The sequence below is a fragment of the Sulfitobacter sp. SBS6 genome (genome assembly GCF_048285585.1).
In the GTDB taxonomy this organism is placed as follows: domain Bacteria; phylum Pseudomonadota; class Alphaproteobacteria; order Rhodobacterales; family Rhodobacteraceae; genus Sulfitobacter; species Sulfitobacter pontiacus.
This window is the reverse complement of sequence record NZ_JBLWBA010000004.1, coordinates 1-57,671: the sequence shown is the minus strand read 5'-3', so window position 1 is coordinate 57,671 and position 57,671 is coordinate 1. Positions and strand designations below refer to the sequence as shown.

The following is a 57,671-nucleotide window of genomic DNA, read 5'->3' as shown; positions in this document are numbered from 1 at the left end:
TGCGCCTTGCTCTGCCACGGGCACGATCCGTCGTCACCCCGATCTGCCCCACGCCAAGGATGGGTCCGAATTCGGTGATCTGATCGAGCTGCAGTCGGAAATGATCGACCATGCGTGGTCCCTGCTCAACCCCGGGGGGCGCTTGATTTTCTGCACCTGCTCCCTGCTGCCCGACGAAGGCGAAGTGCAGGTCGACGAGGCGTTGGAACGTCATGCGGATATGCGGGTCGACCGCGACGCTTTGGCTGTGCCCGGTGTTGATCCCGCGTGGACAACCCAAGAGGGCGGCCTGCGTTTGCGCCCCGATTACTGGCCTGAACTGGGTGGCATGGACGGGTTTTACATCGCCTGCCTGCGCAAGGACGCCTAAAGACCCAACCTGACGCGGGCGGATTTGCGTCGCCCGCAAAAACCCGTGTCAAAATGCGGTGACTCAGGTGGCAACAGCGGCTAACATCCGCAAAACGCCAGCAGAGCGTACAAGGGCAGCCGCATGACAAGTACCAGCTTCAATGCGCGAAAAACGCGTTTTCTAAACCGGTGGCACGCCCGTGCCGCGACCAAGACGCGTACCCAAGCGAGGGGATTCGTTTCCTCTCCCGAACCGCGCACCATTGGGTCTTTTGCGCGGGGTCGGCAGCTGATCGCGGGCAACCTCCTGTTTTCCGGCAGTCTGATCGAAGCGCCAGACGCGTCAAGCCTGTGGGAAGTCGCCACGCCGGATCAGGATTTCGCGCGTGATCTGCATGGTTTCGCCTGGATGGATGATCTGGCTGCGGTTGGCGACGTGCGCGCCCGCGGTACGGCGCAGCGTTGGCTTTGGGGCTGGATCGACCATTACGGCAAGGGCCGAGGCATCGGCTGGACCCCTGATCTGACCGGCAGGCGGCTGATCCGCTGGATCAACCACGCGCTGTTTGTACTGCGTGGCACCTCGCAAGACGAAAGCGATGTCTTCTATCGCTCGCTGGTCGAACAAACTGATTTCCTGTCGCGTCGCTGGCATGCCGCAGCCCCGGGATTGCCGCGGTTCGAGGCGCTGACCGGGTTGATCTACGCCGGTCTTTCGCTTGAGGGGCAAGAGTCGCGCGCCGATCCTGCGATCAAGGCACTGGCCCGCGAATGCGAGGCGCAGATCGATGCGCAGGGCGGCCTGCCCACCCGCAACCCCGAAGAGCTGTTGCACGCATTTACCCTTCTGACATGGGCCGCCGCCGCGCTAAGCGATGCGGGACGCGGCACGCCAACTGCGCATATGGAGGCGATCGAACGCATCGCGCCCACCCTACGCACCCTGCGGCATTCCGACGGCGGGCTGGCGCGGTTCCATGGCGGCGGGCGCGGTGCCGAAGGCTGGCTGGATCACGCGCTGGCCACGGCGAAGATCAAGACGCGCCAGCCGGACGGGCTGTCGATGGGGTATGCGCGCCTGTCCGCAGGGCGCACCAGTGTGATCGTCGACGCCAGCCCGCCCCCCGGCGGGGCCGCATCGTTCAATGCCCATGCCTCTACGCTTGCGTTTGAACTGACCAGCGGGCGGCGCCCTTTGGTCGTGAACTGCGGGCCGGGCGATTCATTTGGCGCTGATTGGCGGCGGGCGGGGCGTGCGACACCGTCGCATTCTGGCCTGTCGCTTGGCGGCTATTCCAGCGCGCGACTGGCAGAGCCCGACCGGCACACGGGCGCCGAGGCTTTGATCGAATGCCCGACCTATGTGCCCGTCGAAATCGGCTCCGTCGGGGACGGCACCCAGTTTCAGGGCGCGCATAATGGCTATGTCGCGGGCTTTGGCCTGACCCATGCGCGCAGCCTGGAACTGACCCACGACGGTCGCGGCCTCGCGGGGGAGGACATGCTGCTCGCGATAGAGCCCGCTGAAAAGCGTGTCTTTGATCGGGAAATGGATGCGGTGAAGCTTGCCGGTATCCCGTTCGAGATTCGTTTCCATCTGCACCCGGATGTGGATGCCACCGTCGATCTGGGCGGGGCGGCAATTTCCATGGCCCAGAAAAGCGGCGAAATCTGGGTGTTCCGTCATGATGGGACGCATAAACTGTCTTTGGAACCAAGCGTTTACCTTGAGCGCAACCGGTTGAAACCCCGCGCGTCGGTGCAAATTCTGCTTAGCGGGCGGGTCGTCGACTATGCCAGCAGGGTCAGGTGGTCCTTGTCCAAAGCGCAGGAAACTGCGATTGGCGTGCGAGATTTATCGCTCGACGATCCATATGATGACCAAGACTGACCAAAGGAACCTCCCCGATGCCTGATCTTCACCCCGTCTCCCGCGCGCTTCTTTCCGTATCTGACAAGACCGGTCTGGTCGAGCTGGGGCAGGCGCTCGCGGCGCATGGGGTCGAATTGCTGAGCACCGGCGGCACCGCCAAGGCGCTGCGCGACGCAGGTCTGGAGGTCAAGGATGTGTCCGAGGTCACCGGCTTCCCCGAGATGATGGACGGTCGGGTCAAGACGCTGCACCCCGTCGTGCACGGTGGGTTGCTGGCGCTGCGTGACAATGACGAGCACGTCGCGGCGATGGACAAGCATGACATTGGCGCGATCGATCTGGTTGTGGTGAACCTGTATCCCTTTGAAGAAACCGTCGCCAAAGGGGCGGAATATGCCGAGGTGATCGAGAATATCGATATCGGTGGCCCTGCGATGATCCGCTCCGCCGCGAAGAACCACGGTTTTGTGAATGTGATCGTCGATGTCGAAGATTATGCGACAGTGATCAACGAACTGTCCGAGAATAACGGGCAGACCACCTATGCGCTGCGCCAGCGTTTGGCGCAGACGGCCTATGCCCGCACGGCGGCCTATGACACGGCTGTCAGCACATGGATGGCCGCGCAGGTCGGGGACACCCCGCGTCGTCGTACCGTGGGCGGCACGCTGGCGCAGACCTTGCGCTACGGCGAGAACCCCCACCAGCAAGCGGCCTTCTACACCGATGGCTCGGCACGTCCCGGTGTTGCTACGGCGACCCAGCATCAGGGTAAAGAACTGTCGTATAACAATATCAACGACACCGATGCCGCCTTTGAACTAGTCAGCGAATTCGATCCGGCCAAAGGGCCTGCCTGTGCGATCATCAAGCACGCCAACCCCTGCGGCGTGGCGCAAGGCACGTCGATGGTGGATGCCTATACCCGCGCGTTCGACTGCGACCGCACCAGCGCCTTTGGCGGGATTATCGCGCTGAACCAGACGCTTGACGCCGAAACCGCCGAGGCGATCAGCGCGATCTTTACCGAGGTCGTGATCGCGCCGAACGCCACACCCGAAGCGATGGAGATTTTTGGCAAGAAGAAGAACCTGCGCTTGCTGACCACTAACGGTCTGGCCGATCCGGCCCAGGCCGCGTTGTCGTTCCGTCAGGTGTCGGGGGGCTATCTGGTGCAGGACAAAGACGTTGGCCGCATCACCATGGATGACCTGAAGGTCGTGACAAAGCGCCAGCCGTCCGATCAAGAGCTGTCGGACCTGATGTTCGCCTGGACCGTCGCGAAACACGTGAAATCCAACGCGATCATCTACGTCAAGGATGGCGCGACCGTGGGCGTCGGTGCCGGCCAGATGAGCCGCGTCGACAGCACGCGTATCGCCGCACGCAAAGCGCAGGATATGGCCGAAGCCATGGGCTTGTCCGCACCGCTGACGCAGGGCTCTGTCGTCGCTTCCGATGCGTTCTTCCCCTTTGCTGACGGGTTGATCACTGCCGCAGAAGCAGGGGCGACAGCGCTTATCCAGCCCGGCGGGTCGATGCGGGATGACGAAGTGATCGCAGCAGCGGATGAGGCCGGGCTTGCCATGGTCTTTACCGGCATGCGCCACTTCCGCCACTAACCACGGAAAGCGGTCGTTATGCGTACTATTTTTTGGGCCGGTTTTGCGGCGTTTCTTGCGGATCAGCTTAGCAAGTATCTTGTCGTGCATACGATGGAGCTTAGCCGTATCCGGTCCATCGACGTATTGCCGCCGCTGATCAACTTTCGCTACGGCGAGAACCGCGGGATCAACTTTGGCCTTTTCGGTGATGGGTCCGACGCAAGTCGTTGGATCCTCATCGGGCTGGCCTGTGCAATCTGCGTGGGCGTGCTGATCTGGGCAAGCCGCCAAACCATGAGCCTTTGGGCCAATATCAGCGCAGGTCTGCTGATCGGGGGGGCGTTAGCCAATGTGGTTGATCGCCTGATCTACGGCTATGTGCTTGATTTCTTGAACATGTCTTGTTGCGGTATCAATAATCCTTTCGTGTTCAACATCGCCGATATCTTCATTTTTGCGGGCGCTTTGGGGCTGATTTACTTTACCGGCGACACCAAAAAACCGGCGAAAGCCACACCGAAAAAGGCCCGGAAAAAAGGCCAGTGACAATTACCGCGTGACTGCGATATTGGTACAAAGACCTTAACAAGTCCTTAAGGAGATCCGTCATGCGCTTTGTCGCCGCTCTTGTCTTGCTACCGCTTGCCCTTGGGGCCTGCGGCAACACTGGCCTGCGGGACATTCGCAGCACTGCGAAAGGGCCTGACGAATTCATGGTCCAGCCCTCTAAACCCTTGCAGCAGCCTGATAGCTATAACGCGCTGCCCGTGCCAACGCCGGGGCAGGCGAACCTGACGGACCGCAACGCGATTGCCGAAGGGGTTCTGGCCTTTGGCGGCACACCGCAAAGCAATGCAACAGGCATCCCCGCCTCGGATGCCGCGCTGGTGCAACAGGCCAGCCGCATGGGCGTGTCGGCGAACATACGTCAGGAACTTGCCGAAACCGATGCTGCGTTCCGCAAGCGCAAGGCGCGGTTCACGCAGATCAAGATCGTGCCGACAGATCGCTACGACCAAGCCTACAAACGCCAGATCCTGGATGCCCCCCGCGAGGCCGCGCGCTGGCGTCGGGCCGGTGCACGCACGCCCTCCGCCCCTCCGGCAGAGTGACGCTGGCCGAATTACAATTCTGTTAGGTCCCTTGATCACCCCGTGGGGTGGCGTAAGTAAGAGGTCTCAGGACCCTGCTCAAAGGACCGACCATGATCAGATTACCGGCCCTCGGGGCCCTATTGGCGCTTGCGCTGCCCACCACAGCCGCGCTTGCGCGTGACAACGAAGACGTCACGCATTTCACCTTGGACAACGGGATGGAGGTCGTGGTCGTCGAAGACCACCGCGCCCCCGCTGTGCAGCAGATGGTGTGGTACCGCGCTGGCTCGGCGGACGAACCCAAAGGGTCGTCGGGCGTGGCGCATTTTCTTGAACACCTACTGTTCAAAGCCACCGACAAGATGGAGTCGGGCGAGTTTTCAGCGACGGTTGCCAAGAATGGCGGGCGCGATAACGCCTTCACCAGTTATGATTATACCGCCTATTTCCAAAGGGTTGCCGCAGACCGGCTTGAACTGATGATGCAGATGGAATCCGACCGGATGAAAAACATCCGTCTGACACCGGAAAACATCGCGACCGAACGGGATGTGATTATCGAAGAACGCAACCAGCGCACCGAAAATGACCCGAGCGCGCTGTTCCGTGAACAGCTTAATGCCGCGCAATACCTCAACCACCGCTACGGCACGCCGATCATCGGATGGATGCACGAGATGCGCGCGCTGGACCTGCAGGATGCGCTGGATTTCTACAAGCTGTATTACTCCCCCAACAACGCGATCCTTGTCGTCTCGGGCGATGTAGAGCCTGAAAACGTTCGCACCCTGGCAGAGCAATATTACGGCAAGATCCCCGCCAATCCGGATCTGCCCGACCGATCGCGGACGCAAGAGCCGCCACAGACCGCCGAACGTCGCCTGATCTTTCGCGATGACCGCGTTGCACAGGAATACGTCAGCCGGTCCTATCTGGCGCAGGAACGGGATCCCGGTGACCAGAAAACCGCAGCGGCCCTGACCATGTTGGCCGAACTGCTGGGCGGTGGCACCACATCCTATTTCGCCGAAAAACTGCAGTTTGACGCGCCTGTCGCGACCTATTCAGCGGCGTTCTATAGTGGCCAATCGCTGGACGATACGACTTTTAACCTTGTCGTTGTGCCGCAACCGGGCGTGTCCTTGCAGGACGCCGAAGATGCCATGGACGCCGCCATCGCGGGTTTCATGAAAGACGGGGTGGATGCCGAGCAACTTGAACGGATCAAGCAACAGGTCCGTGCCGAACAAATCTATGCCCGCGATAACGCCGACAGTGTCGCTAACCGCTATGGCAGCGCCCTTGCCATCGGGTTGACCGTGCAGGACGTGCAGGATTGGCCGGATGTGCTTGAGGCCGTGACAGCCGAAGACATCATGCAGGCCGCCAAAGATGTATTTAACCGCGAAGCCTCCGTCACAGGGTGGCTGATGCGCGAAGAGGTGACGGAATGAGACTGTTTTACGCAATCGTCCTGACGGTTCTGGCCGCGCTGCCCGCCCGGGCAGAGGTCGACATCCAAGAGGTAACTTCCCCCGGTGGCATCACCGCGTGGCTGGTAGAGGAACATTCGATCCCCTTCGTCGCAGTTGATGTGCGCTTTCGCGGCGGTGCATCGCTGGATGCCCCCGAAAAACGCGGCGCAATCAACCTGATGACGGGCCTGCTGGAAGAGGGGGCCGGTGACATGGACGCACGCGATTTCGCCCGTGCCGCCGAAGGGCTGGCCAGCAGCTTTCGGTTCAGCGTGGATGACGACGCGCTCTCCGTATCCTCGCGGTTTCTCACCGAAAATCAGGACGCGTCGATCGCGTTGTTGAAACAGGCGTTGCAGACGCCTCGGTTTGACCCGGATGCGATTGAACGGGTGCGCGGGCAGGTGCTTTCGGGGATCCGCTCCAGCGCGAAAGACCCGAACGATATCGCGCGCAAAAAGATGGACGAGCTGCTGTATGGCGATCACCCCTACGGCTCGCCGCTCAGCGGGACTGAAGAAACGGTGACCGCTCTGACACGCGATGACCTTGTCGCGGCACATAAGGCTGTGCTGGCGCGCGACCGTATCTTCATCGGTGCGGTGGGGGACATCACGCCAGAAGAGCTGGGCCTGATGCTTGACGAACTGTTGGGCGATCTGCCCGAAACCGGTGCGCCGCTGCCCCCACAGGCCGAGGTCTCTATCCCGTCGGGCACCACGGTCGTCGATTTCCCGACGCCCCAATCCGTCGCGATTTTTGCGCAAAAGGGCATTTCCCAGAAGGATGATGATTTCTTTGCCGCGACCGTGTTGAACCAAGTGCTTGGCGGTGGATCGTTTGAAAGCCGTCTGATGACCGAAGTGCGCGAGAAACGCGGGCTGACCTATGGCGTCTATTCCTATCTGGTGCCGATGGATCTGGCTGAAACATGGCAAGGATCGGTCAGTTCGGCGAACGACCGGATCGGGCAGGCGATGGATGTGATCAAGGACGAATGGGCCAAAGCCGCGGCCGAGGGCGTGACCCAGCAAGAGTTGGACGATGCCAAGACCTATATCACAGGCTCCTACCCGCTGCGTTTTGACGGCAACCAGACCATCGCGAGCATCCTTGTGGGGATGCAGATGATCGACCTGCCCATCGACTATATCGCCACGCGCAACGACAAGGTCGAGGCGGTGACGCTGGACGATGTGAAACGTGTTGCCGACGACCTGCTGGACCCTGACGGGCTGGCCTTTGTTGTTGTCGGCCAACCCGAAGGGATCGAGGCCACGGCGCAGGACAACGACTGACCGCTGCTTTCACCACAGGACTAGACACAAAAAACGGGCGCTTCTCAGCGCCCGTTTTTCGTTTCAGGACATCGGCAGGCTATTCGCCGTAAGGGATCCAGATATTCTTGACCTCGGTCGCGGCGTGCAAGAACGCTTTGCCTTCACCCTCTGCGCCGTCCCAGTCGCGCGCCATACCGTTGTTGACCCATGTGCGCTTCAGGTTTTGCGCGCTGGCCCGCTCAACGGTTTCGCTTTGCGCCTTGTCGCCAAAGCTCCAGACCGCATCCACGTCCATATGCCGCGCCAGTGTTTCGGCGATGTCGTTCTGCGGCCCGGTCAGGATATTTACCACACCCGCCGGCACGTCAGAGGTTTCAAGCACCTGCACGAAATCCGTCGCAGCAAGCGGGAAGGGGCCGCTGGCGGACAAAATGATCCGGTTCCCCATCGCAATCGCCGGTGCCATGCAAGAGATCAGCCCCAGCAACGGTGCCTCCGCCGGGCAAAGCGCACCAATGACGCCCACAGGTTCCTTCATGGCAAGCGCCACGCCGCGGATCGGTACACCATGCACCTGCCCATCATACTTGTCGGCCCAGGCCGCGTAGGTGAACAGACGTTTGACCGCGAGATCGACTTCGGATTTACCGGTTTTAGCGCCCTGCATCGCATCCAGACGCCGCGCGAATTCATCCCCGCGTGCCGCCAGATTTTCAGCGATATAATAGAGGATTTGCGCGCGCAGATGACCGGTGGTCTTGCTCCACCCCTTTGCGGCATGAGCCGCTTCCACGGCATTGCGTACATCCTTGCGCGACGCGAGCGAGACATGGCCCAGCAGATCGCCGGACTTGCCCCAGACCGGTGCGGAATATCCGCTGTCGGGGCGGCTTTGCTTGCCGCCGATATAAAGCTTGGCCGTCCGGTCGATCGGGTCCGCTGGCGTGCCGCTGCCGGAAAAGGCCGTGATCTCTTTCAACGGTTTTTGCGTGGTTTTTGGACGGGTATAGGCCGCCAGCCCTTCCCAGCCACCTTCGCGGCCAAAGCCGCTTTCGCGCACACCGCCAAAGCCCGCCGCCGCATCCATCATATTGGTGCCATTCACCCAGACGATGCCCGATACCAGCTTGGGCGCGATATCCAGCGCGAGGTTGATATTCTCGGACCAGACCGTCGCCGCCAGCCCGTAGCGGGTGTTATTGGCCAGCTCGACCGCCTCGGCAGGGGTGCGGAAGGTGGTGGATACCAGCACGGGGCCAAAGATCTCGTCCTGCATCAAGGGATCGGCAGGGTTCATGCCGGTGATCAATGTGGGCGGATAATAGCATCCGGTCGCGGGGACATCGCCTGCGGTAAACACCTCGCCACTGGTGTTGACGGCGACCATTTCGGTCACGCGCTGCACCTGAACGGGGTCCACCAGCGCGCCCACATCCACGGATTTGTCCAGCGGATCACCGACCCGCAGCTTCACCATCCGCGCCCGCAGCTTGGCATAGAACCGATCCGCCACGGGCTCATGCACCAGCAGGCGAGAGCCTGCACAGCAGACCTGCCCCTGATTGAACCAGATCGCATCCACCAACCCCTCGACGGCCGAATCCAGATCCGCATCGTCGAACACGATATAGGGCGACTTGCCCCCCAGCTCGAGCGTCAGCGCCTTGCCGCTTCCGGCGGTCGCCTCGCGGATGCGCCGCCCGACAGGGGTCGATCCGGTAAAGGCGATCTTGTCTACTTCAGCCTGCACGATCATCTCGCCCACGGCACCGTCACCGGTGACAATATTGACGACACCCTTGGGCAGGCCCGCCTGCACACAGATATCGGCAAACAGCAGCGCGGTCAGCGACGTATACTCCGCCGGTTTCAATACCACCGTATTCCCCATCGCCAAAGCAGGGGCCACCTTCCACGCCAGCATCAGCAGCGGGAAGTTCCACGGGATGATCTGCCCGCATACGCCAAGCGCTTCTGCGTCGGGTAGCTCGGACTCCATCAACTGGGCCATGCCCGCATGGTAATAGAAATGCCGCTGCGCCAAGGGCACATCCACATCGCGCGCCTCGCGGATGGGTTTGCCGTTGTCCAGCGTTTCCAGCACGGCGAACAACCGGCTGTGTTTTTGCAGCAACCGCGCCAGCGCATAAAGGAACCGCGCCCGTCCGTGCCCGCCCAGCTTGGCCCATTTGGGCTGCGCCTTGCGCGCCGCGGCAACCGCGGTGTCGACCTCTGCCTGGCTGGCCTGCGTCAACGTTGCCAGCACATTGCCATTGGCAGGGTTGCGGCTTTCGAAATCATCCCGCGCCTCGGTGAACGCGCCGTCGATGAAATGCCCGAAACGGCTGTCCTGATCGACCAGCCACGCCAGTGCGTCAGCGGCATTTTCCGGTGCCGTCCCATAGTCCATGGTTTCATAGATTTCGGACACGCTCATGGGTTCACCCTTTTCAAAATACTCAAATCCGACATTGGTTTCACGCGGCTCAGCTGATGGCGTGACGATGGCTTGCGGAATAGCTGCCCGACACATGGTGGTCGAGCTGACGTTCGATGTCGCCCAACAGCGACGAGGCCCCGAAACGGAAGAGGTCGGGCTGCAACCAGCGGTCGCCCAATTCCTCTTTCATCATGGCTAGATAGACCAGTGCGTCCTTCGCCTTCGATATCCCGCCCGCGGGCTTGTAGCCAACGCGAAAGCCGGTGCGGTCGAAATAGTCGCGGATCGCGCGGATCATCACGAGGGTTACGGGCAGGGTCGCATTAACGCTTTCCTTACCGGTGGAGGTCTTGATGAAGTCAGCACCCGCCATCATGCAGATCAGCGAGGCACGCGCGACATTGCGCAGGCTGCCCAACTCTCCGGTCGCGAGGATCGCCTTGACATGCGCATCGCCACAAGCGGCGCGGAAGGCACGCATTTCATCATACAGCGCCTGCCAGTCGCCTGACAGCACATGGCGGCGTGAAATAACGATGTCGATCTCGGCGGCTCCGGCGGCGACGCTCATCTCGATCTCGCGCAGACGCAGCTCGAACGGGGAGAGACCGGCGGGAAATCCTGTAGAAACGGCGGCAATCGGGATGCCGGTGCCCTGCAGTGCTGCTTTGGCGGGGGCGATCATCTCGTGGTAGACACAGACCGCGCCCACGGTGATCTGCGACATGCCAAGCGCGTCCAGCAGCGCGGGCGCAATCGGTTGACGTGCCTTCGCACAAAGCCGCTCGACACGGCGGGCGGTATCATCCCCTGACAGCGTGGTCAGGTCGATACAGCTGACAGCGCGCAGCAGCCACGCGGCCTGATAGTCTTTCTTCACGGAACGGCGCGCGGGCAAACCCGCGGCGCGGCGCTCCACCGCAGAGGAGTTCACCTGCACGGCGCGCACCCAATCCATATCCAGCGGCATCCCCGGATTGCGGGGTTCCGTCACCTGTGGCAGGTGGCTTTGGGCCAGTTCGGTCGGGTCATATACATGCGTGGACATGGGCGCTTTCCTGTCTGATCAGACAGGCAATGTGCCACGGGGCAACGGCGCAATGCAAGCATCGCGCCCTCACGTCACATCCGCCAGCGGCGTTCAGCTGCCGCGATAGGTTGAATAGCCGAACGGCGATAGCAAAAGCGGCACGTGATAATGCGCATCCGCATCCGAAATGCCAAAGCGGAGGGGGATCTGGTCCAGGAACCGCGGTGCTTCGGGCTCCGCTCCGATGGCATCAAGATAGGCCCCGGCTTCGAACACCAGCTCGTAGGTGCCAGCCGCAAACTGGCCCTTGGGCAAGATCGGCGTGTCAGTGCGACCGTCAGCATTAGTGGTCATTTGCACCAGCTTCATGCGGTTGGCCCCCTCGATCCGGTAAAGCGTGATTTCCAGCCCGCCTGCGGGGTGGCCGCGGGCGGTGTCCAGAACATGCGTCGTCAAGTAGCCGTTTGCCATGGGTGGGGTCTTTCCTGATCCGTTGGACCCTTACGATAGGCGGGTGTCGGGCTAGGTCAATGGCGGATTGATGGGCGGCTTTCTGGGCGCGTCCGCGCTGAAAGAGGCGGTGATTCGGGCGATGGTGAAAAATAATTCGCCTACCGAATCGTTTTTGCTTGAGCCGCGAATCATCCTGCGCCTATATGGTACACAACATTCAATCGGAGGTGTTGCCTGCCAGCGACCCATACAATCCGAGTATGTATTCTGGGGGACAGAATTCTTATGATCGGGCAAGTCGCACGTGGTGCGACGATCATTGGGCAGGGGCCGACAGGACTCGTGTTGCATGGCGCAGCAAGAGCGGCCCCTTCCACTCACTTTCCCGCCCGATATGCCCCCCGTATGTGTTTGAGTTTCAGGCCGGCCAGCGCCTTAGAACTTTCGCTATAAGAGAGCAGGGCCACTCGAGCCGATCTGGCAGCCGGCCGACCTTTCGGGAAGGGTTGGCTGGCTGTACATTGCGAAAAATCAGTGCCAGAAAACCGTTGGTTGACTAAAACAACGGCCCGCAGCGCGCGGTTTCCCCGCGCGCGCAGGCGCTGACCAAAGGACGATCCCATGACACGCTACCCTCGTGATTTTCACGGCTACGGCCCCACACCGCCTGATGCACAATGGCCGGGCGGCGCGCGGATCGCGGTGCAATTCGTGCTGAACTACGAGGAGGGCGGCGAGAACTGTCTGCTTCACGGGGATGCCGCGTCAGAGGCCTTCTTGTCCGAGATCGTCGGGGCCGCCCCTTGGCCGGGGCAACGCCACTGGAACATGGAATCCATCTATGACTACGGCGCGCGGGCGGGCTTTTGGCGGTTGCACCGCCTGTTCACGGGTGCCGAGATCCCTGTTACCGTTTATGGCGTCGCCACCGCCTTGGCGCGGTCCCCGCAGCAGGTAGAGGCGATGACCCAAGCCGGTTGGGAAATCGCAAGCCACGGGCTGAAATGGATCGATTACAAGGATCACACCGCCGAGGTTGAAAGCGCCGATATGGACGAGGCGATCCGCCTGCACCGCGAGGTCGTCGGCACAGCGCCGCGTGGCTGGTACACGGGGCGCAGCTCTGTGAACACGGTCGCGCTGGCGGCAGAGACGGGGGCCTTCGACTATATCTCGGATACATACGACGATGATCTGCCCTATTGGATGCAGGTAGCAGGGCGCGATCAACTGATCATCCCCTATACTCTTGATTGCAACGATATGCGCTTTGCCACGCCGCAGGGCTTTAATTCGGGCGATCAGTTCTATGCCTATCTGCGCGATACCTTCGATGCGCTTTATGCCGAAGGCAGCGCCGGGCAGGCCAAGATGATGTCGGTCGGGCTGCATTGCCGTCTGATCGGGCGGCCCGGACGGATACAGGCGCTGAAACGCTTTATCGACTACATCAAAGGGTTCGAAGGCGTCTGGACGCCGCGCCGCATCGACATCGCTGACCATTGGCGTGTCACCCATCCGCCTCAGCCGCGCCTGCGTCTGGATCAAATGGACCGCGCCAGCTTTGTCGCGAAATTCGGCGGGGTGTTCGAACATTCAGCGTGGATCGCCGAACGCGCGTATGATCTTGAACTTGGGCCCGCGCATAACTCTGTCGCGGGGATACATAATGCTTTGGCGCGGATGTTCCGGTCGGCGACGCGGGCGGAACGCTTGGGCGTGCTAACCGCGCACCCCGATCTGGCGGGCAAGCTGGCGGCGGCCAAGCGGCTGACGGCTGAAAGCACGCAAGAACAAGCCAGCGCCGGGCTGGACGCCTTGACCGATGCCGAGCGCGCCCGCTTCGAGACGTTGAACAGCCAATACGTCGCGAAACACGGGTTTCCCTTTATCATCGCGGTGAAGGATCACGACAAGGACGGCATCCTGCGCCAGTTCGAGACCCGCATCGCCAACGCAACCGAAGATGAATTTACCACCGCATGCGCACAGGTCGAACGGATCGCACGGCTGCGGCTGGAGGATATGCTATGACCTATGCCTTCCCCCCCGGCGGTCTGCCGGATCAGACTGTCTCTCCTGAAAGCACGGCTGTGTTCACGGACGCCTACGCGGTGATCCCTGCCTCGGTGCAGCGGGACATCGTGACCAGCTTGCTGCCCGGATGGGTGAACACACGCGCTTGGGTGCTGGCGCGGCCGCTGACAGGATTTGCCGAAACCTTCGCGCAATACGCGGTAGAGCTTGCCCCCAAGGGTGGCAGCGACACACCCGAGCCGGACGCGCAGGCGCAAGCGGTCTTGTTCGTGGCCACAGGCCGCGCGCGGTTGACGCTGGACGGGCAGGGGTATGATCTTGTGGCAGGGTCTTACGCCTATATTCCCCCTGCGGCCAAATGGACGCTGTGGAACACCGGCGATACGCCTTGCGGCTTGCACTGGGTGCGCAAGCGCTATGTGCCCGTGGACGGCTTGGATGCGCCGGAAGCATTCGTGACCCATGACGACGAAGTCGCACCGATTGCCATGCCCGATACCGATGGCGCTTGGGCGACCCAGCGTTTTGCGGACCCAGGCGATCTGCGCCACGACATGCACGTCAATATCGTGACCTTCCAACCGGGCGGGCGCATCCCTTTCGCAGAGACCCATGTGATGGAACACGGGCTTTACGTCATTCAGGGCACGGCGGATTATTTGCTGAACCGCGTCTGGGTGCCGGTTGAAGCGGGCGATTTCATGTGGCTGCGTGCTTTCTGTCCGCAGGCCTGTATCGCAACGGGGCAAGAACCCTTCCGCTATCTGCTGTATAAGGACGTGAACCGCCACATGCCGCTGTCGCTATGAGCCCGCGCGAGATCACTGTGCAGCCCCTGACCGCAGATGCCTTCGCCCCTTTCGGTGAAGTGCTGGACGCCTCGGGCGCGCCGGACCGGATCATCAACGCGGGGCTTTGTGGGCGGCACCATGATCTGGCAAAGCTGGATTTCGGGCCCGACGGTCGCGCGGGCATCAGCATCTTTAACGCGCAGGCCCGTCGTCTGCCCTACCAGTTGGACCTGCTTGAACGGCATCCCGAAGGGTCGCAAGCCTTCCTGCCGCTGACGGGCGCGCCGTTTCTCGTGATCGTGGCACCCGACGAGGGCGATACCCCCGGCACACCGCTGGCGTTCTTGACGGCACCGCATCAAGGCGTGAACTTTCACCGCGGGACATGGCACGGCGTGCTTACCCCTTTGGCAGAGCCCGGGCTTTTCGCCGTGGTGGACCGCATCGGCACCAGCCCCAACCTTGACGAATACCCGCTGGACCCGCCTTATGTGATCAAGGGGTAAACCCCGCAGATAATCGGACCGCACAAATAGCGGCCAGTGATCAACAAGGGACATTTGATATGACACGCCACGCCATCGGCACGCCGGAACAACTGCGCGACCCCAATTACATGCCGCCGCTGTATCGCGCTATTCCTCTGGGTGTTCAGCACGTGCTGGCGATGTTCGTGTCCAATGTCACCCCCGCCATCATCATCGCGGGCGCGGCGGGCTTTGGGTTCGGGTCGAACTCGCCCGACTTTCCCGAACTGCTGTACCTGATCCAGATGTCGATGCTGTTTGCCGGTGTCGCGACGCTGCTGCAAACGCTGACGCTGGGGCCTGTCGGGGCAGGGCTGCCGATTGTGCAGGGCACGTCTTTCGCGTTCATCCCCATCATGATCCCTCTGGTGGCGGGCAAGGGTGTGGACGGGCTTGCCGCGCTGTTCGGAGGGGTTGTGATCGGCGGTATGTTCCACGCCTTTCTGGGGCTGTTCATCGGCAAGATCCGATTTGCGCTGCCGCCGCTTGTCACGGGGCTGGTGGTCACGATGATCGGTCTGGCGCTGGTCAAGGTGGGGATCCAATACGCTGCCGGTGGTGTGCCCGCGATTGGCACGCCCGCCTATGGCAGCCTGCTGAACTGGTCGGCCGCGCTGGTGGTGATCTTTGTCACATTGGGGATCAAGTTTTTCACCCGTGGGATGCTGTCGATCTCGGCTGTGCTGATCGGCTTGATCGTGGGGTATATCTATGCGCTGGCCGTGGGGATGCTCAGCTTTGGTGACATCAGCGGGTCGTGGTCACGCTCTGCCGCATTCGCGCTGCCCAATCCGCTGAAATACGGGTTCGAGTTCTCGGCAGCGGCGATCATCGGCTTTTGTCTGATGGCGTTTATCTCGGCGATTGAAACCGTGGGTGACGTCGCCGGGATCACAAAGGGCGGCGCGGGCCGCGAAGCGACCGACCGCGAAATCCAGGGCGCGACCTATGCCGACGGGATCGGGTCCGCCGTCGCCGGTCTTTTTGGGGGGCTGCCCAACACATCCTTCAGCCAGAACGTCGGCCTGATCGCCATGACAGGCGTGATGAGCCGCCACGTCGTCACCGTCGGTGCGCTGTTCCTGATCCTCTGCGGGCTGGTCCCCAAGGTCGGCGGCGTGATCCGCACCATCCCGATCGAGGTTTTGGGCGGCGGGGTTATCGTGATGTTCGGCATGGTCGTGGCCGCCGGCATGTCGATGTTGTCCGATGTGGACTGGAACCGCCGCAATATGGTGATCTTTGCCATCTCGATCTCGATCGGTCTGGGGCTTCAGCTGGAACCCGGCGCGGTGCAACACCTGCCCGACACGGCCAAGATCCTGCTGACCAGCGGTCTGCTTCCCGCGGCCCTGATTGCTATTGTACTGAACCTGCTTCTGCCCGAAGAACTGGCAGAGGAATCAACCGAGGAAGTCTCGGGCGGGTTGTCGGGCAGTTCCAAGGGTAAACTGCCGCATACACCCAAGACGCTACACTAAGGAGCCACCCCATGTACGATATGGCCGCCATTGGCGCTTGGATCGAGTTTGCCGTTCGCTGGGTGCATGTCATCACGGCCATCGCGTGGATCGGGTCGTCGTTCTACTTTATCGCGTTGGATCTGGGCCTGCACCGCGACCGCAACCTCAAAACCGGCGCGGACGGAGAAGAATGGCAGGTCCACGGCGGCGGGTTCTATCACGTGCAGAAATATCTGGTGGCCCCCGCGCAGATGCCCGACGATCTGATCTGGTTCAAATGGGAAAGCTATTCGACGTGGCTTTCCGGCTTTGCCTTGTTGATCTTGGTCTACTACCTCGGGGCGGAATTCTATCTTGTCGATCCCACTGTCGCGGAACTGGCGAACTGGCAGGCAGTGGGGATTTCCCTGTTGTCGCTTGGCTTTGGTTGGCTGGTCTACGACCAGATCTGCAAAAGCAAATTCGGCGATAACAACACACGGCTGATGATCGGCCTCTATGTGATCCTTGTGGGTATGGCCTATTTCTATACCTCGGTCTTTTCGGGGCGTGCAGCGTTGCTGCATCTGGGCGCGTTCACCGCGACGATCATGTCGGCGAACGTGTTTTTCATCATCATGCCGAACCAGCGGATCGTGGTGGCCGACCTCAAGGCGGGGCGGGTGCCGGATGCGAAATACGGCAAGATCGCCAAACAGCGCAGCACACATAATAACTATCTGACCTTGCCGGTCATCTTCCTGATGCTCAGCAACCACTACCCGCTGGCCTTCGCATCCGAGATGAACTGGCTGATTGCGGCACTGGTGTTTCTGATGGGGGTCACGATCCGCCATTACTTCAACAGCCTGCACGCGCGTCAGGGCAATCCGACATGGACATGGGCGGTCACCGCGCTGTTGTTCGTCACGATCATGTGGCTGTCGACCGCGCCGATGTTCCGCAGCGTCGAGCCGGAAGAGGCCACCGGCCCCGCACTGCGCTTTGCCCAGGCCGAAGGGTTTGACCGGGTGCATGATATCGTGCGCGGTCGGTGCAGCATGTGTCATGCGGCAGAACCCGCGTGGGACGGGCTGCTTTGGCCGCCGAAATCCATCCGGCTTGAGACAGAACATCAGATCGCCAGCGCGGCCAAACAGATCTATTTGCAAGCAGGCGTGACAGATGCGATGCCCCCTGCCAACTTAAGCCATATGCAGGCCAGCGAACGCGCCGAGATCGTCGCTTGGTTCAATGCAGCCACACAGGATTAACCTCGCCGACGAGCGTTAACCATCCGTATTCGCGGCTTTCAGAATCGCGCGCCTCTATGCTAGGTCTAGCCGCATGGCGCATCCAAACCCCAATATAAGCGAAAATCGCCCGGTGATCCGGCAGCTCGACGACTCGGCGATTAACCGAATCGCCGCCGGAGAGGTGGTTGAACGCCCTGCCTCAGCGGTCAAGGAGCTGGTCGAGAACGCAATCGATGCGGGCGCGCGGCAAATCACGGTCGAATATGCCGATGGTGGCAAGACGCTGATCCGCGTCACCGACGACGGCTGCGGCATCGCCGCGGACGATCTGACGCTGGCGCTGTCCCGGCACGCGACCTCGAAGATCGACGGGACGGACCTGCTGAACATCCACACCTTCGGTTTTCGCGGCGAGGCATTGCCCTCGCTTGGGGCTGTCGGGCGGCTGACCATTTGCAGCCGTGTTGCCGGACAGGACGGGGCCGAGATTTCGGTCAACGGCGGCGTGACCGGCCCTGTGCGCCCTGCTGCGCTGAATGGTGGCACGGTGGTCACGCTGCGCGATCTTTTCTTTGCTACGCCCGCACGGTTGAAGTTCCTGCGCACCGATCGCGCCGAAGCGCAGGCGATCTCTGACATCATCAAGCGGCTGGCGATGGCGGAACCCTTCGTGCGTTTCACCCTGCGCGATGTGTCCGGAGACGGACCGGGCCGCGAGGTGTTTCGCGCCGAGGCCGAACAGGGCGATATGTTCGCCGCGCTGCACGGGCGTTTGGCGCAAGTGCTGGGGCGCGAGTTTGCTGAAAACGCGCTGGCCATCGATGCCGAACGCGAAGGGCTGCACCTGACGGGCTACGCGGCCCTGCCGACCTATTCGCGCGGCTCTGCCGTGACGCAATACCTGTTTGTGAACGGGCGTCCCGTCCGTGACAAGCTGCTGGTGGGGGCGTTGCGCGGGGCCTATTTCGACCTGCTGAGCCGTGACCGCCATCCCGCCGCCGCATTGTTCGTCGATTGCGATCCCAAGCTTGTGGATGTCAACGTCCACCCGGCCAAATCCGAAGTGCGCTTTCGCGATCCCGGACTGGCACGCGGGTTGATCGTATCGGCGCTGCGCCATGCGCTGGCGGATGCGGGGCACCGTGCCTCGACGACCGTGGCGAATGCGACTTTGGGGGCGATGCGCCCCGAACAGCCCGGTGCGCGGGTGTATCAGATGGACCGCCCCTCGCTTGGTGCGCGCAGCGCTGCCTATCAGGCGCAAGCGCCCGAACCCGGCTTTGCCGAAACCGCCGGCATGTGGGGCCGTGTTGAAACGCCCCCCCAGTACGAGGCTGGCGGTGCTGACGTCCAGACCCACGACACTCAGACCCATGACGCACACGCTCCCGCCGCTGAACCCGCGCCGGACTTCCCCCTTGGGACCGCGCGGGGACAGGTGCACGAGAATTATATCATCGCACAGACGGCGACGGGCATGGTCATCGTGGACCAGCACGCAGCGCATGAACGACTGGTCTATGAAAAGCTGAAACGCCAGATGGCCGAAAACGGTGTCGCGGCGCAGGCCTTGCTGATCCCCGAGATCGTGGATCTGTCAGCGTCGGACTGCGCGCGGCTGCTTGAGGTCGCGGAAGACCTCGCGCGCTTTGGACTGGGGATCGAACCCTTTGGCGGCAGTGCCATTGCCGTGCGCGAAACGCCCGCGATCCTTGGCACGGTGGATGCCAAGGCGATGGTGCTGGATATCCTTGATGAGCTCGCCGATCAGAACGAAAGCAACACGTTACAGGCCCGGATCGAGGCGATCCTCAGCCGTGTGGCCTGTCACGGTTCCATCCGTTCGGGCCGCTGGATGCGGGGCGAGGAAATGAACGCGCTGCTGCGCGAGATGGAGGCGACGCCCCATTCCGGCCAGTGCAACCACGGCCGCCCCACCTATGTCGAGCTGAAGTTGAGCGATATCGAACGTCTGTTCGGACGCACATGATCCAGCTTGGCGGTGAAACCTACGCGCTGACAGACCCTGCCATGCTGCTGCTTATGGGCGGCGGGGGCGTGGTCTTGCTCGTGCTGATCCTGCTGGTGATGGCGGTTCGTGCCGCGGGGCGGTCGGCGCGGGTGGCGGCCCCGCTGGCGCGACAGATGCAGATACTGGGCGGCCATGTGCAACAGCTTGGCATGGGGCAGGAACAACTGCGCGGGGGCTTGCAAACCGTGTCGGATACCCAAGCCAATGCACAGGCCCAGATGGTGCAAAGCATCGAGGCCCGCATGGCCCATGTGCAGCAGCAAATGCAGGACCGGCTGGCCGAGAACGCGGCCCGCTCTGCCCGGTCCTTGGCCGAGATGCAGGAACGCATGAGCGCGACACTTCACGGTTCCAGCAAGCAGACGACGACCAGCCTGACCCAGCTACAGGAACGGCTGGCCGCGATTGACAAGGCGCAGGACAATATCACCAAACTGTCGGGCGACGTGTTGTCGCTGCAGGATATCCTGAGCAACAAACAGACCCGTGGCGCATTCGGTGAGATCCAGCTGCACGATATCGTCTCTAAGGCGCTGCCAAGTGACAGCTACACAATGCAGGCGACGCTTTCCAACGGCAGGCGCGCGGATTGCCTGATCCATCTGCCGAACCCGCCCGGCCCGATCGTGATCGACAGTAAATTCCCGCTTGAAGCCTATGAAGCCCTGCGCCGTGCCAAGACGGAATACGAGGTCAAGGATGCCGCCCGCGCCATGCGGGTCGCGGTCAAGTCGCATATTCAGGCGATCACCACGAAATACATCATCGAGGGCGAGACCGCGGATGGCGCGCTGATGTTCCTGCCCTCGGAAGCCGTCTATGCCGAGCTGCATGCGAACTTCCCTGAACTCGTCCGCGAAGGCTTTGATGCGCGGGTCTGGATCGTATCCCCGACCACCTGCATGGCAACGCTGAATACGATGCGCGCGATCCTCAAGGATGCGCGGATGCGGGAACAGGCAGGGGCCATCCGCAAAACGCTCAAGATGCTGCACCGCGATGTCGAGATCGTGGTCGAACGTGTGGGCAAGCTGAACACCCATTTCGGGCAGGCCCGCGCCGATCTTGAAGGCTTGGGCACGGCTGCTGAACGCGCGGGTAAACGTGCGGCCAAACTGGATAATTTCGATTTCGAAGAACTGTCAGAGCAGGATAATCGCGTTGTGCCGCTTTCGCGCCCTGACAAACGGCCCTGACGGGCTATCTAAGCGAGGAGCCACGACAAGGGTGTCACAAAAAGTCGTAGTTAGTGTCTGATTAACTGCAACTCATGTACCGTCCAGCCCGTGTATCACCGAAAGTGCCGATACAAACCTGACAGACTGGAAATTCTCGCCTTATGCCATTTGAAGCCATCGACCCGCCACAGAATAACTCTTTGGCAGGCCACCGAAAGATTGCCGTCATCGGCGCGGGTATTTCCGGCATGGGGGCGGCGCATATGCTGGGCGACGACCATCAGGTGACCTTGTTCGAAAGCTGCCCCCGTCTGGGGGGGCACGCGCGCACGAAGATGGCGGGCAAGAACGGCGACCAGCCTGTAGATACGGGCTTTATCGTGTTCAACTACGCCAATTATCCCAACCTCGCCGCGCTGTTCAAAGAGCTCGACGTGCCGGTGGTCAAATCCAACATGAGCTTCGGGGCCTCTATCGACGGGGGGCGGTTGGAATACGGGCTGATGACGCTGGATTCGATCTTCGCGCAGCGACGCAATGCGCTGAATCCGAAATTCCTGCGTATGTTGACCGATATCGTGCGGTTCAACAGCACGGCGACCAAGCTGGCGCAGGACCGTACGCTGACCATCGCGGGGTTCTTGGACAAGCTTGGCGCGGGTGAATATTTTCGCAAATACTACCTGACGCCGCTGTCGGGCGCGATCTGGTCGACGCCGGTGGACAAGATCATGGATTTCCCCGCCTACTCCATGATCGACTTCTTCGAGAACCACGCCTTGCTTAGCCACACAGGCCAGCACCAGTGGTATACGGTTAAGGGCGGGTCGCAGGAATATGTGAACCGTCTGGGGGCGTCGCTGACAGCCAAGGGCGTCGACATTCGCCTTGGCACGCCGGTGCAATCCGTCCGCCGCACGCCCTTGGGCACAGAGGTGAAAACCCATGGCGCGGAATGGGAAGCCTTTGACGAGGTCGTCTTTGCGAGCCATTCCGATGATACGCTTGCCCTTTTGGCCGACCCAAGCGCGGCAGAGCGTGCGGCCTTGGGCGCGGTGAAATACCAGCCCAACGACCTGGTGCTACATGCCGATGCCTCTGTTATGCCCAAGCTGCGCAAGACCTGGGCTTCGTGGATCTATGCCGAGGATCAGGGCCAAAAGTCCGACCGGATCGACCTGACCTACTGGATGAACTCGCTGCAACCGATCCCGATGGACGACCCGCATTTTGTGACGCTCAATACCAAGCGCCCGATCCGCGAAGAGCTGATCTATGATCAGGTCACCCTGCGCCATCCGGTCTATGATCTGGGCGCGCTGGCCGCACAAGAGCAGGTGCGCGCCTTCAACGGCACGCAGAACACCTGGTTCTGCGGCGCTTGGATGAAGCATGGCTTCCACGAGGACGGGCTCTCTAGCGCTGTTGACGTGGTGCAGGGGCTGCGGGCCAAGACGAAGGTCGCATTGGCCGCAGAATGAGCGCCGGCGTCGATCATATCCGTGGTGTGACCTATCATGGGCGCAAGGGAGCGGTCGAAAACAGCTTTCGCTATTCGGTCGATTACGTGGTTCTGGATGCAGAGGCATCGCTGCAAACACCAGCGTTGTTCGGGCGCAACCGCGGGGCCGTGACGTCGCTGTGGGACGAAGACCACGGCGGCACCAAAGGCGCGGGTCGCGGGGCCGCGTGGGTGCGCGATGTTCTGGCGCAGCACGAAGTCACGGGCGTCGCGCGGATAGAGCTGATGGCGCAACCGCGCGTTCTGGGGCATGTGTTCAACCCTGTCAGCTTTTGGCTGTGCCACCGCGCGGACGAGGCGCTGATCGCCGTGATATCAGAGGTATCGAATACCTTCGGTGACCGGCACAGCTATCTATGCCACCACGATGACCTGCGCCCGATCACGGCCACTGATCATCTGCACGCGACCAAGATTTTCCACGTATCGCCATTTCAGCCGGTCGAAGGGGGATACAGTTTTCGCTTTGATATCCGCGCCGACCGTATCGGTGTCTGGATCGATTATACCCAGTCCGAAGGGGGCTTGATCGCCACCCTGACGGGCCGTCGTGGCCCTCTCACGAACCGAGCAATCCTGTGGTCGCTGCTGCGGCGTCCCTTCGGGGCGCGGCGGGTGTTGGCCTTGATCCACTGGCAGGCACTAAAGCTGTGGTGGAAAGGCGGCGGCTATCGCCCGCGTCCTGAACCGCCAGTGAAAGACGTGTCGGGCACGTGACCCGTTCGGCACATCAACTGCCTGCCTATGCGCTGTTTGCGTCGCTTCTGGCGGCGGCGGGGCTGCCGATTTATATTCACGCACCCAAGTTCTTTGTTGATGAATACGGGGTGTCTCTTGGGGCTTTGGGCACGGTGCTTTTTGCGCTGCGCCTGTTGGATGTGGTGCAGGACCCGCTGCTGGGGCGGCTATCGCAAGCCTTGCGTCACAGGCGCGGCGCGGCGGTCGCCGTCGGTGTCGCCCTGATGGCTGTATCGATGTTTGCCCTGTTCGCAGTGCCGCCCCTGCTGCCGCCGCTGTTGTGGTTCGCGCTGACACTGACAGGGGTGTTTTCGGCGTTCAGCTTTCTGACGATCTGCTTTTACGCGCAAGGGGTCGCCAAAGCCGCGCAACTGCCCGGACGCGGACATCTGGTGCTGGCGCGCTGGCGCGAAACGGGGGCGTTGCTAGGCGTCTGCGCGGCCTCGGTACTGCCTGTGATGCTGGGGCTGGTGATGGGGGCCCCGTTTACAGGGTTTGCCATCGGTTTTGCCGCACTTGGTCTGGGCAGCGTCCTTGCCATGCGGGGCGAATGGCGCGGCGCGGATATCGCGGGGCCGACGGGGATCGTCGTGGTGTTGCGCGATCCGATTGCCCGTCGGTTACTGCTGATCGCGCTGTTCAATGCGGCCCCTGTCGCGGTCACATCTACGTTATTTCTGTTCTACGTCGAAAGCGTGCTGCGTGCCCCGGGGTGGGCGGGGGCGCTGCTGTTGCTCTTCTTTCTTTCGGCTGCTGTGGCCGCGCCGTTGTGGGGCAAGCTGGCAGAGCGTTTCAGCCCCAAACCCGTCATGCTATCCGCAATGGGCTTGGCGATCCTTGTGTTTGCAGGGACTTTGCTGCTGGGGGCGGGGGATGTGGCGTGGTTCGTGCTGGTCTGCATCGCCTCTGGCGCGGTGCTGGGGGCCGACCTGACACTGCTGCCCGCGATGTTCTCCGCGCGGATGGCGGTGGTCGCCCCGCAGGCCGCCGAGGGGTTCGGGCTGTGGTCGCTGGTGTCGAAATTCGCCCTTGCCTTCGCGGCGATAACGCTACTTCCCACCCTGCAGGCGTCCGGCTTTGACAGCGGTACGACGGGCAATGGACCGGTGGCAATCTCGACGCTCATATGGCTCTATGCTGGCGTGCCTTGCGGGCTCAAGCTGTTGGCCATCGGTTTTCTGGCCGCCACGCCGATGCAAAAGGATGATGAAGAATGATGGACATGTTGCAGTTTGCTCTGGGGGCCGCAGTGGTGGCCGCAATCTGGCTGGCGCGGCGGCGGATCACCGATTTCCCTGCGCAAAAGCCGTCGGATTATGCGGATGACTACACTGTCTTTGACATGAGGAAACATCTGGACGGGGCGATGGTCTGCGAAGGCGTAATCTTTGGCCCCGCGGGGCGGGTCACCAGCAGTTTCGTGGCAGATTTCAACGTGACATGGGACGGCGACACCGCATGTATCGAAGAACATTTCGTCTATGACGACAACACGACCCAAGACCGCACATGGACGATCACATTGGGCGAGACGGGGCATTTCACCGCCACCGCCCCGGACGTCAAAGGCACGGCCAAGGGCCGCAACGTCGGTGCGACGGTGCAGTCGAAATACACCATCAGGCTGCCCGATGACGTGGGCGGGCACCTGCTGAATACCGTGGACTGGATGTATCTGACCGGCGATGGCACGATCATCAACCGCAGTCAGTTCCGAAAATTTGGGGTGAAGGTGGCCGAATTGGTCGCCACCATCCGCAGAAAGGACGCAGCATGACCGAATGGACAGGAAAACGCTATTGGCTGATCGGGGCGAGCGCCGGACTGGGCGAAGCGCTGGCACATAAGCTGGGCCGACTGGGGGCCGAGGTCATCGTCTCTGCTCGGTCCGAAGGCAAGCTGGCGGCGCTGGTCGATGAACTGCCCGTTTCCGCCAGCTACCAGACCATCGACGTGCAGGATATCGACAGCATCCGCGCCGCGGTCAAAGCCGTCGGGCCGGTGGATGGCGTTGTCTATCTGGCGGGGGCCTATTGGCCCTTTGGGGCCAAGGAGTGGGAGCCGGAGCATGCGACCACAATGATCGATGTGAACCTCACCGGGCTGGTGCGCGTGATGGGCGAAGTGGTGCCCGATATGGTCAAGCGCGACGCAGGCCACATCGTGATCACCTCTAGCCTGACGGCCTATCGCGGGCTGCCAAAGTCTATCGGCTATACGGCGTCCAAGGCGGGTACCTTGTCCTTGGCGGAATGTATGCACGCCGACCTGCGCAAGACCGGCGTGAAAGTTCAGGTGATCAACCCCGGTTTCATCCGCACGCAGCTGACCGACAAGAACGACTTCAAGATGCCTTTTTTGATGGAGCCCGAGGCCGCCGCGCAGCAAGTGGTCGAGCATATGAGCGGCAGCAGCTTAAAGAAAAGCTTCCCCTTCGGGTTCTCGCTGTTCTTCCGGCTGGCGCAGTTCCTGCCCGACGGCATCTACTACCGTCTATTCGGGTGACCCGATCGGGCGCGTGATCCGCCCGATCTGATCGCGTCACACGGCGGCGCTGTGTTCTTCAAACAGCGCATGGGCCCGCACCCAGACCGGCGAGGCATCTTCCGCCAGTGCCGAGAGCGTCGGCAGCAGCTGCGCGGCGTAGTCTTCAGAGCTTTCCAGCGGCAGCATCGACGGCAGGTTGTCGATCGCGGTGACATCCAGAGGTGGGGTGTCATGCACGCGTAAGGCGGGATCTTCCCATGTGGTCGCGCGGTCATAAACCGGCACGGGGTTGAAGTCGCTGTCGGGATCGCAAGCGATATCGCCGATCACCCGCAGCGCGCGATCCCTGTCCAGCGCGCTTTTGGGCACGAAAACCGGTGTCTGCGGCCCCGCCAGAATGCAGTTGAAAAACAGCACATGCTGCAAAATCTCGGGGAAGGGGCCGCCGTGGGCGGTCTCCTTCATATCCCATCCGGTGACATTGATCCCCAGACGGCCGCAAAGATCGGCGGCACCGCTGCCCACCCGACCAAGTGCGCCGATGACCAGCGCGTCGGGCGTGGCGAGCCCGTCGATCTCTGCCGCGAGGTCGCGGGTCAGCGCATCGGCGTTGGGGTAGGGGGTGATGGGGGCGACAGCTTGCCCACGGGTTTGGGCGGCCCAGCATTTGACGGCCACCGCCGCCCCCGCGAACCCTGCCCAATAGCCAAAGGCGGCGACGCGTCGGCCTGTCTCGTCGGTCAGATACTCAAGGTCCAGCAAGGTGCCGCCGCCCGCCTTGAAACGTTGTAACAGGATACGCCCCGCCGATTGGCCCTTGTAGGCGTGACCGAACATGATGTGCCGGTGCACCAGCGGTGTGCCGTCCTCTGGCAGTTCCTTCAGGCCAAAGATGATCGCATCGGCAGGTGCGTCGGGCCAGCTGTTCTGTGGCGCGATGGTGCAGCCCGTGGCCGCATAGGCATCGGTCGCGATCACGCGGCTGTCCGAGGCTTCGACGGTGACGCGAAACCCCTGTTCCATCAACGCGGTAACCCCTTCGGGTGTGATGCCGACGCGGGTTTCATTGTCGCGCTGTTCGGCGCGAACCCACAGATGTGGCGCGGTCATAGCATCCCCTTGTCTTTCACCGCTGCCACGCTGGCGCGGGCGGTCATCTGCTGCATGAATGTCGTGATCTTGGGGTAGGCCGCCGTATCCACGCCGTCGCCCTCAAGCCAGTTGCACACGACGAACAGATAGGGATCGGCTAGGCTGAAATCCTCACCCAACACATAGGGCCCGCGCAGGATATCGCTTTCGACAAAATCGGCACAGGCGGCCATGGTTTCGGGCACCTGAGCCGTCATATCCTCGAAGCTGGATTGTTGTTTGGCCCACCGCGATCCGCGCATCTTGTGGGCATGGGCGACATGCATGGTCGAGGCGAGGTAGTACATCGCGCTGCGCATCTGTGCGGCGGCGGTCGGGTCCGTGGGGACCAGCCCGGCTTTGGGCGCAATGGCAGCGACATAGTCCAGCAGCGCACCGGTTTCGGTCAGGATCGTATCATCCTCAAGCCGCAGCGCAGGCACGCGCCCCTTGGGGTTGATCGCCAGATATTCGGGTTTCGTCTGCTCAGCCGTGGCAAAATCGACGCGCACCGGCTGATAGGGCAGGGCGGCTTCTTCGATGGCAATCGCCACCGCGACAGAGATGGTTCCGGGCGTAAAATATAGCGTAAGCATCGTTTTGCCTTTTAGATATGGGTCTGCGCGACACGGCGTGCGGGGGTATCAAGATGGGGCACCGCGTTGAACAACACCGGCGACCAGTGGCCGCCAATGGGGAACAGCCGGTGCATCGACGTGTGCATGATCGCCAGCGCGATGCGCGACATGGCCGGAATGCCCAGCCCCATCGCCTGCGCCATCACCATCGAGATCAGCCCCCCAGAGGTCACGACCAGCGCCGGCCCGTCCCCGTCCGAGATCTCTGATAGCACGGATTTGATGCGCCCTTCGAAATTGGCGTAGCTCTCGGGCGGGTTTTCGAGTTTATCGCTTTTCCACGTCTCGAACACCAGCGGCAGGTGGTTGGTGAACCCGCCCTGTTCCGTGGGGAAAGGGATGCCGTGCTGCTGCTCCATCATGGTGGCGAGTGTGAAATACTCAAGCTCGTTCAGCCGCGCGTCGCGTATCGGTTCAAGCCCGGTGTTCATCCCCTCTGCCGTCTCGATATGGCGGCGCAGCGTGCCGGTATACAGCCGCGTGTGGTGGGTTTCGGACTGGCGCAGGTGGTCGCCCAGCCACGCGGCCTGTTCGTGGCCAAGCGGGCTTAGCTTGTCATAGCTGATTTCGTCCTTGGCCTGGGAATTTGCCTGACCGTGACGGATGAGGGTAATGTGGGACATAGCGCGCCTTTTTCTGTTGCGCCATTGATAGGCAAGCCATGCGCGGGTGGAAAGCCTGCCCGCCCCTCGCATGTCGATTTTTTGCAAGCGGCCCCCCGCGTCGCGTATCGGAAACGCCGGTGGCGCAAAAACGGGGCAGGGTGTCGGGAATATGACTGCCGTCGCATGCGTGCCCTGCCTATACTGCGGGGCGGTACAGGAGGGTTCCCCATGGCGGATAAGGTAAAATTCACGCTCGACGGCGAAGAGGTCGAGGCCGACACCGGGCTGACCATCTGGGAAATCGCCAATGGGCGCGGTCTGAAAATCCCGCATCTGTGTTTCACGCCGGAACCGGGGTATCGCCCCGATGGCAACTGCCGTGCCTGTATGGTCGAGATCGAAGGCGAACGCGTGCTGGCCGCCTCCTGCCTGCGCGAACCGAGCGACGGTATGGTCGTCACCACCAACAACGCGCGCGCCGAAAATGCCCGCAAGATGGTGATGGAACTGCTGGTCACCGATCAGCCCGCCCCCGAAGTCGCCCACGATAAATCCAGCCACCTGTGGGACATGGCCGCAATGGAAGGTATCTCGGAAAGCCGCTTCCCCAAGCTGGAAGAGGGGCGCATCCCGTTGCTCGACGACAGCCATGTGGCGATGCGTGTGAACCTTGATGCCTGTATCCAGTGCAACCTGTGTGTGCGCGCCTGCCGCGAGGTGCAGGTCAATGATGTGATCGGGATGGCCGGTCGCGGGCATGACAGCTATCCGGTGTTCGACATGGCCGATCCGATGGGCGCGTCCTCTTGTGTGGCGTGCGGTGAATGTGTGCAGGCCTGCCCCACGGGGGCGCTGATGCCCGCCACGGTTGTCGATGACGCGCAGGTCGGTGACAGCGCCGACTTTGATAGCGAAGTCGACAGCATCTGCCCGTTCTGCGGTGTCGGCTGTCAGGTGTCGCTGAAGGTCAAGGACGGCAAAATCAAATATGTCGAGGGCATCAACGGTCCCGCGAACGAAGGGCGGCTTTGCGTCAAGGGGCGCTTTGGGTTTGACTATATCCACCATCCGCATCGCCTGACCAAACCGCTGATCCGTCGCAAGGACGCCCCGCCCAAGGGGTTGAACGTGGACCCGGGCAATTGGCAAACCCACTTCCGCGAAGCCACCTGGGATGAGGCGCTGGATTTCGCTGCGGGCGGCATGAAAAAGATCGGCGGCGCGGGTGTGGCGGGCTTTGGATCAGCGAAATGCACGAACGAGGAGGCCTACCTGTTTCAAAAGATCATCCGGCAGGGCTTTGGCCACAACAACGTCGATCACTGCACGCGGCTGTGTCACGCCTCATCAGTGGCCGCGCTGATGGAGAATGTCGGTTCCGGTGCCGTCACCGCGACCTTCAACCAGATCGAAAACGCCGATGTTGCGATTGTGATCGGTGCCAATCCGACAGAGAACCACCCCGTCGCGGCGACCTTCTTCAAGCAGTTCGCCAAACGCGGCGGCAAGCTGATCGTAATGGACCCGCGCGGCCAAGCGCTGAAGCGGCACGCGTCGCATATGCTGCAATTCCGCCCCGGCACCGATGTGTCGATGCTGAACGCGATCATGCATGTGATCGTCGAGGAAAAGTTTTACGACCAACAGTATATCGAAGCCTACACCGAAAACTGGGAGATCGAGAAAGCCCACCTGAAAACCTTCACCCCTGAAAAGATGTCCAAGATCTGCGGCATCGACGCAGAGGTGCTGCGCGATGTGGCGCGGACCTTTGCGGGGGCGAATGCCGCGATGATTTTCTGGGGGATGGGCATTTCGCAGCACATCCACGGCACCGATAATTCGCGCTGCCTGATCTCGCTTGCGCTGATGACAGGACAGATCGGGCGACCCGGCGCGGGGCTGCATCCGTTGCGGGGGCAGAACAACGTGCAGGGCGCGTCTGATGCGGGGCTGATCCCGATGTTCCTGCCCGATTACCAGCCGGTGTCTGATGATGGCGTCCGCTCTGCCTTTACCGAGGTGTGGCAAAGCAGCGATTTCAGCAACAAGAAGGGCCTCACCGTGACCGAGATTATGGACGCGGTGCATGACGGGGATATTCGTAGCCTCTATGTGCTGGGTGAAAACCCGGCGATGTCTGATCCCGATGTGGAACACGCCCGCGATGCGCTGGCCAAGCTCGACCATCTGGTGGTGCAGGATATCTTCCTGACCGAGACCGCGAATTTTGCCGATGTGATCCTGCCCGCCAGCGCCTTTGCGGAAAAATCCGGCACGGTGACCAATACCAACCGTCAGGTGCAGATGGGCCGCCCCGCGGTGCCGCCGCCCGGCGACGCGAAAGAGGATTGGTGGATCGAGGTTGAACTGGCCAAACGCTTGGGGCTGGGCTGGACCTATACCGACCCGAGCGAGGTTTTCGCCGAGATGAAGCTGAATATGTCGTCGCTCAATAACATCACTTGGAACAGGTTAGAGAGCGAAGGGGCGGTGACCTACCCGTCCACCAGCCCCACCGATCCGGGGCAGGCGATTGTCTTTGCCGATGGCTTCCCCCGACAGGACGGGCGCGCACGGTTTACCCCCGCCAGCATCATCGCGCCTGACGACGCACCGGATGACGACTATCCGATGATCCTGACCACGGGCCGGCAGCTTGAACATTGGCACACGGGGTCGATGACGCGGCGGTCCTATGTGCTTGATGGGCTAGAGCCCGAGGCGAACTGTTCGCTCCACCCGTCTACCTTACGCAAGCTGGGGGTAGCGCCGGGGGCCTATATCCGGCTGACGACCAAGCGCGGGTCGATCGAACTGATGGCCCGCGAAGACCGCGCCGTGTCGCCCGATATGGTGTTCCTGCCCTTTGCCTATGTCGAAGCGGCGGCAAATATCCTGACAAATCCAGCGGTTGACCCCTATGGAAAAATCCCCGAGTTTAAATTCTCGGCCGTGAAAGTAGAGGCCGCAACAGCCCCCCAACCCGCGGAGTAACCATGCAGATCAACCCCGACCGCTTTCTCGCCGACCTTCACAAATTGCGTTCGTTCGGCGCAGCGGGGGTGGGCAAAGGGGTGGTCCGCCCGGCCTATAGCGACGCCGATGTCGCCGCGCGGGACTGGCTGGCCGATCAGATGCGCGATGCCGGACTGCGGGTTGAAATGGACCAGATGGGCAATCTTTTCGGCTTGGCAGATGGGCCGTCGCTATTGATGGGGTCGCATTCCGATAGCCAGCCCGAAGGCGGATGGCTCGACGGCGCGCTGGGCGTGATTGCCGCGCTCGAGGTCGCCCGCGCCGCAGCCGAGGCCGGCGGCCCCGCGATCTCTGTCGTGTCTTTTCAGGATGAAGAGGGGCGCTTTGGCGTCACCACGGGCAGTGCCGTTTGGGGCGGGCATCTGGATCAGGCCGCCGCCGATGCGCTGACCGATCATGCGGGCGTGACCCTTGGCGACGCGCGTCAGGCCGTGGCGCATCTGGTCACGGGCGAGGTGTCGCCCGATCTGTTCACCGGCTTCGTCGAGTTGCATATCGAACAGGGGCCGACGCTGGATACCAGCGGCGAACAGATTGGCGTGGTCACCGATATCGTCGGCATCCGCGACATGAAGATCACCTTTGACGGGCAGCAGAACCATGCGGGCACCACACCGATGCACCTACGGCGGGACGCGTTTCAGGCGGTCTCTGCCTTCAATGCCGCGTTGAATGACCGGCTGCGCAATGTCGTCACACCGCAGACCGTCTGGACCATCGGCCATGTCACGCTGCATCCAAATGCATCCTCTATCGTGCCGGGGCGTGCGGTGTTTTCGATGCAGTGGCGAGATGCGGATGCGGACCGTCTGGGCCGGATGGAACAGATCATCCGCGACACCGCCACCGAGATCGCGGCCCAGCAGGGGCTGGCGGTCAGCTTTGGCACAATGCTGGGGCTGGAACCTGTCGCGATGGACCCGACCCTGCGCACCGCGCTGGAAGCCGGCGCGGAAGAAGTCGCGCCGGGCAACTGGCGCAAGATGCCGTCAGGGGCGCTGCATGACGCGACCAATGTGTCGCGCAAGATGCCGGTGGCGATGCTGTTTGTGCCGTCGATCGGGGGGCTGTCCCATACTTTCGAGGAAGACACGGACGAGGCCGATCTGGCGGCCGGTGTTCAGGTGCTTGCCCGCGCTGTGACGCGGCTGGGGTCAGTGACGTAGATAGCCGCGACGCTCGGCCCGTGTGCGATAGCGGTCTGCCATTTTTGACGCCTCGCGCAGGTTACCGAAACACTGGATCACCGCTTTGGGCTGGCCACCTGCGACGCCCCATTCGCGCAGGACAGAGACTTCGCTGAACAGGTTCATCGCGATTTCGACGCGATAGAACAGCCGTCTCTGGGCGGGGTTGGTCCTGTACAGCAAGCATTCGATCATGGGTAGAATCTAGCGGGCCAATGGGCAGGCGCGCAATAAAAAACGGCAGCGCCCGAGGCAGAAAAGGCAGCGGTGCCATCTGTGGCAGCAGGTGGCTAGGCGTGGCTCAGGCGACGGTTTTACGCAGGGTGATGCTGGTGGGGCGGTCAAACCCCGCGTGCGCTGTGCGGGCATATTCGTAAAAGCCGAGCGCGCGAAAGGTGGCGTGGTTGTCCAACAGCTCCACCCGCGTTTGCAGTTCCAATTGGCCAAGGTGCAGGGCACGGGCGCGGCTCTCGGCGTGGGTGATCAGATGGCGTGCCAGCCCCAGTCGCTGATGGCTGGGGGCGACGCAGAGCTTGCCCAGATAAAGAACCGCCGGTTTCACGCTCAGCACCACACAGGCCACGGGCGGCGCGCCGATCACCCAGATTTCATCCCTATCCGCTGTGGCTTGCAGCGAGGGCAAAGTGGTTTGACCAAGCGAGCTTGGCGGGTCAATGCGCCCCTCCATATAGGCAAAGCAATCGCGCATCAGATGCAGCACGTCGCCCAGATGGGGGCTGTTACCGCTGATGCGACGGGGGGTCAGCTCCATGTGACGTCGCCCAGAAAGATGTAGCCCGCGCCATATATCGTCTTGATCAACTGCGGGTTTTTGGGGTCTTCGCGCAGTTTGGTCCGCAGCCGCGAAATCCGCACGTCCATCGCCCTGTCAAAGCTTTCAGAGGCGACGCCGCCAAGGCTCGACTGCATCTGCGCGCGGCTGAGCAGACGTTTGGGCGCGTCCAGAAACAGGCGCAGCACCTCCCCCTCCGCATGGGAGAAGGGGGTTTCGACGCCGCTTTCATCCTCAAGCGCGTAGCGGTCGAAATGCGCCTTCCACCCGCTGAACGCAGCGACGGTGCCGGCTTGCGGCGTGGGTTTGGCGCTGCGCAGGCGGGCGCGGATACGGGCGACGACCTCTGCCGGATCAAAGGGCTTGATGATGTAGTCATCCGCGCCAAGTTCCAGCCCCGTGACGCGGTCCTGAACCTGTGCGCGGCCCGAGATGATGATCACGATGGCCCCTTGTTCCAGCGCCAGTCGATGCACCAGCGTCAGCCCGTCTGAATCCGGCAGGGACAGGTCCACCAGACAGACATCGGGGGTGTGGGTCGCCAAGGCGGCCTCGAACGCGCGGGCGCGGCTGAACGACAGCGTGTCAAAGCCCGCTTCCTCTAAAGCGTCAGCGAGAAGCGTGCGGATTTCGGGTTCATCGTCCAGAATGGTGACGAGGGGGCGGGTCATTGGGCGGCACTCTCTTTCGGGGCAATCAGCGCGGTCAGATCCGCAATCTCGAAGGGTTTGCGCAGCACAGGGGCAAGGGTTTGCGCCTCGAGAAACTGGGCATCATCGGGCGGTAGCGAGGTCATCAATACCAGCGGCGGCGCATCGGCGGGTAGGCGTTTGGCAAGGTCCAGCCCCGTCGCCTCGCCCACAAGCTGGATGTCGGACAGGATCAGCGCGATGTCGGGCAGATCGGCTAGCAGGGCGGTGGCTTCATCCGCGCTGGCACCTTCGATCACGGAATGGCCCAGCCCCATCAACATGTCTCGCACCAGCGCGCGCAGGTCATCGGCGTCTTCGACCAGCAGAACCAGTCCGGTGGTGGCAGCCACGGCGGGGCGGTAGGGCAGCCGCATGGTCACCTGCGCGCCATGGGCCGTATTGCCAAGGCGCAGATCGCCCCCCGCCGATTTCACCATGTCATAGACCATCGGCAGCCCCAGCCCCGATCCTTCGGCCCCTTTGGTCGTAAAAAACGGATCAAACCCGTGTTCCAGCGCCGAGGGCGAAAATCCGGGGCCGGTATCGCGCAAGACCCATTCGATCCATGTGTCATGGACCTGTCGTATTTCGAGCGAGATCGCCCCCGCAGCCCCGCAGGCATCGCGGGCGTTCAGGATCAGGTTCAGCAGCCCGTCCTGCACCAGACCGCTGTCCAGCAGTACGGGGGTGTCATCCATCTGGTTGTCGATGCTTAGCGTCATGCCCTTGGGCAGGGTGGGGCGCGCGATCAGGGTCAGATCTTCAAGCAGCCGCGGGATATGGGTCGCAGTCGGACGCAGCGTGCGCGCGCCTGTCATATCGGCAATAGAGCTAAGCAACGTGCCGCCCCGGCGCGCCGCGGCAAGGGTGCCTTCGATGAGGGGGGCGGCCTCTGCCGGTTGGCCGTCCAGCCGCCCCAGCCGGGACTGCAGGCCCAGGATGATCGTCAGCAGGTTGGAAAAATCATGCGCCAGCCCCGAGATCACCTGCGCCGCGATTTCGCGTCGTCGGGTCTGCTGCAGGGCGACACGGTTCTGGGTTTCCTCGGTCACATCCATCGACAGGATATAGACCCCGCCGTTTGTATCGGGGGTAAAGGCTCCGCGGATGCGCCGGGCGCTCATCTCGTCCGTGAATTCGATCACGGACGGCTTTCCGGCAAAGGCCTGGGTGAGCGAGGGGGCAATAGAGTCGTAGGCCTGCTGACCCAGAACCTCTGCGATATGGCGGCCGATCAGATCCGCGCGCCGCCCCGGCATGACAGAGGCCAACCGCCGGTTTGAATAGGTGTAACAGGCGTTTGCATCCACATGGGCGATATGGGCCGGCATCATTTCTGTGGTCAGCCGCGTGCGGGCTTCGGACAGGGTGAGCTGGCGTTTTGCCTCTTCCAGCGCGGTGTTCATCGCGGCAAGTTCGCGGTTGGTGGCTGACAGTTCTTCGGCGTGGGCCAGCACCTGCCCCGACAGCGCATCAGACCGGGCGCGCAGCAGTGCCTCTTGCTGTTTGGTGCGGGTGATGTCGGTGTAGACGGTGACCCAGCCGCCTTGGGGCAGGGGGGAGCCTTCGACCGAGATGGTGCGGCCATTGGCGCGGGTGCGTTCCATATAATGGGGTTCAAAAGCGCGGGCCTGTTCCACCCTTTCGGCCACAAAATGCGCCACGTCGTCCACGTCACCGTATTCCCCCAACTGTGCCAGCAGGGTGATCGTTTCCTGAAAGCTCGCACCGGGGGTGACCAGCGCTTTGGGGAGGTCGAACATCTGCTGGAACGGTGCATTACACAGCACCAGCCGCAAATCCGCGTCATAGATCGTCAGCGCTTGCGCGATCAGGTTCAGCCCCGCAGCCGTCATGAGTTTTGTCTGGTGATCGTCGATCTGCATGCAGCCTCCCCCCGCGGCAGACTGCACCATCCCCACAGCGCCGCCAAGCGCAACCTTGGGAAATCACGCCTGTTACAATTCGTTAGAATTGAGAAATCATTAGGTAAAAGTTGACGCAGAGCATCAGGTCAACATCATGGTGTGACATCAGAATCGCACCAGCGATCGACCTGCCGAAAAAGAGCAGGGTTTGGGAGGAAGACATTTGGCTCACACGCTCGTGAGCGCCGACGGACCGCAATCGGTTCCGGCGCTGCTGCATCGTAATGCAAAGCAATTTGCGAACGCGCCTGCGTATCGCGAAAAAGAATATGGCATCTGGCAAAGCTGGACGTGGGCACAGACCCGCGACGAGGTAGAAGCGCTTGCGCTTGGCCTGCTGGAGCTTGGCGCGAACGAGGGTGATTTTATCGCCATCATCGGCCGCAACCGTCCCTATCTGTATTGGGCCATGATGGCCGCAGAGATGGTCGGTGCCGTGCCTGTGCCGCTGTATCAGGACGCCAACGCCGAAGAGATGGCCTATGTGCTGGATCATTGTGGTGCGCGTTTTGTGATCGCCGGTGATCAGGAACAGGTCGACAAGGTGCTGGACGTTCAGGATCAGCTAACCCAGTTCGAGCGTATGATCTATCTTGATCCACGCGGATTGCGCAAATACGACCACGCCGCGCTGGACCAGTATAGCGCCGTCCAGGACATGGGCCGCAAGGCACGCGACACGCACATCAAAGAGCTTGAGGCACGTCAGGCCAAGCTGGACTACGACAGCACGGGCGTCATGCTGTATACCTCTGGCACCACCGGCAAGCCCAAAGGTGTGGTGCTGAGCAACCGCAACATTATCGAGACGGCCAAATCCTCTTCCGCTTTCGACAAGCTGCGCCAGACGGACGATATTCTGGCCTATCTGCCGATGGCCTGGGTGGGGGATTTCATCTTTTCCGTCGGGCAGGCTCTGTGGACAGGCTTCTGCACGAACTGCCCTGAAAGCGCGGACACGATGCATGTGGACCTGCGCGAGATCGGCCCGACCTATTATTTCGCCCCACCGCGCGTGTTCGAAACCCAGCTGACATCGGTGATGATCCGGATGGAGGACGCGAGCCGGTTCAAAAAGTGGCTGTTCGACAAATTCATGGCCCATGCGCGCAAGGTGGGCCCCGCCATTCTGGACGGTAAATCCGTCGGTGCGATGGACCGTGCGAAATACGCATTGGGCGAGCTGATGATCTATGGCCCGCTGAAAAACACGCTCGGCCTCAGCCGCGTGCGCGTCGGCTATACCGCGGGCGAGGCGATCGGGCCCGAGATTTTCGATTTCTACCGCTCGCTCGGGATCAACCTGAAACAGCTTTATGGCCAGACCGAAGCCACAGTCTTCATCACCGCGCAGCCCGATGGCGAAGTGCGCAGTGACACGGTCGGCGTGACCTGCCCCGGCGTGGAGCTGAAGATCGCCGAGAACGGCGAAGTCTTCTACCGCAGCCCCGGCGTTTTTGTGGAGTATTACAAGAACCCCGAAAGCACCGCCGATACCAAGGATGCCGAAGGCTGGGTCGCGACAGGCGACGCGGGCTTTATCGAGGAAGGCACCGGGCATCTGCGCATTATCGACCGCGCCAAAGACGTTGGCAAAATGGCCAATGGCAGCCTGTTCGCGCCGAAATACGTGGAAAACAAGCTGAAGTTCTTCCCCAACATCCTTGAAGCGGTGGTATTCGGGAACGGACGCGACGAATGCACCGCCTTTATCAATATCGACCTGACCGCGGTCGGAAACTGGGCGGAGCGCAACAACATCGGCTATGCGTCCTATCAGGAACTGGCGCGGCATCCGCAGGTGATGGACACGATCCAGAGTCATGTGGAAGAGGTCAACGCCTCTATCGCAGAAGACGAAATGCTGTCGGGCTGTCAGGTGCATCGCTTTGTTGTGCTGCACAAGGAACTTGATGCCGACGACGGAGAGCTGACGCGCACGCGCAAAGTCCGTCGCAAGGTCATCGGCGAGAAGTTCGACGATATCATCACCGCGCTCTACGACGGGTCGCCCTCTGTCAGCACGGTTACTGAAGTGACCTATGAAGACGGGCGCAAGGGGTCGATCTCGGCCACGCTGGAGGTGCGCGATGCCAAGGTGTTCGCAGACACCCGCAAGATGGCCGCACAATGAGCATGACATCAGGCGGAGCATGCGGGCGCTGCGGTTGCGCAGTGGATTTTAAGACCATTTGGAAGGGGGCTGCGGCGTGAAAGATATGACCGACGGCTATGTCACAGCGGATGGGCGCCAGATCGGCCCCGTTGTGATGGAAATGAAAAACATCACCCTGCGGTTCGGTGGGGTGGAGGCGATCAAGGATATCTCTTTCGACATCCGTCAGGGCGAGATCCGCGCGATCATCGGGCCGAATGGCGCGGGCAAATCATCGATGCTGAACGTGATCAGCGGGTTCTATGTGCCGCAGGAAGGCGAGGTCTGGTACAAGGGCAGCCGCCGTCCGGCGATGAAACCCTTTGAGGTGGCGCAGCAGGGGATCGCACGCACGTTCCAGAACATCGCCCTGTTCGAAGGGATGTCGGTGCTGGACAACGTCATGACGGGACGTTTGACCAATATGAAGACCGGGATGTTCTGGCAGTCGATCTGGAAGGGCAAGGCGGAGCGCGAAGAGACCGCGAACCGCGAAGTCGCCGAAAAGATCATCGATTTCCTTGAGATTCAGGCGATCCGCAAGACGCCCGTGTCGCGTTTGTCCTACGGCTTGAAGAAACGGGTCGAACTGGCCCGCGCGCTGGCCGCCGAGCCGTCGATCCTGCTGCTGGATGAACCGATGGCGGGGATGAACGTCGAGGAAAAAGAGGACATGAGCCGCTTTATTCTGGATGTGAACGATGAATTCGGCACGACGATTGCCCTGATCGAACACGATATGGGCGTTGTGATGGACCTGAGCGACCGAGTGGTCGTGATGGATTACGGCAAGAAGATCGGCGACGGCACCCCGAGCGAGGTGCGCAACAACCAAGACGTGATCGACGCATATCTGGGGGTTGCCCATGACTGATTTTGCCACTGGTTTTGCGATGGGGAGGGTCTGATATGCCTGAGCAACTGGCCTTTACAATCGAGGTGTTCCTGAACGGGCTGATGGCGGGGGTGCTCTATGCACTGGTCGCCCTGGGGTTTGTTCTGATCTACAAAGCCTCGGGTATTTTTAACTATGCCCAAGGGGTTATGGCGCTGTTTGCGGCCCTGACGCTGGCAGGGATCATCGATGGGCAGGTGCCGTTTAGCCACCTGATCAACGCGATCCTGGGCACGGATATTCACCATTTCGGCTGGCACGTGCCGGCGTTCCTCGCGATTTTGCTGACGATGGTGGTGATGATCGCGCTGGCCTATGCGGTGCAGCGGTTGGTCTTCCGCCATCTGGTCGGGCAAGAGCCGATCATCCTCTTCATGGCGACCATCGGTCTGGCCTATTTCCTGGAAGGGGTGGGCGATCTGATGTGGGGGTCCGACATCAAGTCTATGGATGTGGGGCTGCCTCAGGGGCTGAACACCTGGATCGACGACACCACTTTTAACGCCTTTGGCTACGGGTTCTTTATCGACAACCTGGATATCGTGGCCAGCATCATTGCCGCGTTGCTGGTGATCGGCTTGGTGATGTTCGCGCAATACACCAAACAGGGCCGCGCCATGCGGGCTGTGGCGGACGATCACCAAGCGGCTTTGTCTGTCGGCGTGTCACTGAACTTTATCTGGATCCTCGTATGGTCGCTGGCGGGCTTTGTCGCCCTTGTCGCGGGCATCATGTGGGGCACGAAATCGGGGGTTCAATTCTCGCTTTCGCTGATCGCGCTGAAGGCGTTGCCGGTGCTGATGCTGGGGGGGTTCACCTCTATCCCCGGTGCCATCGTGGGCGGCTTGATCATCGGTGTGGGGGAGAAGCTGTTCGAATTCCTGATCGGTGCGCCTTTCCTTGGCGGTGCGACAGAGAACTGGTTCGCCTACATGCTGGCGCTGATCTTTCTGGTGTTCCGTCCGCAGGGCTTGTTCGGGGAGAAGATCATTGAACGTGTATAGTTTTGGCAACTCCCTGACCGGGGCTTTGCCCCGGAACCCAGGATTTAAAACCATTTGGAACGGGGGGAGCATCTGATGTTCTATCGTGAAGCCGGGGATTTCAGCGCCTCATACGAAGAGGACAGCCAGACGTTTCCGATCAAGTTCGACCGGTATCGCTATTATCTGGTGTTGTTCATCGCCATTGCCGTGATCCCGTTTGTGATCAATGACTATTGGGTGAACTCGCTGTTCCTGCCGTTCCTGATCTACGCCATCGCGGCGATCGGCCTGAACATTCTGGTGGGCTATTGCGGGCAGGTGAGCTTGGGGACCGGTGGCTTTATGGCCGTGGGGGCCTATGCCTGCTACAAATTCATGACCGCCTTTCCCGACGTGAGCATGCTGGTGCATGTGTTGCTGTCGGGGCTGGTGACCGCCGGTGTCGGCGTGTTGTTCGGCCTGCCATCGCTGCGGATCAAAGGGTTCTATCTGGCCGTGGCAACGCTGGCGGCGCAGTTCTTTCTGGTCTGGCTCTTCAACCGTGTGCCGTGGTTCTACAACTACTCTGCCTCGGGCCAGATCAGCGCGCCGGAGCGGACATTCTTCGGAATCGAGATCACCGGACCGAATACGCAGGCCTGGGCGACCTATCTGTTCTGCCTGATGTTCGTGATCTTCAGCGCCTATGTGGCACGCAACCTGACCCGTGGGTCGGTGGGGCGCAAATGGATGGCGATCCGTGATATGGACATCGCGGCCGAGATCATCGGGGTAAACCCGCTGCGGGCAAAACTGACGGCCTTTGCGGTCAGCTCTTTCTTCATCGGCATCTCGGGGGCGCTGTTCTTTGCGGTCTATCTGGGGGCGGTCGAAGTGGGCGAGGCCTTTGGCATCCAGAAATCGTTCCTCGTGCTCTTTATGATCATCATCGGCGGGCTGGGATCGATCTTTGGCAGCTTTGCCGGGGCTGCGTTCCTTGTCCTCTTGCCGGTTGCGTTGAAAATCGTGGGCGTGGACTGGTTCGGCTGGCCGACGGATATCGTGGCGCATCTGCAGCTTGTGATCGTGGGCGGGTTGATCATCATCTTCCTGATCGCGGAACCGCATGGGCTGGCCCAGTTGTGGCGCGTCGCCAAGGAAAAACTGAGATTGTGGCCCTTCCCGCACTAGGGAAGGACGCATGGCCGGGGGGAGGAGACCCAAGGCCGAAGAAGAGACGACCGGGACAACCCGGCAAGATCGGATACATCCAAGGGAGGAAACACCGATGAAACTGAAGATGACTACGTTGGCGCTTGGCGCTGCTCTGGCTGCGGGCCCTGCAATGGCAGAGCTTGTATTCCCGTCGCTCAGCTATCGCACGGGCCCTTATGCGGCAAACGGGATTCCCTTTGCCGACGGCTATGCGGATTACTTCACGCTGCTGAACGAACGTGATGGCGGTATCGGTGGCGAATCGATCCGGATGATCGAATGTGAAACCGGCTATAACACCGAAAAGGGTGTGGAATGCTATGAAAGCACCAAGGGCGAAGGCGCGCTGGTCTATCAACCGCTGTCCACCGGCATCACCTATCAGCTGATCCCCAAAGCGACGGCAGATGGCATCCCTGTCCACTCTATGGGGTATGGCCGGACATCGGCCAAAGACGGGTCGGTGTTCAAGAATATCTTCAACTACCCCACCAACTACTGGGACGGCGCTTCGGTCGCGATCAAGCACCTGCTGGATCTGAACGGTGGCAGCCTTGAAGGTAAGAAAATCGCGCTGGTCTATCACAACTCTGCCTACGGCAAAGAGCCGATCCGCACCCTGGAAGAGCTGGGCAAAAAGCACGGGTTCGAACTGTCCTTGCTGCCTGTTGACCACCCCGGTCAGGAACAGAAATCCCAGTGGTTGCAGATCCGTCGTGAAAAGCCGGACAATGTGATCATGTACGGTTGGGGTGTGATGAACCAAGTCGCCGTGCAGGAAGCCGCGAACATCCGCTATCCGATGGATCAGTTCATCGGCATCTGGTGGTCCGGTTCCGAGAACGACGTGCGTCCAGCGGGTGACAAAGCCAATGGCTACAAGGCGCTGACGTTCCACAACGTGGGCGATGACTTCCCCGTGTTCGACGACATCCAGAAGTATGTTGTTGATACTGGCAAGGCCGCAGGTGCGGGCGACCAGATCGGGACCGCTTTGTATAACCGTGGCCTTTACGCCGCGATGCTGGCTGCCGAAGCTGCCAAAACGGCGCAGGGTATCCATGACACCAAGGCGCTGACACCGGCGCAGATGCGTGACGGCATGGAAGCACTGGAAATCACCGAAGCCAAGATGGCGGATCTGGGTTTGCCGAACTTTGGGCCAGAGTTCACGGTGTCTTGTGAAAACCACGGCGGTAACGGCTTTGGGGCTGTGGCGCAGTGGGATGCTGCTGCCGACAGCTGGAGCCTGATCACCGACTACATCCAGTCGGACCAAGACGTGCTGGCCCCGCTGGTGACCGAAGATGCGCAGGCCTTTGCCGCGGAATCCGGTATCGAACCCAGCTGCTAAGCGCAGCCCTTGAACAAGGGCGCGGCGGCATTGTTGCCGCGCCCGACCCCCACGCCACCTAGTGAAAGAGACACCCATGCTGGATGCCACCCCAACGCCCGACGCGCAGGTCGAGACCCTTCTTGAGGTCAATAATATCGAGGTGATCTATAACTCGGTCATTCTGGTGCTGAAGGGCGTGAGCCTGAAGGTGCCCAAGGGCGGTATCACGGCCCTGTTGGGTGGCAATGGCGCGGGCAAGACCACCACGCTCAAGGCGATTTCCAACCTGCTGCATTCCGAACGGGGCGAGGTCACCAAAGGGTCGATCAAATATCGCAATGATCCGGTGCACAAGCTCGACCCCGCAGAGATGGTGAAACGTGGTGTCGTGCAGGTGATGGAGGGACGGCATTGCTTTGAACACCTGACCATCGAAGAGAACCTGTTGACCGGTGCCTATACCCGCAATGACGGCAAGGCGGCGATCGCCCGTGATCTGGAAATGGTGTACGACTATTTCCCACGGCTGCGCGAACGGCGCAAATCTCAGGCGGGCTATACCTCGGGCGGGGAACAGCAGATGTGCGCCATCGGTCGCGCCCTGATGTCGCGCCCTGAAACGATCCTGCTGGACGAGCCATCGATGGGTCTTGCGCCGCAGTTGGTCGAACAGATTTTCGAGATCGTCAAATCGGTGAATGAAAACGAAGGCGTGACCTTCTTGCTGGCCGAACAGAACACCAACGTTGCCCTGCGCTTTGCGCATTACGGCTATATTCTGGAATCCGGTCGCGTCGTGATGGACGGCCCTGCCGCCGACCTGCGCGAGAACCAGGACGTCAAGGAATTCTACCTTGGCATGTCGGACGAGGGGCGCAAATCCTTCCGCGATGTCCGCAGCTATCGGCGCCGCAAACGCTGGCTCAGCTGATCCAGCGCACGGCCCACAAGTTTTCCATTTCCTGACCACCCAGATGAATTGCGAGTAAGCGACATGGCACAGACGTCCTATTTTGACAGCCTAGAGACCCGCAGCCCCGAGACACGGGCGGCCGATCTTGCCCGGACCTTGCCCGCGCAGATCGCACGGGCGCAGGCGCTGCCGGGCTATGCCGGATCGTTGGACGGGGTCGCGCCAGACACGATCACCAATGTCGAGGCGTTGGCCGCGCTGCCGGTTCTGCGCAAATCCGAGATCGGGAAACAGCAGGCGCAGTCGGCCCCCTTTGGCGGTTTCACCACCAAACCCGCCCATGCGTTTACCCATATCTTCCAGTCTCCCGGCCCGATCTATGAACCCTCGTCCGACGCGCCGGACTGGTGGCGCATGGGGCGGTTCCTGCATGCGGTGGGGATTGGCGAGGGCGACATCGTCCAGAACTGTTTTGGCTATCACCTGACACCTGCGGGCATGATCTTTGAATCCGGGGCGCGGGCTGTGGGGGCTGCGGTGCTGCCGGCGGGCACCGGGCAGACCGAAATGCAGGTCATCGCCGCGCGCGATATCGGCACGACCGCCTATGCCGGCACGCCGGATTACCTCAAGATCATTCTCGAAAAAGCGGATGAGATGGGGGTGACCCTTGGCATCACCAAAGCGGCCGTGGGCGGGGGCGCGCTGTTCCCGTCCTTGCGCGACTATTATGCAGAGCGGGGGATCACCTGTTTGCAAAGCTATGCAACGGCGGACCTGGGCAACATCGCCTACGAAAGCCCCGCCGCCGAAGGTATGATCGTGGACGAGAATGTGATCGTCGAGATCGTGACCCCCGGCACCGGCACCCCCGTCGCTCCGGGCGAGGTGGGCGAGGTCGTCGTGACCACCTTGAACCCCGACTATCCGCTGATCCGCTTCGCCACAGGCGACCTGAGCGCCGTGCTGCCGGGGGCGTCTCCTTGCGGGCGGACCAATATGCGCATCAAGGGCTGGATGGGCCGTGCGGATCAGACCACCAAGATCAAGGGCATGTTCGTACGCCCCGAACAGGTCGCGGCGCTTGTTGCTAATCACCCCGAGGTCACGAAGGCCCGCGTGGTGGCAAGCCGTGCGAATGAACAGGACGTCATGACTGTGCATCTTGAGACGACGGGTGATGACGCGGACAGCTACGGTGCCTCTATCGCCGCGCTTCTCAAGCTGAAGGGCAAGGTCGTGCTGGCCGCGCCGGGCAGCCTGCCCAACGACGGATTGGTGATCGAAGACCAGCGCAGCTATGACTGACCCGTGCTGAAGGCACGCATCCTGACACCGGAGATTCTGCTGCAAAGGCAGGATCACGCCTTTGCACCTGCGCCTCGCGCTACAATTTTCAGTCATCCCGCTGGTATTTCCGACTGAATTAGTCGAAACCGATCGCATGACGACACAGGATATCAATACAAGCCCCGCCGCCGTGAAAAGATCGCGGGATGGCGTGCGTTTGCTGGCGGGGGTTGCGGTCGCGATTGCGGCGACCTGTGCCTTACCGATGGTGGCCGTTTTGCTGGCCGCGCTGGTCGGGGGCACCGATACGGTGCGCCACCTGATCGATACGGTGCTGCTGGGGTACGCGGGCACCACCCTTCTGCTGGTCGCAATGGTGGCCACGGGCACCTTTGCCTTGGGCGTGGGGACCGCGTGGCTGGTGACCATGACCCGCTTCCCCGGTGCCCGCATGCTTGAAATCGCGCTGGTGCTGCCGCTGGCCTTTCCCGCCTATGTGCTGGCCTATGCCTACACGCATATCCTTGACCACCCCGGAATCGTGCAAACGGTGCTGCGTGACGTCACGGGCTGGGGTCCGCGCGACTACTGGTTCCCGGAAATCCGGTCCCTTGGCGGCGCGGCCTTGATGCTGGTGCTGGTGCTATATCCCTACGTCTACCTCTTGGCGCGCGCCGCGTTCCTGCAGCAATCCGCCACGACGTTTCTGGCAGCACGTGCCTTGGGTAGCAGTGCCTGGGCGGCCTTCTTCAAGGTGAGCCTGCCGCTGGCCCGACCGGCGATTGCCGCAGGTGTTCTGCTGACCGTCATGGAGACGATCGCCGATTTCGGCACCGTCGCCTATTTCAGTGTGCAGACTTTTGCGACAGGGATCTACACCAGCTGGTTTTCCCTGTTCGACCGCGCTGGTGCGGCGCAGCTTGCACTGTGCTTGCTCAGTTTTGCGCTGCTGCTCGCGATGCTGGAGCGTATCCAGCGCGGCAAGGCGCAATACCACGATCCGGCGCGGCGTGCCGTGGCGATGCCGCCCGCGCAGCTTAAGGGGTGGCAGGCCGCCGCCGCGATGCTGGCCTGCGGTATTCCCGTTGTCTTTGGGGCGATCCTGCCGGTGATCGTGCTGATCTGGATGGGCATCGGGTCAGAGCAAGACCTGCTGAGCCCGCGCTATCTGGGCTTCATACGCAACTCTGCCACGCTGGCGGGGGTGGCGGCGGTGCTGACCGTGGCCGCTGCAGTCTGCGTGGGGTTCTTCCAGCGGTTGCGTCCGTGCAAGCTGTCGTTCGGTGCAGGCTATATCGCGCGGTTGGGCTATGCGGTGCCGGGCGGGGTGATTGCCGTGGGGCTGATGGTGCCCTTTGCGACCTTTGATAACCAGCTTGATGCCTGGATGCGCAGCACCTTCGACATATCGACCGGGCTGCTGGTCACCGGGTCGATCTGGCTGCTCGTCGCCGCCTACATGGTACGCTTCCTTGCGGCGGCTCTGGGGGCGTATGAGGGGGGGCAGGCGATGGTGCATGCCAATATGGACTCTGCCGCACGGTCATTGGGGGAAACCCCTGTGGGCACGCTGCGCCGTGTGCATCTACCGATCCTATCACCAAGCCTGCTGACCGCGTTGCTGATCGTTTTCGTCGATGTGATGAAAGAGCTGCCTGCAACGCTGATCATGCGGCCGTTCAACTACGACACGCTGGCGGTACAGGCCTACCGGCTGGCAAGCGACGAGCGGCTGGACGGGGCGGCGGTGCCGAGCCTTGTGATCGTGGCGATGGGATTGCTGCCCGTGATCCTGATCTGCCGTCAGGTCGGGCGGCAAAAATAAACATTTCCCTTTGCGTATGAAAAAACCGCACCGGCCCAGGGCCGATGCGGTTCAATGTCATGTCTCTGCCGTGGCAGGCTGGGATTATTCCCAGCCAACCGCGTTAAAGATTTTCTGTGCTGTGGGGATGTTCTTGGCCACTTCGGACAGGTTCACCTCGTCTGCTTTGAACTCGCCCAGCTTCTCGACCGATTCCGCAAGCTCTACACCTTCGACGGCGGGGAATTCGTCGTTCCCAGCAGAGAAGTAGGCCTGCGCGCTGTCGGAGGACAGATACTCGAGGAACTTGACCGCGTTGTCACGGTTTGGCGCATTTGCTGCAACACCGGCACCCGACAGGTTCATGTGCGCGCCGTTGCCTTCCTGGTCGGGGAACACCAGACCGATTTTATCCAGATCGGCGCTCAGCCCGTCTACTTCGGTGCGGATGGCACGGGCAAAGTAGTAGGAGTTCGAGACGGAGATTTCGCATTCGCCCGATACCAGGCCACGCAGCTGGTCGGTGTCACCGCCCTGTGGTGCACGTGCCATGTTGTTCACAACGCCCTGTGCCCATTCGGTGGCTTTCTCTTCACCGTGGTGCGTGACCAACGCCGCCAGCAGAGTCTGGTTGTAGGAGTTGGTGGAGGAACGGATGCAGACCTGACCTTCATAGGCAGGATCGGCAAGATCCAGATAGTTCTGCGGCGGGTTGTCTACCGCGTCCTTGCTGTAAAAGATGATCCGCGCGCGCTGCGAAAAGCCGAACCAGTCGTTGTCAGCGTCTTGCAGGTTGCTGGGGATACGCTCTTCGAGGATGTCGCTGTCAACGGATTGCAGGAGGCCCATTTCCTTGGCGCGGCTCAGGCGGCTGGTGTCGACGGTGATCAGAACGTCCGCGGGGGAGTTTGCACCCTCGGCTTCCATACGCGCCAGCAGCTCGTCTGCTTTGCCTTCGATGCGGTTGATGGTGATGCCGGTCTGCTCGGTAAAGTCGGAATACAGACGTTCGTCTGTGTCGTAGTGACGCGAGGAGTAGAGGTTCAGCTGCCCTTCGGCCAATGCTGGCATCGCAACTGTGGCCATCAAGGCGGCCGTGAAAGCGGATTTCGTCAGAGTCATCAGGTGACCTCCATCTGTGTAAAACCTATAAAAAGAGTAAGAAACAGATTTGAGGGCTGATATCAAGGAATACTTGAGTGAATTAATAGGACAAGCGTCTTGCCGCGAGGGGGCGGCAAGACGCGCGGGATCAGTCGCCGATTTTGTCCTGAGTCTTTGTGTCAAAATCGCTGGCATCGTGGCGTTCGTGCAGCTGCATTTCGGGTTCACCGAAGGGTCGGTTGACCATGCGACCACGTGTAACGGCAGGGCGCGCGTCGATCTTCTTGGCCCATTTCATCAGGTTTTCGTAGGAATCGACATTCAGGAACTCTGCCGCGTCATAGAGACGGCCCAGAACCAGCTGCCCGTACCACGCCCAGATCGCCATATCCGCGATCGAATATTCGCCCGCCATGTATTCGTTATCGGCAAGGTGACGATCGAGCACGTCAAGCTGGCGCTTGGTCTCCATCGCGAAACGGTCGATGCAGTACTTAATCTTGACCGGCGCATAGGCGTAGAAATGGCCGAAGCCGCCGCCAAGATAGGGCGCGCTGCCCATTTGCCAGAACAGCCACGACATACATTCGGTGCGCTGGCTTGGGTCTTTGGGGATGAATTCGCCGAACTTCTCGGCCAGATGCAGCATGATCGACCCGGATTCAAACAGGCGCTGCGGCGCGTCGCCGGACCGGTCCATCATCGCGGGAATTTTGGAGTTCGGGTTGATGTCGACAAAGCCGGATCCGAATTGATCCCCTTCGCCGATGTTGATCAGCCACGCGTCATACTCGGCACCCTTGTGCCCGGCGGCCAGTAGTTCTTCCAGCAGCACGGTGACTTTGACGCCATTGGGCGTCGCGAGGGAATAAAGCTGATAGGGATGTTTGCCGACCGGCAGCTCTTTGTCTGCGGTGGGGCCTGCGATGGGGCGGTTGATATTGGCGAATTTACCGCCATTGCCGGGTTCCCACTCCCATACGGTGGGCGGGGTGTAGTCGGGCAGATCGGTCATGAGATCCCTTTCAGTTCGTCTGATGAAGTCTGAGGAGAACCTAAGCGGTATTGGGGGGATCGCAAGAGGTCAGCACAGATTGGCTGGGGCAGGGGGGAGGCGCGGTTGACGGCGGCCCAAACGAAAAAAGCCGCCCCCGAAGGAGCGGCCTTTCATCAAATGCGCGCGAAGCTTAACCCTGACGGGCTTTGAAACGGCGCTGCGTTTTGTTGATTACGTAAACGCGGCCTTTGCGACGCACAACGCGGCAGTCACGGTGCCGGTTCTTGAGCGAGCGGAGCGAATTGCGAACCTTCATGGTCGTTCTCCTGTGTCGTGGCGCGGGCCAGCGCCGGGTTGCGGGCAGTTCAGCGAGTGCTGAACCATGAATTAGGTGGTGGGCGATACTGGGATCGAACCAGTGACCCCTTCGATGTCAACGAAGTGCTCTACCGCTGAGCTAATCACCCCCTATGTAGCACGAAATTTGCACCCCAAACCAAATCGGGGCGCGAGATATTCGCGCCGGTAGCGGGGTCTATAAATAGAGTCGGAGGCATGATCAAGGGGTTTTGGCTTTGTAAAAACATGCGCTATGATCATTCTTGAAAGGTGCAACAATGCCACACATCGCCTACGAAGTCGTTCGCCCCGATCAAGCCCGTTCCTGCGCGGTGTTTGCATCCCCTCATTCAGGGCGGAATTACAGCTTTTCCTTCCTGCGGTCCACGGTGTTGGACGGGCATAGTATACGCTCGTCAGAGGACGCGTTTGTTGATCTTTTGTTTAATTCTGCCCCCCATTTCGGGGCTCCGTTTCTGATGGCGGGAGCCCCCCGTGCGTTCCTTGATCTGAACCGGTCCCGAGACGAGCTTGACCCGGCCCTGATCGAAGGGGTTCGGCGGCAGGCGCATAACCCGCGGGTTGCCTCCGGATTGGGGGTTATTCCGCGTGTCGTGGCGAACGGGCGCTCGATTTATCAGGGCAAATTAACACTGGATGAAGCACGGGCGCGAATCGCCACCTATTGGGTGCCGTACCACGATATGTTGCAAAGCCTGCTGAACGACGCGCGGGCGGATCACGGGCAGGCGATCTTGGTGGATTGCCATTCGATGCCGCACGAGGCGATGGATGGCGTCGCGCGTATGGGGTTGAAACGGCCTGAAGTGGTCTTGGGTGACCGGTTCGGCGCGGCAGCCAGCAGCGATGTTGTGGATCAGATAGAGGCCGCTTTCGTCAAGGCAGGGTTCACTGTCACCCGCAATACGCCCTTTGCGGGGGCCTATATCACCCAAGCTTACGGTCGTCCGGCACGGGGGCAGCATGCGGTGCAGGTCGAATTGGACCGGTCGCTGTATATGAACGAATCTCTGGTGCGCCCCAACGGTGATTTCGAGGATGTCCAAAAAGCGCTTCGCGGCGTTGTGGCAGAGATTGCGCGGATCCGTCCAGAAAGCCTCGCCCTCGCGGCGGAGTGATCAGCGCAGCGCACGCCCCTTGACGATTGCCTTGTCCCCGAACCGGTTGCGGATGGCATCTGTTGCCCGCTCTGCCTGACCCCGGCGGGCGGCATCCGGGTCCAGCAGGTCGCCCGCGGTATCGGCACCGTCAGCCGCGCTCAGGTCCGAAATGCCACACCCGAGCAGCCGGAAAGGCCCCGGTTCACCAAGCTGGTCAAACAGCCCGCGCGCGGTGCGGTAGATGCGGTCGGCCAGTTGCGTCGGGTCATACAGCGACACCCGCCGCGTGATCAGCGAGAAATCGGCCCGTTTGAGCTTGAGCACGACAACCCGGCCAGCAAGGTCTTTGGCCTTGGCGCGGTCCGCCACCTTTTGCGCCATGCGCCACAGATGGCCGTCCAGAAGGTCAGGGTCGGAGGTGTCTTCGTTGAAGGTGGTTTCGTTGCTGATGGATTTCATCGGTTCATGCGCGGAAACACGGCGGTTGTCTTGGCCGCGCGCCAGATGCCACAGGCGGTCGCCCATACTGCCGAAACGCGCGATCAGATCGGCCCTTTCCCATCGCAGCAGGTCCGCGAAGGTCTGGATGCCGGCCTTGTTCAGGGACCCAAGCGTTGCTGCGCCCACGCCCCAGATCATGCTCACCGGTTTGTCATTCAGAAACCTTTGTGTTTCTTCCTTGCCGATCACTGAAAACCCGTGCGGCTTATCAAGGTCAGAGGCGACTTTGGCCAAAAACTTGTTGTGTGACAGACCGATTGATCCGGTCAGCCCCAGTTCGACCTTCATGCGACGCACCAGTCGCGCAAGCATCACGGCAGGGGGTGCCCCGTGCAGCTTGGTTGTGCCGGTCATGTCCAGAAACGCCTCGTCCAGCGACAGCGGCTGCAGGGCGGGGGTGAGCTCTTCCATCATGGCGCGGATCGCGCGGGAGGCTTCGACATATGCATCCATGCGTGGCTTGATGATGATCGCTTCGGGGCAGAGTTTCAGCGCCTGGAACATCGGCATGGCGGACCGGACCCCTTTGATCCGCGCGATATAGCAGGCGGTCGACACGACCCCACGGCGTCCGCCCCCGATGATCACGGGCTTGCCATTCAGCGCCGGATTGTCGCGTTTCTCTACGGATGCGTAGAAGGCATCGCAATCCATATGGGCGATGGAAAGGTCGAATAATTCGGGGTGTGACGAGATACGCGGGCTGCCGCAGGCAGAGCACCGGCGCGCGGGCGCGATTTCGGACAGGCAGTCTCGGCAGAGGGCGGGCATGGCGGTCAGGTAGGGTTAAGGGCTGGTTAACGCAAGTCTACCCGATCACACGCGAATTCGCCATGCACATACGTGCAGCGTCGAGTAGAGGGAGAAAAGCGGATGCGAGGTGGGGCAAAGAAAGACCCCCGCCTGAAGCGGGGGGAGGTGACGGACTTCAGGAAGAACCAGTCCGTCGGGGAGTATCACCAAAGTAAGGTTGCCATATGAATGTCATAAAACATACACGGAAGTTCCAGTTGCTGGCAGCCAGTTCATGTTTGTTACCGATTTATCACATAGGCGAAAATGCGCTATTTGTTGGGTTTCGCGCATTTCGGCTGCGTTTAGGGCAGCTCTGCCAGCACCGCGCGGGCGGCGGCGGCGGGGTCTTCGGCCTGCCAGATCGGGCGACCAACGACGATGTGATCCGCCCCGTCCAAGATCGCCTGCCCCGGTGCTGCCACGCGTTTCTGGTCGCCAAGGGCCGCCCCGCTTGGTCGCACGCCAGGGGTGACGATCAGCTTGCCGTTGGCCTCGGGTAGGGCACGGATCAGGCGCGCCTCTTGCGGGGAAGCGATGACGCCGTCAGCACCAGCCTCCAGCGCGCGCCCGGCGCGGGTCTGGACCAGATCGGGGATATCGCCCGACTGGATCATCGCCGCGTCCAGATCGTTGCGGTCCAGGGAAGTCAGGATGGTCACCGCCAAAATCTTGGTGCGGGATCCTGCGGCGCCTTCCATCGCGGCACGGACAACATGGGGGTCACCGTGCACGGTCAGAAAATCGAGGTCGAACTGCGCAAGCCCGCGCACCGCTGCCTCGACGGTCGCGCTGATATCGAACAGTTTCATGTCCAGAAAAATGCGTTTGCCGTGTTCCTGGATCAGTTCGTTCGCAAGCGCCAGGCCGCCGCCCGTCAACATGCCCAGACCAATTTTATAAAAGCTCACCGCGTCGCCCAGCTTTTGGGTCAGTTCAAGGCCGGCAACAGCGTGGGGGACATCAAGGGCAACGATCAGGCGGTCATCTGACATGGGGCGGGCTCCGAAGTGATGAGATTTGGCAAACGCCGGAGGCTTACGGTGTTCGACATGACATGTCTATGAAAACAGGGATCGCGCAAAGAAAAAGGCCCGGGCAGCGCAGTCGCTGTCCGGGCGAGTGTCAGAGACGTGCAGGCAGGCAGTTGTCTCTGGATTGGGCGGGACACGCGCCGGGACGGGCGCGCAGGCAGTTCCGCCGAAACTGTAAATCAGGCGGCGCGAAGGCCGGGAAGGTTGGCGACATGGCGCAGCCAAGCTTTTGGATCGAACCGAGGGCGGCCACTGCGTTGTGCGGGCTTCTGGGCGCGGATTTCGGAATACATACCGCCGCGGCTTATATGGCGACGCTCGGCCTGTTTAGTCAGGCCTTTGGCAGCTTGATCAAAGGACATCGTCATCGGCGCGTTGATGGCGCAGGCATATTTGCGGGACCGATCGCCATCGTGGACGGTGACCAAAGCTTCGAAGCATTGCTCTGCCGCGTTGTAGATAACGTCGTTCATCTGAATCTGGCGCGTCTGCATGTTCGTACCTCAAGGATTTGTTGTACTGTTTAAAGTCGGCTCGATTTGTTTTCGTTCATCTGCCAGTACAACGTATGTGTGACTAAATGGTTCCACTGGGGAGCATCCGTCATGTGTATAAATGTAAATTTTCGCTTAAAATCAGTCAATTAACATTTTTGTAATTATTTCTTGCTATGAGCGACAAATTGCGAAACTGCACTTTTCTTGTGGGATTCCAATGTGTTCGCAATGTGGCGAAATCCCACCAGTCTGAAAAATAATCTTAAAAGGTGTATGTTTTTTGTTGACGCTTTTGTGAGGCGACTCTCTTGAATCCCTTCCTTCTGTCCCCAAATTCTATCCCGAGGATCACGCCATGATGTGCTGCAAAGCAGGCATCTTCTCTGTGGTCGCTTTAAGAAAAGGAGAAGCTCATGGACTTGAGCAAGTTCACAGAACGGTCGCGCGGCTTTATTCAGGCTGCGCAAACAATCGCGACGCGTGAAAGCCACCAACGGCTGACGCCGGAGCATTTATTGAAAGCACTGCTGGATGATGACCAAGGGCTGGCGAGCAATCTGATTGCTGCTGCCGGTGGCGATCCTGCACGTGTGACTGAAACTCTGACGCTGTCTTTGGGCAAGCTGCCCAAGGTGTCGGGCGACGCCGCGCAGGTATACCTTGATAATGCCACCGCAAAAGTGCTGGCCGAAGCAGAGACGCTGGCCAAAAAAGCGGGCGACAGCTTTGTGCCGGTCGAACGCGTGCTGATGGCCCTTGCGATGGTGAAATCCGGTGCGAAAACCGCGTTGGATGCGGGTAAGGTCACCGCACAGGGGTTGAACGCCGCTATCAATGATATCCGGAAAGGGCGCACGGCTGATACGGCCAGTGCGGAAGACGGGTATGAGGCGCTCAAGAAGTACAGCCTTGATCTGACGGAACGTGCCCGCGAAGGCAAAATCGACCCGATCATCGGTCGGGACGAGGAAATTCGTCGCGCCATGCAGGTGTTGAGCCGCCGTACCAAGAACAACCCGGTGCTGATCGGTGAGCCCGGCGTAGGTAAAACCGCGATTGCCGAGGGACTCGCCCTGCGGATCGTGGATGGCGATGTGCCCGAATCCCTGCGCAACAAACGCTTGTTGGCACTGGACATGGGCGCGCTGATTGCCGGCGCGAAGTATCGTGGCGAGTTCGAAGAACGGTTGAAAGCCGTCCTGACCGAAGTCACCGAAGCCGCGGGCGAGGTGATCCTGTTCATTGACGAGATGCACACGCTGGTTGGCGCCGGTAAGGCGGACGGCGCGATGGACGCGGCCAACCTCATCAAACCGGCGTTGGCGCGGGGTGAATTGCACTGCGTTGGTGCGACGACCTTGGACGAATACCGTAAGTATGTCGAAAAAGACGCAGCACTTGCCCGTCGGTTCCAGCCTGTGATGGTCAGCGAACCTACGGTCGAGGATACGGTGTCGATCCTGCGAGGCATTAAGGAGAAGTACGAGCTGCACCACGGTGTGCGGATCAGCGACTCTGCCCTTGTGGCGGCGGCGACCCTGTCGCATCGCTATATCACGGACCGTTTCCTGCCCGACAAGGCAATCGACCTTGTGGACGAGGCCGCGAGCCGTCTGCGGATGGAAGTCGACAGCAAACCGGAAGAGCTGGATGCGCTGGATCGTCAGATCATGCAGCTTCAGATCGAAGCCGAGGCGTTGAAGAAAGAGGACGACGCTGCCAGCAAGGACCGCTTGGACAAGCTGGAGAAAGAGCTGGGGGATCTGCAGGAAAAGGCCGATGCCATGACTGCGCAGTGGCAGGGCGAACGTGATCGCCTTGAGGGCGCGCGCGAGCTGAAAGAGCAGCTGGACCGTGCCCGCGCCGAGCTTGAGATCGCCAAGCGCGAAGGCAACCTCGCCAAAGCGGGGGAGCTTTCCTATGGCGTGATCCCGCAGCTTGAACGCAAACTGGGCGAGGCCGAAGAGAACGAAGCCGACGTTATGGTCGAAGAGGCCGTACGCCCGGACCAGATCGCCAGCGTCGTCGAACGTTGGACGGGTATCCCCGCGGGTCGTATGCTGGAAGGCGAGCGGGACAAGTTGCTGCGCATGGAAGACCAGTTGCACAACCGTGTCATTGGTCAGAACCTCGCGGTCAAAGCTGTGTCGAACGCGGTGCGCCGTGCGCGTGCTGGCCTGAATGACGAGGCCCGCCCCTTGGGCAGCTTCCTGTTCCTCGGGCCGACTGGTGTCGGTAAGACCGAGCTGACCAAGGCCGTCGCCGAATTCCTGTTCGACGACGAGAACGCGATGGTGCGGATCGACATGTCTGAGTTCATGGAGAAACATGCCGTGGCCCGTCTGATCGGCGCGCCTCCCGGGTATGTTGGCTATGACGAAGGTGGCGTATTGACCGAAGCCGTGCGGCGCAGACCCTATCAGGTCGTGCTGTTCGACGAGGTCGAGAAGGCGCACCCCGACGTGTTCAACGTGTTGCTGCAGGTCTTGGATGATGGTGTGCTGACGGATGGTCAGGGCCGTAAGGTCGACTTCAAGCAGACGCTGATTGTGCTGACCAGCAACCTCGGGGCGCAAGCGCTGAGCCAGTTGCCCGAAGGGGGCGACATGGCGCAGGCGAAACGGGATGTGATGGATGCGGTGCGGGCTCACTTCCGCCCCGAATTCCTGAACCGACTGGATGAAACGGTGATCTTTGACCGCTTGGCACGTGCCGACATGGCGGGGATCGTCGACATTCAGGTGAACCGTCTGCTGAAGCGTCTCGCCGGTCGCAAGATCGGGTTGGAGCTGGACGAAGGCGCGCGCAAGTGGCTCGCCGACGAAGGCTATGATCCGGTGTTCGGGGCGCGTCCGCTGAAGCGGGTGATCCAGCGCGCATTACAGGACCCGCTGGCCGAGATGATCTTGGCAGGTGACGTGCTGGATGGGGATCTTATCCCCGTGCAGGCTGGTGCCGAAGGGCTGATCATCGGCGACCGCGTGGCCGCCAGCAACCGCGCCAAACCGGATGAAGCGACCGTCCACTAGGTACATAGTATATAGTGTGGTGATGTGATCGGGCAGGGCCGGGGGAAACCTCGGCCCTGTTCGCATGTGTTGCCCTGACATTCCGGTGTGTCTCCTGAAATGTAGCGGATTGCATTTGGTAGGCGCGACAACCCGCAGTAGGCTACCCATGTATATTGGTAAGGAGCGCCTGTTATGGCCTATCGCTGGATCAACACACTCACGGATAAAGACGTCACCCCGCATGCTGCATTTATGAACCGACGTCAGATCATGGGGGGCGCTTTGGCGGGGATCGGGTTGGCCGGTATCGCGGGGCGCACCTCTGCCGCGCCGGAGGGGCTAGAGCCGAACAGTTACGAAGATATCACCAGCTACAATAACTACTATGAATTCGGCACCGGCAAGGACGACCCCGCCAGATACGCGGACCGTCTGACGATTGAACCCTGGACGGTGCAGATTGACGGGCTGGTCGACAAGCCCGGTGCCTATGGGTTCGACGACATCATGCAGCAGATGACGATCGAAGAGCGTATCTATCGTTTTCGCTGTGTCGAGGCGTGGTCAATGGTGGTCCCGTGGAACGGGTTCGAGCTGGCGGACCTGCTGAATATAGCCGGTGTGCAGTCCGGCGCGAAATACGTCTCCTTCGAGACTGCGCTGCGTCCTGATGAAATGCCCGGCGTCGCCTATAATGTGCTCGACTGGCCCTACGTCGAAGGGTTGCGTCTGGACGAGGCGATGCATCCGCTGACGATTATGGCCACTGGCATCTATGGCAAGGATATCCCGAAACAGAACGGCGCACCGCTGCGGTTGGTCGTGCCGTGGAAATATGGCTACAAGTCGATCAAATCCGTGGTGCGGATCACCCTCACGGATACTCAGCCCCCAACCAGTTGGAACAAGGCGAATGCCGGGGAGTACGGCTTTTATAGTAATGTGAACCCCGAGGTCGATCACCCCCGTTGGTCGCAGGCCAGCGAAAGGGTCATCGGTGGTGGGCTTTTCTCCAAGCGGATCCCCACGCTGATGTTCAACGGGTACGAGGCCGAGGTCGCGGAGCTCTATGCCGGTATGGACCTGAGCAAGGATATCTAAACCCGTGTCCTCTATAGAAGTGAGCAGGGCGGTATGATCGATCGCCTGAATACCGTCGCGCGACGTGTTCCGACATGGGTCGTATATATAGTGGGGCTTCTGCCAATCCCGTGGTTGCTGTTTCAGGCGCAGACCGGCGGGCTGGGGGCGGAGCCGATCAAGGCGTTGGAAAAAGAGCTGGGGTTGCTGGCCTTGCAACTGTTGATCGCCGGGTTGGCGATCACGCCCGCGCGGCGCTACCTTCGGCTGAACCTCATCAAGTTTCGCCGCGCCCTGGGATTGCTCGCCTTTATATATGTCTCGCTGCACCTGTTGGTATGGCTGGTGCTGGATGTCGGGATCCTCTCGCAGATCTGGGCCGACATTCTGAAGCGCCCGTATATCACGATCGGCATGGCGGGTTTTGCCTGTCTTGTCCCCTTGGCAGCGACATCGAACAACTTCTCGATCCGCAAGCTTGGGGCCACGTGGCGCAAGCTGCACCGGTTAACCTATCTGGCTGCAATTCTGGCTGGGGTGCACTTCATCTGGCTGGTTAAAGGTTTCCAGATCGAACCTCTCCTCTATATGGCGGCGATTCTGGCTTTGCTGGTGCTCCGACTCCCCAAGCGGCGCTGATTCCGAATTCGGGCGGCGGCGCGGGCCGGGGATTGTGCCGGATTCGGACCGGAGGAGGGGAAACAATCCACATTATCGCTGCGAGTCTGTGGATAACCTGCGCGGGCGTAAGTGATGCGGGGCAATGACGTGTTAGCGTGCGAAATAAAGCTGCGCAAAACGCGAGGCTCGCGGAATTTTCAAAAATCAAACCGTTGTTTTTATAGGAAAATTCGGAAAGTAGCGAAAAACTGTCATAATCCGAAAAAAGGGGTTGCGGGCATTTGGAACAAACCTTAGAACGCCCCTTACCGGAGACGCAGACATGCAGACACGGGGCGCTAGACGGGGACGACGGGCTACGGTTCGGGTCTTACGTAG

49 protein-coding genes and 1 tRNA gene (1 of these 50 running past the window's edge) are annotated in these 57,671 nt (G+C 61.1%); 33 read left to right on the top strand and 17 right to left on the bottom strand.

The features are described from left to right. The 7 genes from ACNQ62_RS01535 to ACNQ62_RS01505 all read left to right on the top strand — a co-directional run. Positions 1-370 carry the 3' end of an RsmB/NOP family class I SAM-dependent RNA methyltransferase gene (locus tag ACNQ62_RS01535; protein WP_418094049.1) on the top strand. 902 nt of this gene lie to the left of the window's left edge, so 370 of the gene's 1,272 nt are visible here — the last part of the coding sequence; its start codon lies beyond the left edge, outside the window; the stop codon is at positions 368-370. A gap of 123 nt (positions 371-493) precedes the next feature. Next, positions 494-2,242, top strand: coding sequence for a heparinase II/III family protein (locus tag ACNQ62_RS01530; protein ID WP_037942797.1), 1,749 nt, complete (start codon positions 494-496; stop codon positions 2,240-2,242). A 17-nt stretch (positions 2,243-2,259) separates the two neighbouring features. Next, the gene (gene purH, locus ACNQ62_RS01525; RefSeq protein WP_418094048.1) at positions 2,260-3,846 is read left to right on the top strand and encodes a bifunctional phosphoribosylaminoimidazolecarboxamide formyltransferase/IMP cyclohydrolase; all 1,587 of its coding nucleotides are present in this window, start codon (positions 2,260-2,262) and stop codon (positions 3,844-3,846) included. A gap of 18 nt (positions 3,847-3,864) precedes the next feature. Then, on the top strand, positions 3,865-4,374 hold the full coding sequence (gene lspA / locus ACNQ62_RS01520) for a signal peptidase II (protein WP_418094047.1): 510 nt from the start codon (positions 3,865-3,867) through the stop codon (positions 4,372-4,374). 62 nt (positions 4,375-4,436) lie between these two features. Next, positions 4,437-4,940 carry a DUF3035 domain-containing protein gene (locus tag ACNQ62_RS01515; RefSeq protein WP_037965271.1) on the top strand — a complete coding sequence of 168 codons (504 nt, stop codon included), beginning with the start codon at positions 4,437-4,439 and terminating at the stop codon, positions 4,938-4,940. A 92-nt stretch (positions 4,941-5,032) separates the two neighbouring features. After that, positions 5,033-6,376 (top strand): M16 family metallopeptidase, encoded by a 1,344-nt coding sequence (locus ACNQ62_RS01510; protein ID WP_288959571.1) that lies wholly within the window; start codon positions 5,033-5,035, stop codon positions 6,374-6,376. Further along, positions 6,373-7,695, top strand: a complete 1,323-nt coding sequence (locus ACNQ62_RS01505) for a M16 family metallopeptidase (RefSeq protein WP_418094046.1) — start codon at positions 6,373-6,375, stop codon at positions 7,693-7,695. Before ACNQ62_RS01510 ends, ACNQ62_RS01505 begins: the two co-directional genes overlap by 4 nt. A 79-nt stretch (positions 7,696-7,774) precedes the next feature. Here the strand turns inward: ACNQ62_RS01505 and ACNQ62_RS01500 are convergent, their stop codons facing one another. The 3 genes from ACNQ62_RS01500 to uraH all read right to left on the bottom strand — a co-directional run bounded on the left by ACNQ62_RS01500 (position 7,775) and on the right by uraH (position 11,618). Then, positions 7,775-10,114 carry an aldehyde dehydrogenase family protein gene (locus ACNQ62_RS01500; RefSeq protein ID WP_418094045.1) on the bottom strand — a complete coding sequence of 780 codons (2,340 nt, stop codon included), beginning with the start codon at positions 10,112-10,114 and terminating at the stop codon, positions 7,775-7,777. A gap of 49 nt (positions 10,115-10,163) precedes the next feature. After that, a complete protein-coding gene (gene deoC / locus ACNQ62_RS01495; RefSeq protein WP_037965258.1) occupies positions 10,164-11,165 on the bottom strand; it encodes a deoxyribose-phosphate aldolase in 1,002 nt (333 codons plus the stop codon). Between the two features lie 93 nt (positions 11,166-11,258). Further along, on the bottom strand, positions 11,259-11,618 hold the full coding sequence (gene uraH, locus ACNQ62_RS01490) for a hydroxyisourate hydrolase (protein ID WP_418094044.1): 360 nt from the start codon (positions 11,616-11,618) through the stop codon (positions 11,259-11,261). 603 nt (positions 11,619-12,221) lie between these two features. Here uraH and puuE point away from each other — a divergent pair. The 12 genes from puuE to ACNQ62_RS01430 all read left to right on the top strand — a co-directional run bounded on the left by puuE (position 12,222) and on the right by ACNQ62_RS01430 (position 25,628). Further along, positions 12,222-13,634 carry an allantoinase PuuE gene (puuE, locus tag ACNQ62_RS01485; protein WP_418094043.1) on the top strand — a complete coding sequence of 471 codons (1,413 nt, stop codon included), beginning with the start codon at positions 12,222-12,224 and terminating at the stop codon, positions 13,632-13,634. Further along, positions 13,631-14,446 carry a bifunctional allantoicase/(S)-ureidoglycine aminohydrolase gene (locus tag ACNQ62_RS01480; RefSeq protein ID WP_418094042.1) on the top strand — a complete coding sequence of 272 codons (816 nt, stop codon included), beginning with the start codon at positions 13,631-13,633 and terminating at the stop codon, positions 14,444-14,446. Before puuE ends, ACNQ62_RS01480 begins: the two co-directional genes overlap by 4 nt. Then, positions 14,443-14,934 (top strand): ureidoglycolate lyase, encoded by a 492-nt coding sequence (locus ACNQ62_RS01475; protein ID WP_288959567.1) that lies wholly within the window; start codon positions 14,443-14,445, stop codon positions 14,932-14,934. Before ACNQ62_RS01480 ends, ACNQ62_RS01475 begins: the two co-directional genes overlap by 4 nt. Before the next feature lie 59 nt (positions 14,935-14,993). Continuing rightward, on the top strand, positions 14,994-16,436 hold the full coding sequence (locus ACNQ62_RS01470) for a uracil-xanthine permease family protein (RefSeq protein ID WP_005850223.1): 1,443 nt from the start codon (positions 14,994-14,996) through the stop codon (positions 16,434-16,436). 11 nt (positions 16,437-16,447) lie between these two features. Then, positions 16,448-17,671 (top strand): urate hydroxylase PuuD, encoded by a 1,224-nt coding sequence (locus ACNQ62_RS01465; protein WP_005850221.1) that lies wholly within the window; start codon positions 16,448-16,450, stop codon positions 17,669-17,671. Positions 17,672-17,744: 73 nt separating this feature from the next. Next, complete coding sequence (gene mutL, locus ACNQ62_RS01460; protein ID WP_418094041.1) at positions 17,745-19,643, top strand: DNA mismatch repair endonuclease MutL; 1,899 nt, start codon at positions 17,745-17,747, stop codon at positions 19,641-19,643. Continuing rightward, entirely contained in the window at positions 19,640-20,881 is a 1,242-nt protein-coding gene (locus ACNQ62_RS01455; protein WP_168592263.1) for a DNA recombination protein RmuC, read from the top strand. The genes mutL and ACNQ62_RS01455 overlap by 4 nt, the downstream gene beginning before the upstream one ends. Positions 20,882-21,024: 143 nt before the next feature. Continuing rightward, entirely contained in the window at positions 21,025-22,344 is a 1,320-nt protein-coding gene (locus ACNQ62_RS01450) for an NAD(P)/FAD-dependent oxidoreductase (RefSeq protein ID WP_418094040.1), read from the top strand. Then, on the top strand, positions 22,341-23,102 hold the full coding sequence (locus ACNQ62_RS01445; RefSeq protein ID WP_064217044.1) for a DUF1365 domain-containing protein: 762 nt from the start codon (positions 22,341-22,343) through the stop codon (positions 23,100-23,102). The genes ACNQ62_RS01450 and ACNQ62_RS01445 overlap by 4 nt, the downstream gene beginning before the upstream one ends. Next, positions 23,099-24,340, top strand: coding sequence for an MFS transporter (locus tag ACNQ62_RS01440; protein WP_418094039.1), 1,242 nt, complete (start codon positions 23,099-23,101; stop codon positions 24,338-24,340). The genes ACNQ62_RS01445 and ACNQ62_RS01440 overlap by 4 nt, the downstream gene beginning before the upstream one ends. After that, positions 24,337-24,900, top strand: a complete 564-nt coding sequence (locus ACNQ62_RS01435) for a DUF3833 family protein (protein ID WP_064217046.1) — start codon at positions 24,337-24,339, stop codon at positions 24,898-24,900. The genes ACNQ62_RS01440 and ACNQ62_RS01435 overlap by 4 nt, the downstream gene beginning before the upstream one ends. Beyond that, positions 24,897-25,628, top strand: a complete 732-nt coding sequence (locus ACNQ62_RS01430) for an SDR family NAD(P)-dependent oxidoreductase (protein ID WP_418094038.1) — start codon at positions 24,897-24,899, stop codon at positions 25,626-25,628. The genes ACNQ62_RS01435 and ACNQ62_RS01430 overlap by 4 nt, the downstream gene beginning before the upstream one ends. Positions 25,629-25,664: 36 nt before the next feature. On the opposite strand, the gene ACNQ62_RS01425 is transcribed toward ACNQ62_RS01430, so the two are convergent. Genes ACNQ62_RS01425 through ACNQ62_RS01415 form a run of 3 tightly spaced genes read right to left on the bottom strand, consistent with a single transcriptional unit; the run spans position 25,665 to position 28,002 of the window. Beyond that, a complete protein-coding gene (locus tag ACNQ62_RS01425) occupies positions 25,665-26,720 on the bottom strand; it encodes a saccharopine dehydrogenase (RefSeq protein WP_418094037.1) in 1,056 nt (351 codons plus the stop codon). After that, the gene (locus ACNQ62_RS01420) at positions 26,717-27,337 is read right to left on the bottom strand and encodes a glutathione S-transferase family protein (protein WP_304950937.1); all 621 of its coding nucleotides are present in this window, start codon (positions 27,335-27,337) and stop codon (positions 26,717-26,719) included. Before ACNQ62_RS01420 ends, ACNQ62_RS01425 begins: the two co-directional genes overlap by 4 nt. A gap of 11 nt (positions 27,338-27,348) precedes the next feature. Beyond that, positions 27,349-28,002, bottom strand: coding sequence for a histidine phosphatase family protein (locus ACNQ62_RS01415; protein ID WP_132997892.1), 654 nt, complete (start codon positions 28,000-28,002; stop codon positions 27,349-27,351). 210 nt (positions 28,003-28,212) lie between these two features. Here ACNQ62_RS01415 and fdhF point away from each other — a divergent pair, with 210 nt between their 5' ends. Then, the gene (gene fdhF, locus ACNQ62_RS01410) at positions 28,213-30,981 is read left to right on the top strand and encodes a formate dehydrogenase subunit alpha (protein ID WP_064217050.1); all 2,769 of its coding nucleotides are present in this window, start codon (positions 28,213-28,215) and stop codon (positions 30,979-30,981) included. Positions 30,982-30,983: 2 nt separating this feature from the next. Further along, complete coding sequence (locus tag ACNQ62_RS01405; RefSeq protein ID WP_418094036.1) at positions 30,984-32,189, top strand: Zn-dependent hydrolase; 1,206 nt, start codon at positions 30,984-30,986, stop codon at positions 32,187-32,189. On the opposite strand, the gene ACNQ62_RS01400 is transcribed toward ACNQ62_RS01405, so the two are convergent. The 4 genes from ACNQ62_RS01400 to ACNQ62_RS01385 all read right to left on the bottom strand — a co-directional run bounded on the left by ACNQ62_RS01400 (position 32,178) and on the right by ACNQ62_RS01385 (position 35,581). Then, positions 32,178-32,405 carry a WGR domain-containing protein gene (locus ACNQ62_RS01400; RefSeq protein ID WP_005850193.1) on the bottom strand — a complete coding sequence of 76 codons (228 nt, stop codon included), beginning with the start codon at positions 32,403-32,405 and terminating at the stop codon, positions 32,178-32,180. The genes ACNQ62_RS01405 and ACNQ62_RS01400 overlap by 12 nt on opposite strands. 106 nt (positions 32,406-32,511) lie before the next feature. Further along, complete coding sequence (locus ACNQ62_RS01395) at positions 32,512-32,982, bottom strand: GNAT family N-acetyltransferase (RefSeq protein WP_418094035.1); 471 nt, start codon at positions 32,980-32,982, stop codon at positions 32,512-32,514. After that, positions 32,973-33,674, bottom strand: a complete 702-nt coding sequence (locus ACNQ62_RS01390; protein ID WP_005850190.1) for a response regulator transcription factor — start codon at positions 33,672-33,674, stop codon at positions 32,973-32,975. The genes ACNQ62_RS01395 and ACNQ62_RS01390 overlap by 10 nt, the downstream gene beginning before the upstream one ends. After that, positions 33,671-35,581, bottom strand: coding sequence for a PAS-domain containing protein (locus tag ACNQ62_RS01385; RefSeq protein WP_418094034.1), 1,911 nt, complete (start codon positions 35,579-35,581; stop codon positions 33,671-33,673). Before ACNQ62_RS01385 ends, ACNQ62_RS01390 begins: the two co-directional genes overlap by 4 nt. A gap of 205 nt (positions 35,582-35,786) precedes the next feature. Here ACNQ62_RS01385 and ACNQ62_RS01380 point away from each other — a divergent pair, with 205 nt between their 5' ends. The 8 genes from ACNQ62_RS01380 to ACNQ62_RS01345 all read left to right on the top strand — a co-directional run bounded on the left by ACNQ62_RS01380 (position 35,787) and on the right by ACNQ62_RS01345 (position 46,217). Then, positions 35,787-37,757, top strand: coding sequence for an AMP-binding protein (locus ACNQ62_RS01380; RefSeq protein WP_289082043.1), 1,971 nt, complete (start codon positions 35,787-35,789; stop codon positions 37,755-37,757). An 85-nt stretch (positions 37,758-37,842) separates the two neighbouring features. Next, positions 37,843-38,652, top strand: coding sequence for an ABC transporter ATP-binding protein (locus tag ACNQ62_RS01375; RefSeq protein WP_174226616.1), 810 nt, complete (start codon positions 37,843-37,845; stop codon positions 38,650-38,652). 35 nt (positions 38,653-38,687) lie between these two features. Further along, positions 38,688-39,677 carry a branched-chain amino acid ABC transporter permease gene (locus ACNQ62_RS01370; RefSeq protein WP_037942843.1) on the top strand — a complete coding sequence of 330 codons (990 nt, stop codon included), beginning with the start codon at positions 38,688-38,690 and terminating at the stop codon, positions 39,675-39,677. 75 nt (positions 39,678-39,752) lie between these two features. Continuing rightward, positions 39,753-40,829, top strand: a complete 1,077-nt coding sequence (locus tag ACNQ62_RS01365; protein WP_005850182.1) for a branched-chain amino acid ABC transporter permease — start codon at positions 39,753-39,755, stop codon at positions 40,827-40,829. A gap of 97 nt (positions 40,830-40,926) precedes the next feature. After that, the gene (locus ACNQ62_RS01360; RefSeq protein WP_418094033.1) at positions 40,927-42,207 is read left to right on the top strand and encodes an ABC transporter substrate-binding protein; all 1,281 of its coding nucleotides are present in this window, start codon (positions 40,927-40,929) and stop codon (positions 42,205-42,207) included. A 76-nt stretch (positions 42,208-42,283) separates the two neighbouring features. Continuing rightward, a complete protein-coding gene (locus ACNQ62_RS01355; protein ID WP_184583436.1) occupies positions 42,284-43,120 on the top strand; it encodes an ATP-binding cassette domain-containing protein in 837 nt (278 codons plus the stop codon). 63 nt (positions 43,121-43,183) lie between these two features. Next, positions 43,184-44,410, top strand: a complete 1,227-nt coding sequence (locus ACNQ62_RS01350; protein WP_418094032.1) for a phenylacetate--CoA ligase family protein — start codon at positions 43,184-43,186, stop codon at positions 44,408-44,410. Between the two features lie 136 nt (positions 44,411-44,546). Then, entirely contained in the window at positions 44,547-46,217 is a 1,671-nt protein-coding gene (locus ACNQ62_RS01345) for an ABC transporter permease (protein ID WP_418094031.1), read from the top strand. Between the two features lie 84 nt (positions 46,218-46,301). Here the strand turns inward: ACNQ62_RS01345 and ACNQ62_RS01340 are convergent, their stop codons facing one another. The 4 genes from ACNQ62_RS01340 to ACNQ62_RS01325 form a co-directional block, all read right to left on the bottom strand. Continuing rightward, the gene (locus ACNQ62_RS01340) at positions 46,302-47,318 is read right to left on the bottom strand and encodes a Fe(3+) ABC transporter substrate-binding protein (protein WP_037942848.1); all 1,017 of its coding nucleotides are present in this window, start codon (positions 47,316-47,318) and stop codon (positions 46,302-46,304) included. A gap of 130 nt (positions 47,319-47,448) precedes the next feature. After that, the gene (gene yghU / locus ACNQ62_RS01335) at positions 47,449-48,315 is read right to left on the bottom strand and encodes a glutathione-dependent disulfide-bond oxidoreductase (RefSeq protein ID WP_418094030.1); all 867 of its coding nucleotides are present in this window, start codon (positions 48,313-48,315) and stop codon (positions 47,449-47,451) included. A gap of 172 nt (positions 48,316-48,487) precedes the next feature. Next, a complete protein-coding gene (gene ykgO, locus ACNQ62_RS01330) occupies positions 48,488-48,613 on the bottom strand; it encodes a type B 50S ribosomal protein L36 (protein ID WP_005850168.1) in 126 nt (41 codons plus the stop codon). Between the two features lie 76 nt (positions 48,614-48,689). Continuing rightward, positions 48,690-48,764, bottom strand: a tRNA-Val gene (locus ACNQ62_RS01325). A 150-nt stretch (positions 48,765-48,914) separates the two neighbouring features. Here ACNQ62_RS01325 and ACNQ62_RS01320 point away from each other — a divergent pair. Continuing rightward, entirely contained in the window at positions 48,915-49,775 is an 861-nt protein-coding gene (locus tag ACNQ62_RS01320; RefSeq protein WP_005850159.1) for an N-formylglutamate amidohydrolase, read from the top strand. Here the strand turns inward: ACNQ62_RS01320 and ACNQ62_RS01315 are convergent, their stop codons facing one another. From ACNQ62_RS01315 to ACNQ62_RS01305, 3 genes are all read right to left on the bottom strand, one after another. Beyond that, positions 49,776-51,029, bottom strand: a complete 1,254-nt coding sequence (locus tag ACNQ62_RS01315; RefSeq protein ID WP_418094029.1) for a DNA polymerase IV — start codon at positions 51,027-51,029, stop codon at positions 49,776-49,778. Between the two features lie 326 nt (positions 51,030-51,355). Further along, positions 51,356-52,045: an orotidine-5'-phosphate decarboxylase gene (pyrF, locus tag ACNQ62_RS01310; RefSeq protein ID WP_304950944.1), complete on the bottom strand. Its 690-nt coding sequence runs from the start codon at positions 52,043-52,045 to the stop codon at positions 51,356-51,358. 218 nt (positions 52,046-52,263) lie between these two features. After that, positions 52,264-52,578, bottom strand: coding sequence for a hypothetical protein (locus ACNQ62_RS01305; protein WP_037942855.1), 315 nt, complete (start codon positions 52,576-52,578; stop codon positions 52,264-52,266). Between the two features lie 416 nt (positions 52,579-52,994). On the opposite strand from ACNQ62_RS01305, the gene clpB reads away from it, so the two are divergent. From clpB to msrQ, 3 genes are all read left to right on the top strand, one after another. Continuing rightward, positions 52,995-55,610, top strand: a complete 2,616-nt coding sequence (gene clpB / locus ACNQ62_RS01300) for an ATP-dependent chaperone ClpB (RefSeq protein ID WP_237277795.1) — start codon at positions 52,995-52,997, stop codon at positions 55,608-55,610. Positions 55,611-55,784: 174 nt separating this feature from the next. Then, positions 55,785-56,693 (top strand): protein-methionine-sulfoxide reductase catalytic subunit MsrP, encoded by a 909-nt coding sequence (gene msrP / locus ACNQ62_RS01295; RefSeq protein ID WP_418094028.1) that lies wholly within the window; start codon positions 55,785-55,787, stop codon positions 56,691-56,693. A 33-nt stretch (positions 56,694-56,726) separates the two neighbouring features. Next, positions 56,727-57,311 (top strand): protein-methionine-sulfoxide reductase heme-binding subunit MsrQ, encoded by a 585-nt coding sequence (msrQ, locus tag ACNQ62_RS01290; protein ID WP_180828292.1) that lies wholly within the window; start codon positions 56,727-56,729, stop codon positions 57,309-57,311. Positions 57,312-57,671: the final 360 nt, after the last annotated feature.

Bases quoted from the DNA above. Each gene is read 5' to 3' on its own strand.
- ACNQ62_RS01530 (WP_037942797.1), top strand. From the start codon at position 494: ATGACAAGTACCAGCTTCAATGCGCGAAAAACGCGTTTTCTAAACCGG.
- purH (WP_418094048.1), top strand. From the start codon at position 2,260: ATGCCTGATCTTCACCCCGTCTCCCGCGCGCTTCTTTCCGTATCTGAC.
- lspA (WP_418094047.1), top strand. From the start codon at position 3,865: ATGCGTACTATTTTTTGGGCCGGTTTTGCGGCGTTTCTTGCGGATCAG.
- ACNQ62_RS01515 (WP_037965271.1), top strand. From the start codon at position 4,437: ATGCGCTTTGTCGCCGCTCTTGTCTTGCTACCGCTTGCCCTTGGGGCC.
- ACNQ62_RS01510 (WP_288959571.1), top strand. From the start codon at position 5,033: ATGATCAGATTACCGGCCCTCGGGGCCCTATTGGCGCTTGCGCTGCCC.
- ACNQ62_RS01505 (WP_418094046.1), top strand. From the start codon at position 6,373: ATGAGACTGTTTTACGCAATCGTCCTGACGGTTCTGGCCGCGCTGCCC.
- ACNQ62_RS01500 (WP_418094045.1), bottom strand. From the start codon at position 10,114: ATGAGCGTGTCCGAAATCTATGAAACCATGGACTATGGGACGGCACCG.
- deoC (WP_037965258.1), bottom strand. From the start codon at position 11,165: ATGTCCACGCATGTATATGACCCGACCGAACTGGCCCAAAGCCACCTG.
- uraH (WP_418094044.1), bottom strand. From the start codon at position 11,618: ATGGCAAACGGCTACTTGACGACGCATGTTCTGGACACCGCCCGCGGC.
- puuE (WP_418094043.1), top strand. From the start codon at position 12,222: ATGACACGCTACCCTCGTGATTTTCACGGCTACGGCCCCACACCGCCT.
- ACNQ62_RS01480 (WP_418094042.1), top strand. From the start codon at position 13,631: ATGACCTATGCCTTCCCCCCCGGCGGTCTGCCGGATCAGACTGTCTCT.
- ACNQ62_RS01475 (WP_288959567.1), top strand. From the start codon at position 14,443: ATGAGCCCGCGCGAGATCACTGTGCAGCCCCTGACCGCAGATGCCTTC.
- ACNQ62_RS01470 (WP_005850223.1), top strand. From the start codon at position 14,994: ATGACACGCCACGCCATCGGCACGCCGGAACAACTGCGCGACCCCAAT.
- ACNQ62_RS01465 (WP_005850221.1), top strand. From the start codon at position 16,448: ATGTACGATATGGCCGCCATTGGCGCTTGGATCGAGTTTGCCGTTCGC.
- mutL (WP_418094041.1), top strand. From the start codon at position 17,745: ATGGCGCATCCAAACCCCAATATAAGCGAAAATCGCCCGGTGATCCGG.
- ACNQ62_RS01455 (WP_168592263.1), top strand. From the start codon at position 19,640: ATGATCCAGCTTGGCGGTGAAACCTACGCGCTGACAGACCCTGCCATG.
- ACNQ62_RS01450 (WP_418094040.1), top strand. From the start codon at position 21,025: ATGCCATTTGAAGCCATCGACCCGCCACAGAATAACTCTTTGGCAGGC.
- ACNQ62_RS01445 (WP_064217044.1), top strand. From the start codon at position 22,341: ATGAGCGCCGGCGTCGATCATATCCGTGGTGTGACCTATCATGGGCGC.
- ACNQ62_RS01435 (WP_064217046.1), top strand. From the start codon at position 24,337: ATGATGGACATGTTGCAGTTTGCTCTGGGGGCCGCAGTGGTGGCCGCA.
- ACNQ62_RS01430 (WP_418094038.1), top strand. From the start codon at position 24,897: ATGACCGAATGGACAGGAAAACGCTATTGGCTGATCGGGGCGAGCGCC.
- ACNQ62_RS01425 (WP_418094037.1), bottom strand. From the start codon at position 26,720: ATGACCGCGCCACATCTGTGGGTTCGCGCCGAACAGCGCGACAATGAA.
- ACNQ62_RS01420 (WP_304950937.1), bottom strand. From the start codon at position 27,337: ATGCTTACGCTATATTTTACGCCCGGAACCATCTCTGTCGCGGTGGCG.
- ACNQ62_RS01415 (WP_132997892.1), bottom strand. From the start codon at position 28,002: ATGTCCCACATTACCCTCATCCGTCACGGTCAGGCAAATTCCCAGGCC.
- fdhF (WP_064217050.1), top strand. From the start codon at position 28,213: ATGGCGGATAAGGTAAAATTCACGCTCGACGGCGAAGAGGTCGAGGCC.
- ACNQ62_RS01405 (WP_418094036.1), top strand. From the start codon at position 30,984: ATGCAGATCAACCCCGACCGCTTTCTCGCCGACCTTCACAAATTGCGT.
- ACNQ62_RS01400 (WP_005850193.1), bottom strand. From the start codon at position 32,405: ATGATCGAATGCTTGCTGTACAGGACCAACCCCGCCCAGAGACGGCTG.
- ACNQ62_RS01395 (WP_418094035.1), bottom strand. From the start codon at position 32,982: ATGGAGCTGACCCCCCGTCGCATCAGCGGTAACAGCCCCCATCTGGGC.
- ACNQ62_RS01390 (WP_005850190.1), bottom strand. From the start codon at position 33,674: ATGACCCGCCCCCTCGTCACCATTCTGGACGATGAACCCGAAATCCGC.
- ACNQ62_RS01385 (WP_418094034.1), bottom strand. From the start codon at position 35,581: ATGCAGATCGACGATCACCAGACAAAACTCATGACGGCTGCGGGGCTG.
- ACNQ62_RS01375 (WP_174226616.1), top strand. From the start codon at position 37,843: ATGACCGACGGCTATGTCACAGCGGATGGGCGCCAGATCGGCCCCGTT.
- ACNQ62_RS01370 (WP_037942843.1), top strand. From the start codon at position 38,688: ATGCCTGAGCAACTGGCCTTTACAATCGAGGTGTTCCTGAACGGGCTG.
- ACNQ62_RS01365 (WP_005850182.1), top strand. From the start codon at position 39,753: ATGTTCTATCGTGAAGCCGGGGATTTCAGCGCCTCATACGAAGAGGAC.
- ACNQ62_RS01360 (WP_418094033.1), top strand. From the start codon at position 40,927: ATGAAACTGAAGATGACTACGTTGGCGCTTGGCGCTGCTCTGGCTGCG.
- ACNQ62_RS01355 (WP_184583436.1), top strand. From the start codon at position 42,284: ATGCTGGATGCCACCCCAACGCCCGACGCGCAGGTCGAGACCCTTCTT.
- ACNQ62_RS01350 (WP_418094032.1), top strand. From the start codon at position 43,184: ATGGCACAGACGTCCTATTTTGACAGCCTAGAGACCCGCAGCCCCGAG.
- ACNQ62_RS01345 (WP_418094031.1), top strand. From the start codon at position 44,547: ATGACGACACAGGATATCAATACAAGCCCCGCCGCCGTGAAAAGATCG.
- ACNQ62_RS01340 (WP_037942848.1), bottom strand. From the start codon at position 47,318: ATGACTCTGACGAAATCCGCTTTCACGGCCGCCTTGATGGCCACAGTT.
- yghU (WP_418094030.1), bottom strand. From the start codon at position 48,315: ATGACCGATCTGCCCGACTACACCCCGCCCACCGTATGGGAGTGGGAA.
- ykgO (WP_005850168.1), bottom strand. From the start codon at position 48,613: ATGAAGGTTCGCAATTCGCTCCGCTCGCTCAAGAACCGGCACCGTGAC.
- ACNQ62_RS01320 (WP_005850159.1), top strand. From the start codon at position 48,915: ATGCCACACATCGCCTACGAAGTCGTTCGCCCCGATCAAGCCCGTTCC.
- ACNQ62_RS01315 (WP_418094029.1), bottom strand. From the start codon at position 51,029: ATGCCCGCCCTCTGCCGAGACTGCCTGTCCGAAATCGCGCCCGCGCGC.
- pyrF (WP_304950944.1), bottom strand. From the start codon at position 52,045: ATGTCAGATGACCGCCTGATCGTTGCCCTTGATGTCCCCCACGCTGTT.
- ACNQ62_RS01305 (WP_037942855.1), bottom strand. From the start codon at position 52,578: ATGCAGACGCGCCAGATTCAGATGAACGACGTTATCTACAACGCGGCA.
- clpB (WP_237277795.1), top strand. From the start codon at position 52,995: ATGGACTTGAGCAAGTTCACAGAACGGTCGCGCGGCTTTATTCAGGCT.
- msrP (WP_418094028.1), top strand. From the start codon at position 55,785: ATGGCCTATCGCTGGATCAACACACTCACGGATAAAGACGTCACCCCG.
- msrQ (WP_180828292.1), top strand. From the start codon at position 56,727: ATGATCGATCGCCTGAATACCGTCGCGCGACGTGTTCCGACATGGGTC.